Origin of the sequence: Hymenobacter convexus (genome assembly GCF_030580955.1) — a bacterium.
Taxonomy (GTDB): domain Bacteria; phylum Bacteroidota; class Bacteroidia; order Cytophagales; family Hymenobacteraceae; genus Hymenobacter.
This window is the reverse complement of record NZ_JAUQON010000018.1, coordinates 1-54,304: the sequence shown is the minus strand read 5'-3', so window position 1 is coordinate 54,304 and position 54,304 is coordinate 1. Positions and strand designations below refer to the sequence as shown.

Below are 54,304 nucleotides of genomic sequence, written 5' to 3'. Positions count from 1 at the left end.
GCAGATTTATGGCTCCGTGGCCGACCCGTATGGCCAGCAGACCGTGCGTCTGGAGTCGCCGCTGAGCGGCTACGTCATCGGCCTGAACCACATGCCGGTGGTGAACCAGGGCGACGCGCTGCTGCACATTGCTGTGCCGGAGTAATTTTCGGCATGAACACAGGTTTTTCGATTTTAGCCGGCCGGGTGCGCCTGCGCCACCTGCGCCCCGCCGATTTGCCGGTTTTTGCTGCCTACCGCGCCGACCCATCGGTTTGCCGTTTCCAGGGGTTCGACCCATTTAGCGAGGCGCAGGCCATCGGTTTTATTGCCCGGCATACGGCGGCCGACATCCCAGCCGCACCCGGCGAGTGGGTCCAAATTGCCATTGCCCGGAGTGCCAACGATGAGTTACTGGGCGACTGCGCCCTGCACCTGCTGGCCCACGAGCCGCGAATTGCCGAAATCGGCATCACGCTGGCGCCCCAGCAGCAGGGGAGGGGCTATGCAAGTGAAGCGCTGCGCGGGTTGCTGCGGTTTTGCTTCGAGGAGCTGGGCTTGCACCGGGTGGTGGCGCTGGTCGACCCACGCAATGCGCCGTCGGTGGCGCTCATGGAACGGGTGGGGATGCGCCGGGAAGGCCATTTTCGGCAAAATGGCTGGTACAAGGGCGAGTGGTGCGACGAGTACCAGTACGCTTTGCTGGCCGCCGACTGGGCTGCTGCGGGCTAACCTGCGCCGGGCCCTTACTTTTGTTCTTTCCTCATCTGTGCTTTTCAATGAAAAACCCCATTCAATTAACCATTAACGTTGTTTTGGCCCTGCTGGTGGCCGGCTTGTACTTCCTGCATTTCAACCAAAAGCCGGTGGCCCCCGCCATTGCCACTGATAAATCCACCGCCGTTGTGGCCTCGCCCGAGCTGACCACGACCGACAGCCTGACGAAAGCCGCCCTGGCTGAAGCCAACGCCCCCGCACCCGAAACCACGCTGGCTACGGCGCCGGCCGCCGCTACCAGCAACGCCGACAAAATCGTGTACGTGGAGTCGGGCAAGATGCTGGACGGCTATCAGGGCATGAAAGACGCCCGCAAAGCCTTCGAAGCCAAAGCCCGCAACTGGGAAGGCCAGAACCAGAAGCTGATTGCCAACTTCCGCACCGCCGTGGAAAACTACCAGAAGCAGGCTCAAGGCATGACTGCCGAGCAACGTGCCGCCACCGAGCAGAAGCTCCAGGCCCAGCAGCAGGAGTCGGGCCAAGCCCAGCAGCGCATCCAGGCCCAGGCCCAGGAAGAAGAAGCCAAGCTGACCCAAACCGTGCTCGAAAGCGTGAACAAGAAAGTGGAAGCCTACGGCAAAGCCCACGGCTACAAGCTGATTCTGATTGCCGCCCCCAGCGGCACTATCGCCTACGGCCAGAAAGACCTCGACATCACCGCCCCGGTGCTGGCCTACCTGAACGCGGAATACCGCCGGAAGTAGGCGGCTGCATTCGCGCAGTTAGCTGCCTGCTAGAACGTCATGCTGAGCGCAGTCGAAGCATCTCTACCGCGAGAGTAACTATTTACTTGCCCGGTAGAGATGCTTTGGCTGCGCTCAGCATGACGTTCTTTTTTGCGGCAATTTTTTGAAACCCCAAGCAACCCCAACGCCCGAAATTCGCTCTCCAATAAAATTGGACTGGCGGCCGTTAGGCCGCCAACCGGGCCCGCCGCCGCTGGCTTTTCTCTCCTTTCCTTCTGCATGAAGAACCTTTTCCGCATGGCCGCGCTGAGCAGCGCGGCGCTGCTGGGGGCCGCTACCACGGCCCACGCGCAGCAAAACAACCGCTTCACCATCAGTGGCTACGTGCGCGACGGCGCCACCGGCGAGAGCCTGCCGGGCGTGGCCGTGGTGCACCCGGCCAGCGGCCAGGGCACCACCACCAATACCTTCGGCTTCTATTCTCTTACCCTGGCCGCCTCGTCCGACTCGGTGCGGCTGCTGGTATCGGCGCTGGGCTACGAGCGGCTGGGGCTGGCCGAGCGGGCCGGCCGCAGCTTCACCCACGATTTCCGGCTGAAGCCGTCGTCGGCCGAGCTGGCGGGCGTGGAAGTGGTGGGCAGCAAGGAAGAGAAAATTGCCGAAAGCACGCGCATGGGCACCATCAACATCCCGGTGAACCAGATAAAGCTGCTGCCCGCGCTGTTTGGCGAAACCGACGTGCTGAAGGTGCTGCAACTGCTGCCCGGCGTGCAGGCCGGCGGCGAGGGCAGCAGTGGCCTCTACGTGCGCGGCGGCTCGCCCGACCAGAACCTGATGCTCCTCGACGGCACGCCCATTTACAACGCCTCGCACTTGTTCGGCTTCTTTTCGGTGTTCAACGCCGACGCCATCAAAAACGTGGAGCTGATAAAGGGCGGCTTTCCGGCGCGCTACGGCGGGCGGCTGTCGTCGGTGGTCGACATCACGATGAAGGAGGGCAACATGCAGAAGCTGCACGGCGAAGGCGCCATCGGGCTCATTGCCTCGCGCTTCACGCTGGAAGGGCCCATTAAGAAAGACACGGCCTCATTTATTTTCTCGGCCCGCCGCACCTACATCGACATCCTGGCCCGGCCGTTTATCATGGCGCAGGCCGATGGGCTGGTGGCCGGCTATTACTTCTACGACCTCAACGGCAAGCTGAACTGGAAGCTGGGCGCCCGCGACCGCCTCTACCTGAGCGCCTACCTGGGCTACGACGAGTTTTACGCCAACGACGAGGAAAAGCGCGACAACGGCGACACCTACAAGCAGAAAAGCGCCCTGGGCTGGGGCAACCGCATTGCCGCCCTGCGCTGGAACCACGTGGTGAACGACCGGCTGTTCATGAACACCCACCTCACCTTCACGCGCTATCAGTTCGACGTGGGCTCGACGCAGGAAAACCATTACCAAAGTAACGGCCAAACCCGGGACGAAAAGTATAGCCTGAGCTACCTGTCAAACATTCAGGACGTGAGCGTGAAGTCGGATTTCGACTTCGTGCCCAACCCCAACCATTATATCCGTTTCGGCGGGCAGCTTATCCGGCACCAGTTCCGGCCCGGCGCCCTGCAAAGCGAGGGCAACGCCGACCCCACCCAGAACCAGGCCACCGGCCGCCGCATCGGCGCCAACGAGGCCAGCCTCTACGCCGAAGACGACGTGAAGCTGAACGACCGCCTGAAGGTGAACGTGGGCCTGCGCCTAAACTCCTTTTTAGTAGAGAAAAAGCTGTATCCCAGCCTGGAGCCTCGCCTGGCCGCCCGCTACCTTCTCACCGAAGACTGGGCCCTGAAAGCCGCCTACGCCCGCACCACGCAGTACGTGCACCTGCTCACCAACAGCGGCATAGGCCTGCCCACCGACCTGTGGGTGCCCGCCACGGCCAAAACCCTGCCCCAGAAGGCGCAGCAGTTCAGCGTGGGCGCGGCGCGCAATGTGCGCTTCAAAGGCGAGGATTTCGAGCTGAGCTTCGAGACCTACTACAAGCCGATGCAGAACCTGATTGAGTTTCGGGAAGGGGCTGATTTTATCGGGACCACCGACGACAACTACGAAACCAAAATTACCAGTGGGCAGGGCTGGGCGTATGGCGGCGAGGTGTTTCTGCAGAAGAAAAGCGGCAAAACCACCGGCTGGATTGGCTACACCCTGGCCTGGAGCAACCGCAGGTTTCCGGAGCTGAACCAGGGCCTGACTTACCCTTATAAGTACGACCGGCGGCACGATTTCAAGTTGGTGGTCATCCACGAATTCAGCCCCACGCTCACGCTCTCGGGCACGTTCGTATACGGCACCGGCAACGCCGTGACGCTCTCGCAGGGCCGTTACCAGCTGGGGCCCTACGAGCGGTTTGAGGACTACGGCACCCGCAACAGCTACCGCATGGCCGCCTACCACCGCCTCGACCTCGACCTGAGTCACACCAAGAAAAAGCGCTGGGGCGAGGTGGTGAACAGCTTCAGCGTGTACAACGCCTACAACCGCCACAACCCTTATTTCATCTACCTGGGCCGGGCCCAAGGCAGCGAAAAGCTGAGCTACCGGCAAGTGTCGCTGTTTCCCATCTTGCCGTCGTTCAGCAAGACGTTCCGGTTTTAGTCTGTGATATGAAAGAGGCCGGTCATGCTGAGCGCAGTCGAAGCATCTCTGCCGCAATAGTAAATGATACGCTTCCGCAGTAGAGATGCTTCGACTGCGCTCAGCATGACCGGCCCGATAAGACCCAACTACGAAATGAAGAACCTCATCCTTCCCGCCCTGCTCCTCGCCACGGCCGGCCTCGCCGGCTGCGAAACCGCTGTGGACCTGCCCGAGCCGCCGCACACGCCCCGCGTGGCCCTCACCTACACCCTCACACCCGGGCCGCCGGATTCGTCATTTGCCGAGCTGTATGGCGGGCGGCAGCTGTACATCAGCAACAGCCAGCGCGTGTTCGACACCAGCCAGCTGGGTGGCCGCGCCGATGCCACCGTGGAACTGCGCAACGCGGCCGGTGCCGTGGTGGAGCGCTACCGGCCCATCCTCACCGGCGGCAACCCGCAGTATGGCTACTACGGCCAGCCTGGCTACTACCGGCCGGTGCTGGGCTTCCGGCCGCAGGTGGGCCAGGCCTACACGCTTCGCGCCACCCTGCCGGGCTTCGAAACGGCCGAAAGTACCCTCACGCTGCCCGCGCCGGCCGTCATCGAAAGCGCCACCTATGTACCCCGGTCCGTGGCCAACGCCAACTACGGCCAGTCCACGGGCCGTTTGAGCGTGGTGCTGCGCGACGACCCCGCCACGGCCAACTATTACCTGGCCTTCGCCCGCCTGCTCGACCGGCAGGGCAACCCCGGCAACTGGAGCCCGGTCGATGTGGACTACGATAGCCAAAGCAACACCGCCGGCAGCATCGGGCAGTTCCAGCTGTCCAGCCCGCGCCAGCAATACAGCCTTTATCCCTTCGCCGACACCGACGCCAACGGCCAGCGCATTGCCCTCAATGCCGACGTGCGCTACTACAGCAGCTGCTACCCGTCCGGCCCAAACTGCCCGCAGCCGGGCTATATGGAAGTGTACGTGAGCAGCATCACCAAAGAAGCTTACGACTTCTACCTCTCGCGCCGCCGCTACTACGACAGCGACGGCAACCCCTTCGCCGAGCCCGCGCCGCTGGCCTCCAACGTGCGCAGCGGCTACGGTATTTTCGGGGGCGCCACCGATGTCACCTACCGCATCCAGCTGCCTTAACTGAACCATTAAACCTGGTGCCGGCGTTTTCGTCTAACGCTTGTAAATTGTCTTCCATCATTCATTCACTAGCGCGCCTCGGCGCAATGTATTATGCGGACCAAATCATTGTTTCTTGCTTTCGGCCTGTGCCTGTTGCTGCTCGGCAGCCACGCGGCCAGCGCCCAGGTTCGGGTTAATGTGGGCATCGGCTACCCGCCGCCCGTTTACTACGGCCCCCGCTACTACCCGCCCCGCCCGCCCGTGGTGTACGCCGTGCCGCCGCCCCCCGTGTACTACGCCCCCGCGCCCGTTTACTATGCGCCGCGCCCGGTGTACTACGCCCCCCGGCCGTATGGCTACCGGGGCCGCGGCTTTGGTGGTCATGGCCGCCGCTGGTAAGCTTTGCTGAAAATAAGAAAAAGCCCCGCTGCCCTGGTAGCGGGGCTTTTTTGTGCAGGTAGCCCACTATGACGGGGCACAGCGGTGAAGGGAGAAATGTAGCATTGGCCGGCAATTATGCTTAATCTTACGACGCCAACCACCTGATTCATTTTGTGATGAAATCCGCTATTCTTGCCCTGAGCGCCGCCCTGCTGGTGGCCGGCTGCAACCAAAACCCGCCCGCTACTTCCACGCCTAGCAACACCGCCGACACCGCCCCCGCTACTCCCATTGCGGTCGACTCGGCCAACGCGGCCACCAGTACGGCGCCCGATGCCGCGGCTACGGCCGCCGCACCCACCGCCGCGCCCGCGCTCAAGGCCGCCGAAACCATGAAAGTGGCCTTCCGCTTCAAGCCCACCGACAACCCCGACAACCCCAAGCACCCGCGCATACTGGCCCGTCTGCTGGTGCAGGGCAGCCAGCCGCTCGACATCGACCTGGGCAAATTTCCCAATCAGCCGGATATGGTGACCGGCGACAAAGCCAAGGCCGCCAACTTCCCCGACGGCATGCTGATGGGCTTCCGCAGCTACGATGCCGCCTCCGGCATCAGCCAGGACCTGGCCGTGCTGCACCCCGACGCCCGCCACCTGCGCGTGGTGCAGCGCCGCGTAGACGAAACCAATCCCGAAGCCGCCAAATTCGAAACCTCGCGCGAAATCCCACTGCCCGCCAACACCATGGTGGTGGCCGCGCCCGCGAAAAAGTAGGGCAAAATGCGTAGGTTAGGGCATGGAAAACTCTTCACTCCTCGGCCCCATGAAGGGCGCCACGCGCCGCGAAGTCGGCGGCGTGCAGGTTGACGTCGTGCCCACGGGCAATGCCCGCGTCAAGCGCATCGTGTACCCCGTCGGTTTTCGCTGGTCGAAAAACCTGAAGGACATCGTGGGCACGCCCTTGTGCACGCACGCGCACGTGGGTTTTCTGGCCAGCGGCCGCTTCAACATCCAGTACGCCGACGGGACCGTGGAGGAGTTTGTGGCCCCGCAGGCGGTGGCCATCGCGCCGGGCCACGACGGCTGGGTGGTGGGCAACGAGCCCGCCATTCTCATCGAATTCGACTTCGAAGGCGAAACCGTGGAGCGCCTAGGCCTGCCCAGCCGGCACTAGCCCTGCCCACACTCCGCTGTTGTGTGCCCCGGCGTTTTGGGCGCCGGGGCACGCGGCTCAGGCCCGCTCGTAGGTGAGCACCAGCACGCCCGTGCTGGTAGTGTGCGACGATACCAGCTTGAAATCGGACCCGATTTCGGTGGTGAACAGGCGCTGGCCGCCGCCCAGCACCAGTGGAAAAACCATGAGACGATAAGTGTCAATCAGGCCGTGCTGGCGCAGGTATTCCACCAACTGGCCGCTGCCGAAGATGAGCAGGTTGTGGCCGGGCTCCTGCTTGAGGCGCGCCACGGTGGCGGCCACGTCGCCCTGCATGATTTCGGCGTTCCATCCGGCCGTTTGGAGCGTGCGCGAGGCCACGTATTTGGGCAGCCGGTTCATGATGTCGGCGCCGGGCGCGTCGGGCATGTTGGGCCACACGCCGGCGAAGGCCTCGTACGTCACGCGCCCCAGCAGCAGGGCATCGGCCGAAGCCATCAATTCGCCCTGAAACTCGCCCAACTCTTCGTTGAAGTAGGGCGCGGTCCAGGCCGGGTTTTCCATCACGCCATCGAGGGTGAGGTATTCGGCAGCAATTACTTTGCTCATAATGAATATAAAGGTGATTAACCGCAGGTAGGATTGTCGAAGCTGAGCACCCACTCAGTCCCAAACCGGTCGATGAGCGTGCCGAACTTACCGCCCCAGAACATGATTTCCAGCGGGTCCATGACGGTGCCACCCTCGCCCAGCTTGGCAAAAAGGGTGTCGATTTCCTCGTCGCTGCTGCAGGTCAGGAGCATGGCGATGTTGTTGCCGGGCGCAAACGGGCGACGGGTGTCCAGCGCGTCGCAGGCCATGAGCACCAGCGGGCCGGCGGTCAGGGTGCCGTGCATAATCAGGTCCTGAACTTCGGTGGGCATTTGCGCGGCCATGGCCGTGTCGCCGACGCGCATCAGGTTGAGCTCGCCACCCAGGCAACTCTGATAGAAAGAGAGGGCTTCGCGGCATTTGCCGCCGGGAAATGCGATGTGAGGACTGAGGAGAGCCATGAGGTTGGGGGGATGGGTTAGAAGATTATCGAATGAATGAGAAAGAAAAAGAACGGTCATGCTGAGCGCAGCCGAAGCATCTCTACCGCTTCGTTCTGACGTGGCGCCTCACACCCGACCTCTCTCCCGAAGGAGAGGGAAGCCAGCCGAAGCGGTAGAGATGCTTCGGCTGCGCTCAGCATGACGGGCTAATTCAGCATGAATTCCAATTACAGCGTGGCCGCGGCCGGAGTCGCAAAAGCAGCGTCCGTGTCGTCGGCGCTGGCCGTTTGGGCGCGGCTGGCGAGGTAGCGCTTCCACAGAAAGTAAATGCCGAAGAGCACGGCCGTCATCACCAGCGCCGGCAGCGTGCCCACGGCGCCCAGGCCGGCGAATGCCACCGAAGCCGCCGCGCCAATAAAGTCGATGGCAAAGCCCGCAAATGCCCATTCCTTGAGCGTCCGGTACTTGTTTTGAAGCAGGGCCAGCGCGCCCAGAATTTTGGCCGCGCCCGTGATGTCCATGATGTAGACCGGGAAGCCGAGCGCCTTCATCGCGGCCACGCCGTTTTGCTCGTGGAGCAGGCCGGCCACGCCGTCGGCCAGCATCATGAGGCAGAATAGGATGGTGAGCGTCCAATAGAGGCGGGCGGTGGTGCGTGGTTTCATGGCGTTGGTTGGGTTTGAGGAGGTGAGAAAATGTTGGAAAGTAGGGACGTCATGTCGAGCGCAGCCGAGACATCTCGCGTGCCACCACTAATTACTTACAGCACGCGAAATGCTTCGCTGCGCGCTGCATGACCGTTCAGAAGGTGGTCCGATTGCTAAAAATTTGATTGCCTAACTGGTTTAGCAAAGGTATTAGCAAAAACTAGGTGGGCAAGGGGGCAGTTGCGCCCAACTAGGGGGCTGAATGCGCCATCGTTCTGCCTACATTTGGCGCTATGAAGCACGTATCTATTCTGGTGCCGGCCGGCGACGCGGTGGTGGGCAGCATCGAGGGGCCGCACAAGGTGCTGAGCCAGGTGAATGACCTCATGGCGAGCCATGGCCAGCCGCCGGCCTTCCACATTGAACTGGTAGGCCTCACCCGGCACAAAACCTTCAACGGCGGGCTGTTCACGCTGCACGCCCACCGCACCATCGATGCCGATTTCCGGACCGACCTCATTATCATTCCCGCTCCGCACGGCGACCTCGCCGAAGCCGTGGCCCTCAACCAAGCCTTTCTGCCCTGGATAGTGCGGCAGCACCAGGCCGGTGCCGAAGTGGCCAGCTTGTGCCTCGGGGCGTTCATTCTGGCCGCCACGGGGCTGATGGATGGGAAAAAGTGCGCCACACACTGGCTGGGCGCCCAGCCCTTCGCGGCCATGTACCCGGCCGTGCACCTCGTGCCCGAGCAAATGATTACCGACGAGCAGGGCCTCTACAGCAGCGGCGGGGCCTATTCCTACCTCAACTTGGTGCTCTACCTCATCGAGAAGCACGTGAGCCGCGAGGTGGCCGTGTGCTGCGCCAAGGTATTTCAAATTGACATAGGGCGCCACAGCCAGTCGCCCTTCGTCATTTTTCAGGGCCAGAAAGCGCACGACGACGCACCTATCAAAAAAGCCCAGAACTTCATCGAGCAGCACGTTTCGGGCAAGCTGTCCATCGAGGAGCTGGCCTCGCTGAGCTGCCTGAGCCGGCGCAACTTCGAGCGCCGCTTCAAGAAAGCCACCGGCAACACGGTGGCCGAATACGTGCAGCGCGTGAAGATTGAAGCCGCCAAAAACAGCCTCGAATCGTCGCAGGACAATGTGAGCGAGGTGATGTACTCGGTGGGTTACTCCGATACCAAGGCCTTCCGCACGCTGTTCAAGCGCATCACGGGCGTGTCGCCGCTGGCCTACCGCGACAAGTACAGCCGCAAAGCGCCCGCGCTGGCGGCTTAGGCGCCGGCCAATGCGTGCAAAGGCCGCGGCCCCTGAAGGCGTGGTGCAGGGCGGGCTGCATCACGTCGTCAGGGGCCGCGGCCTCTCGGCACCGGGCCTCGTCGCGGGCACCGGTGCGCGGGGTGGGGGCTAGCGGGTGGCCGAGGCCACGATGGCTGGGGCGTCGGCAGTGGTCAGCTCGCGCACCGAAATAGTGGTTTCGGCCTTGTCCTGCACGGCCACGTTGTAGCGGTACTGCTCGCGGCCCACGCGCAGCAGCACGGCGTATTGGCCGGCGGGCATGCCCTTGAAGTTCAGTTGGCTGCCGTAGGAGGCGCGGCGGTTCACTTCGTTCACCAGGCAATCGTTGTGGGCCAGCGACACCACTTGCAGCTGCATGCGCTGCTGAGCGGGGTTTTCAACGGTCAGCCACAGGCCCTGGGCATTGGCTTGTTTAGCTTTCACGGAGGGGGCATCCTGGGCCAGTGCCGAGCCGGCGCAGCCCAGCACGGCCAGGCCGCCGAGCAACAAAGCGCGCAGATAGGGGGCCGAAGCCGCAACGCGGGAGGTGGTGGTGCCCGTCAGTTGCTGGGCAGTGCGGAGGTTGAGGGAGGTTTTCATGGTACTTACAGAAAAAAGGTGAGGGTGAAAATTTTGCAGAAAAAAGGTGAGGTTTTGCAGAAAAAAGGCGGGGTAGGGAGCAGGAGAAGCGGTGTGGCTTATAGTACTGGGCGACGAACAGTACAAATGTATGGTAGGTACTTTGTAAAACAAGGTACTGTTTCAATTAGGGTTCTCTTCTCATGATTATGAATCCCTTATTGGTTGATTATCAGCGAGAAATTTTTTATAAAAAATTTCAAATAATTCGCTTGGTTCTGATTTGGGTGGTCAGGCGGTGGCGTTTGGGCTGGCGGGGCAGGTAGTGCAGAACGCGGGTAGCGGGAGCGAGGGCAGTGAAATGCGGGAGCTGGCAGAAAGATGCGCCTGCTAGGCGGTGGGTTGCCTGGGAGCTTTCGAATGTGGATACCGCCGCTGAAAGGGAACGTTACAGGCGGAAAAAACTTTTTTTATCTGGGTGCTTCCCCGCGTTGCAACAGGCTTTTCTGAGGCAGCTGGCTGGGATTGCCAGCGTATTGGCAACGAGCTGTACGGTGTCCGGCGTTTCGGGTGCGCCTGGTGCAATTGTTGGGCACAGTCAGCAGTCAGGCCCGCCTAAGCCCATGACTGCTACCCAGCTTCTTTCCTGATTGCCCTAAATCATAATTCCCCCCACGCGCGGCTATGCATGGCCTGCCTGCAGCCCAATGCTTCTTTTAAAGGCCGCGCCGGCGTTTTAGCAGTGCTGGCGCTGGTAGTGCATCTGGAGCACCGCGTCGAGCTTTTCGGGCGTCAGGGGCTTGTTGATGCGGCCGGCGGCGGGCAGTTGGTCGAGGTGGGTGAGGTCGCGTGCATCCATGGAGGTGGTGAGCACCACCACGGTGGTGGCGTGCCGCTGGGCCGGGGGCAGCAGCTGGAAAGCGTGCAAAAACTCGATGCCGTTCATGATGGGCATCTGAATATCGAGCAAAATGAGCGCGGGATAGCTGGGCTGCGGGCCGCTGCTGGCGCGGTGCAGCTCAGCGAGGGCTTCCTGGCCGTTGGCGGCCACCAGAATGTGCTCGGCCGTATCAAGGCGCTTGAGCAGGCGCTCGTTGAGGAAATTGCTGGTCGGGTCATCGTCCACCAGCAGCACGCTGCTAAGTTTGGGCATAGCCCGTCCCTACGCGAAAGCCGATGGTCGGGTTTTGGCCAATTCGGGCAGCAGCACCCGGAAGGTGCTGCCCGCATCGGGCTGGCTGTCGACTTCAATGGTGCCGCCGGCATTTTCCACCATGCGCTTCACCATGTAGAGGCCCACGCCGGTACCCTCGACGTGGGTGTGCAGGCGCCGAAACATCACAAAGAGCTTGGCTTGCTGAGCGTCGCTGAGGCCCAGGCCGTTGTCCTGCACTTCGAGCCGCATCTGGCCTGGGGGGCAGGTGGCGCGCAGCAGCACGCGTAGGGGCCGGGCGGGCGAGTGGTACTTGATGGCGTTGCTGAGTAGGTTGTAGACGATGCTGCGCAGGTTTTTAGGCGAAAAGCGCACCGTGGGGCAGTCCGCCACGTCGATGACGAGCTGGCCGTGGGTGGCGGCCAGGGCGGGGGCTAGGTCGAGGCGCACGGCTTCGACCAGGGCGGCCAGGTCCACGGTTTCGGCTGGCTCGGCGTGGGCCTGCTGCAGCTTGCTGACGTCGGTGAGGTGCACGAGGGTGCGCTGAAAGCGGTCGACCGAGCCGCGCATGAGGCCCAGCAAGTGGGTCACGTCGGCATCCTGGCGCACGGGCTCGGGCAGCTGCTCATCCAGGGCCAGCAACAGGCCTTCGATGTTGGCAATGGGCGCCTTGAGGTCGTGCGAGGCGGTGTAAACGAAGGTGTCCAGGTCGACGTTGGTGTGGCTCAGGCGGTCGTTGGTGTCGCGCAGCTCCTCGTTGGCAACCAGCATTTCTTCGTTGATGGCGGCCAACTCCTCATTCAGTTCCTGCACCCGCTCGCGGGCCCGGGTCTGGTCGGTAATGTCGGTGACGAGGGAATAGAAGCCGCGCACCTCGCCGTCCTGCACGTCGGGGATGTAATCGGTGTGGATGTGCCGCACGAAGCCTTCACGGTAGGGCATGCGCGTTTCAAACGACAGCCGCTCGCCGGCCAGAGCCCGGGCAATGTAGCCCTGCACGTTGGCGTAGGCCGCTTTGCCCAACACCTCGCGCGCGGGCTGGCCCAGCAGCCCGGAGGGGTCCTGGTTGAACCAGTTGCGGTAGGCGTGGTTGAGAAACTGGTAGCGCTGCTCGCGGTCGAGGTACGAAATGAGCACGGGCAGGGCGTCGGTGAGCAGGCGCAGGCGCTGGGCGGCGGCATCGGCGGCCTGGCCGGCGCGCACCTGCTGCGTCACTTCAAAGGCAAAGGCCAGCACGCCGTCAATCTGCCCGTGCTCGTCGTAGCGGGCCTGCTGAATGTAGTTGAAATACCGGTCTTCCAGCTGGCCGTCGCCGGGGCGGGCAATGGGAATGAGGAGGTCGGGCTCTTCGTGGGTGATGCCCGTTTCGAATACCCGGCGAAAGGTGCGGTACACCGCGTGGTTGGCTATTTCGGGCAAAGCCTCGGCAATGGGACGCCCCAGCAGCGCCCGGCCCGGAAACAGCGCCTGGTAATCGGGGTTCACCAGCTCGTACACCAGTTCCGGGCCGCTGAGGACGCAAATGGCGGCGGGCGCTTCCATAAACAGGCGCTCCAGGCGGGCGCGTTGGCGCTCGGCTTCGGCGTAGGCGGCCTGGGCTTCGCGGGTGCGGGCGGCCACGCGGCTTTCCAGTTCTTTGTTGAGGTCGGAGAGGGTTTGCTGCGATTCGGCCAGCGCCGTGTTGCTGGCCAGAAACTCGTCGTTGCTGGCCCGCAGCTCCTCGTTGATGGCCGCCAATTCCTCGTTCAGCTCCTGCACCCGCCGCCGGGCCAGCACCTGCTCGGTCACGTCCACGGCGATGTCGATAACGCCCAATACAGCGCCGTCGGCATCGGTCAGGGGTTTGTACACGAAGTTGAAATAGCTTTTTTCCAGCCGGTCGCCTTTCAGTAGGTCGGCCGCCACTTCGGTGCCCACAAAGGGCTGCCGGGTGCGGGCCACCTGCTGCATCAGTTCGGTGAAGCCCTGGCCACGCAGTTCCGGCACGCCTTCGAGCAAGGGCCGGCCCACCACCTGGGCCGGCACATGGCCCCACATCTGGCACAGTAAGTCGTTGGCCACCACCACCCGGCAATCATCGCCCTGAAACACCCCAATGGCCACCGGCGACTGCGTGAGCACGGCTTGCAGCATGTTGCGTTCGCGCTCTGCCTCGGCGCGGGCTTTGAGTTCGCGGGCCTGGCTGGCGCGCAGGGCCTGCTCAATGGCCGTGCGGGGCTGGTCATTGGTGTCGCTGAACGTTACCACCAGCACGTCGCCCTGGCGCCGGGCCACCAGCAGGTAGTAGCCGTCAAGGCCATCGAACTGGTAGTTATTTTCGCGGCGCTCCACTTGGTCCGAAAAAAACGCATCGCGGTAGAAGGCAAACACGCCCGCCGCCTCAGCCGTGGGGTACAGCGTCCTGAACGACTCGGCGGGGCGTTCCGGCAGTTGCAACATCTGCTGCGCGGCGGGGTTGAGATACACCACGCGCAAGTCGACGACGGTGCTGCCGGCGGCATCGTACACGGGGCGCATCAGCATGATGCCGTTCAGCGAAATATCGAATAACACGCGCAGCAGGTCTTCCGAAGCGGGCAGGTCAGGCGGCGGCACGGGCGGTTGGAAATCGGACATAATTAAGGTAAATAAGGCCTTCTGAGCCGCAATTGTTCACGAGCTTGCCGTTCGAGTGGGCGCATCAGCCGACGTACGCCGCTGCGCCGGGCAGGTGGCGAAGCCCCGCCGGGTCAGTGCCGCTCCACAAAAATGAGGCGGTTGCTGAACGGGTCCGTCACGGTCATTTCCAGCGCCGTAGGGTCGTAGAAAGGCGTTTCGAGGCCCGGCCGGTTGTACTTGTATTCCTGGGCCAGTAGCTGCTGGTGGTAGGGCACCAGGTGCACGAAGTCGTCGATGAAGACCCGGCCGCCCGGCGAGCCGTCGCCGTGGTGCTCCGAAAGGTGCAGCGTCACGTCGCCGCGCGTCACCTGCAAGTACGCCGGGCTGCCCTCCGGCCGGTGTTCCCAATCAATGCGAAAGCCCAGCCACTGGACGTAAAATTCCAGGGCTTTGTCGTAGTCGAAAATGCGGAGGATGGGTTTAACGGTTGCCATTGGCATGAGGAAAAATTGGTGCTGGCAAATGTAGGCAAACAGGGCGGGGGCGAACTATGCCAGCAAACAACTACCCCTTTGGCCGGCCGTGCAACCCCGCGGCCGGCCCACCGGTCAGGCCTTTCGATTGGGCACCCGCCCCGCTTGTTTCACCTCTATCCCAACGGCCTATTATGCGTCTTCACTACCTTTTTTCTGTTGGTTTGCTGGCGGGCGTGGGCCTGGCCGGCTGCACGACCAAAACCGACGTCGAGCCGGAAGTGCCCTGCGGCACCTACGCCACCGTGCGCCTTTGCCACGGCATGACCACCATGTGCCTCACCGAGCACACCACCCTGGAACTGGCCGACGGCACCCGCCTGCGCCCCAGCGGCCCCGCCTGGGAGGCCTACCTGCCGCACCAGGCCGATGGGCAGACGCTCAGCATCGGCTACACGCCGGGCCCGGCCCTGCCCGCCGGCGATGTGGGCAATCTGGAGGCCAAACTCACCTGCCTGGAAGAAGTGATGCGCTGCGGCACCCCGGCCCCCGGCGGCAACTAGCGCCCGCGCCCAGCGCGGTTCCCGTTTGCAAAAGCCTCGTCAGTAGCCGACGGGGCTTTTTGCTGCGCGCCCGCGCCGCCGCAACCCGCTGCCGGGTAGCGCAGTATGCTTCAGTTCACGCTTTAAAGCCTTCCACACCATGTCCAACGCCCCGCAATCCAAACCCACCGACATTTATGCCTCCTTTAAAGAAGACGTCAACATGACGGCCGCCGAGCTCACCAAGTGGCTCAAAACCGACGAGTCCAAGTCAGTGGGCCAGGACAGCGGCGACGGCCAGAGCATCGGCCACCATTCCGGCGAGCGCATTGTTGAGATTCTAGGCAAGAAAAAAGCCGACCTCACGCCCGCCGACGAAGCCCACATGCACAAGGTGCATAGCTACGTGGCCCGGCACTCGGCCCAAGGCCCGCACCACCAAAAGGACGTGGAAACCTCGCCCTGGCGCTATTCGCTGATGAACTGGGGCCACGACCCGCTGAAAAAATAGCCATTTACGCGGCCCCCCGGCCCGTTTTGTTCATCGATGTCAGGACTTGGTAGGGAAAACGCCCGTGCCAGCCGATGCTCTCGGCCGTTTCGACGGTGAAATGCGGGGAAGTTGGCTAGGCCACCGGGCTACGGCACAGGGCTTGCAAAAGGGTAGACAAGCGCTTGATAACGAAATCAGCCGCGAGTTCATCCTCAACCAATCTTTGCCATGAAAACCTCCCTTTTTTCGTTTGTCGCCGCCCTGGGCCTGTTTGCTGCCACTGCTTCTTCGGCCGCTACCGCCGCTTATCCTCCCCTCAAAGACCGCCGCGAAATAGCTCGCATTGAACGCGAACGGGCCATTGAACGGGCCCGCATTGAAGCCGCCCAACGGGAGCGCCAACGCCTCGCCGCCGAGCGCGCCCGCCTCGAAGCCCAGCGCCGCGCCGAGCAGCAGCGTGCCGCCGAACGCGCCCGCTGGGAAGCCCAGCACCGCTACGATGGCCACGGCTACCGTTAAAGCCCGCTGATGAGATACAAAAAAGCCTCGCCGGAATACGGCGAGGCTTTTTTGTTGATGAAAAACAGAACGTCATGCTGAGCGAAGTCGAAGCATCTCTACCGCGCAACTTATTCAATTGAAAGGGCTTACTATAGCGGTAGAGATGCTTCGGCTACGCTCAGCATGACGGCCGATTGAACCACTGCACGCGCTTTAATCCGGTTTCAGCGGGGTCACGGCCGGGCCGGCTTGGGCGGCGGCCGTGATAGGGGCGCCGTTGAGGGTCACGTTTTCGAATTTGATATCCGAGTACTTGTTGGGGAAAGCGGCCTGGTCGGCGCTGGCGTCCACGTTCTTGAAGGTGATGTTCGAGACCTTGTCGGTGGGGTTGCCGTTGAGCACGGCAAACTGCTTGCATTTCACCTTCACATTGGAAATACTGATGTTGCGGATGGTGCCGAAGGGCTTTTCGGTGCTGCCGGCCATGTTGAAAAACTGCGTCCAGGGCGAGAGCGTGACGATGGTGCCGCAGCGGCCGGTGATGCCGTCAACGGTGATGTTTTCGTAGACCTGGTAGGTATCGGGGCGCATTTTGAAGAGCAGCACGGGCCGCTCGTTGTCCATACGGCAGTTGCGCATGGTGATGCGGTTGGCGTGGATGCACTCGCTGCCGCACGTCAGGGCTGCGTGCACTTCGCCGAAAGTGCAGTTTTCGACCAGCACGTCTTCGATGGGACCGTTTTCGGGCAGCTTTTGGGCCGTGGGGCCCTTGCCGCCTTTGATGGCAATGCCGTCGTCGTTGACGGAGATGTAGCAGTTGCGGACGGTGACTTTCCGGCACACGTCGATGTCGATGGCGTCGGTGCTAGGCGCCTTCACCGGCCGGAAGGGTGAGCGGATGTCGCAGCCGTCGATGACGACATTGTTGGACTGGTAGAGGTGGGTGGTCCAGAAGCCCGCGTTGTGCAGCTTCACGTTTTTGATGGTCACGTTATCCGAGCCCCAGATGAAAACCAGGCGGGGCCGGTGCACCTCGAGGTTGGTGGCCGACTTGCCAATCTTCGACATCGAGTCGCGGTAAAACCAGAACCGCTTCCAGAACTTCAGCCCGTTGCCATCAATGGTGCCGGGCCCGTTGATGGTGAAGCCGTTCACCTGTTTGGCATTCACCAGCGCGGCGTAATAATCGAGCTTCTGTCCCTCCATTCGCGATGGAATGAGCGGGTAATCGGCAATGTTGTCCGAGCCCTTGAGCTTGGCGCCGGCCTGTAGGCGCAGATGGGTGCCCGGCTTAAAAAATAGCGCCCCGCTCAGGAAGACCCCTTTCGGCACAACGATGGTGCCCCCGCCGGCGGCGCTGGCTTTGTCGATGACTTTCTGAATGGCCAGCGTGTTCAGCTTGGTGCTGTCGGGGCTGGCGCCGTATTGGGTGATGACGTATTCTTTGGGCGCGGCGGGCGTTTTCGGTGGGGCGGGCGCGCGGAGCGAAAGGGCCGCCAGGCCAGCAGCCAGCGGCGCGAGAAGGAATTTCATGGGGCGGGAAAAATGATGGATAGCGCAAAGAAGCGTATCCCCGCCAGCCGCACTGTTCTGTAGTTACCTGATGCTGCCGTTTATCCGCTTGCTTCTCGAAGCCTCCGCTTCTAAAAAGACGGTCATGCTGAGCGCAGCCGAAGCATCTCTACTGCGCAAGTAATTCAATTCATGCAATGAAGCGGTAGAGATGCTTCGACTGCGCTCAGCATGACGTTCTGTTTTTACTTGATATGGTTATCGCCGCGCAGCCACCCTAGGCCTTCGTGCCGCACTCGGCGCAGAACTTTTGCTCGGGTTTCAGCTTTGCGCCGCAGCCGGTGCAGTGGCGCTCCTGGGGCTGGGCGGCGGGGTTGGGGGTGCCGCAGCTGGGACAGAACTTCTGGCCGGCGGCCAGTTTGGCCTGGCAGTTTGGGCACTGCAGCAGGGCGTCGCGGTTCAGGAAATCGAGGTTTTGGGTGTAGTCCTGGGCGCGGGTTTTGGTGCGAATTTGCTCCTGGGCGGCTTGGGCCTGGTGGGCGCGGAGTTCCTCCTGCTCGTCGGGGGCGCAGTCTTCGCAGAGGCCGGCGCTGTGGTTCCAGCAGGCATCGGGGCACACCCAGTGGCCGCAGCGGGTGCATTGCTTGAACTGCTGCTTGCCCTCGGCCACGGCGGTTTGCAGGGCTTTGTCGTGGGCCGTGCCGCCCACGGCCCGCTGAATCTCATAGGCCGCACTTTGCACCCCGCCCAGCCCGCCAAACAGGCTGCCGGCCGCATTGAGCAGGCTCCCGGCAATGCCGAGGGCGTTGGGCTGAAAGCGCGACAGGTAGCCGTTGCGGCACTTGTCGCAGTGAAACTTAAACTGGAAGCCCTTGTCGGTGGAAAGGTCGTCGTAGTTGGCAACAAACTGAATCAAGTCGCTCATGGCAGGCCGGGGAAAGGTGGTGGCGTAAATGTAGGGCCACGGTCGAAATCAGGGCCTTGGGGCCATCGCCGATGAGCAGCCGGCGGCAGGCGGTGCAACGTTGCCTGGCGGCCGAAGTCTATCCGGAGCCCGGGTGCAGCAGGAGTGCTACCTGGGTTCGTCGCCATTTTTTCTTCAGCATATGATTCGCTTTTTCCTGTTTTGCCTGGCGCTGTTTGTCGCCGGGCCTGCGGCTGCTATCCGGCCCGTGGCTAAGTGGTGGGCCAAGCCCGATACCCTGGGCCTCAAGTACCAGCAATTGGAGATAACCACGGCCGACCATGTGAAACTGGTGGCCTGGCTCATTGAGCCGGCCGCCAAGGCTCCCGACCAACATACCACGATGGTAGTAGCCGGCGGCGACGCCTACAACATGTCCAGCAATATCTACACGGCGTGGGCGCTGGCCGACGCCGGCTACCGTTCGCTCCTCTTCGATTACCGCGGGTTCGGCCACAGCCAGGCTTTTGCCATCGACCCGCAGCGGCTGTACTACGAAGAATTTGCAGTCGACCTGCGCGCTGCCTTGGACGAGGCGCGGCGCCTCGAACCCCACAACCGGGTGGGCATCCTGGGCTTGTCGATGGGGGCTATTGTGGGCTCCGAAGTAGCGGCCCGCGCCAAACCCGACTTTTTCATTTCCGAAGGCTATGCCGGCGACCTGCCCGGCATCGTGGCTTATCAAAAAGCCGCCAACAACAAAACCCTGACGCTGCCCGCTGAAGCGGCAGCCTACCCGCGCGTAGCCGCCCGCGTGGGCTGTCCGTGGCTGCTCATTGCGGGCACCCAAGACAAAAATACGCCCCTGGCCGACTCGGCCGCCGTGGTTCGGGCAGCCCGCCGTCGGCAGCGTCGCCAGCTGCTGGCCGTCGACTGCGGACACCTGGGCGCGCAGGATAAACTAACCGAAAAGTTCTTCGCCGAAGGGTACGTGCGGGCCATCAGCCGGTTCCTGGCCGGCGGCCAGGCCTAGCTGCCCCGCAAAACAGCTACTTCAGCCGCTCCAGTAGCCAGGTGCCCAGCGGCGGGCCGTCGGGCGCGGTGCCGGTGGCGGGCGGCAGCAGGAGCGGGGCTACCACGCCGGCCGGCAGCGTGGGCTGGTCGGGGGCGGTGAAGGTGGGGCCGCTGTCGGTGCCGGCGTCGTAGGCGCGGGCGGGCACGCGGCGCTGGGCCACCCACTGGCCGGTGGCGGCGTCGAGCAGGTTCTCGTCTTCGAGGGCCACAAACCAGTCGGGGCTGGGCGCAATCATCGTGACCAGGCTCAGGCGCGGGTGGGCGGCGTCGAGCCGAATGGTGTCGGCCACGGAGCCCGGCGAATTGAAATAGGACGCCTCCAGCATTCGAAAAGCCATGCCGCTGCGTTGCAGAGCAGCTATTTCGGCGCGCAGGGCGGTGTTGTTGCCCCGCTCGGCCATGTCCTTGATTCCGAGGCTGGCCGCCTGGCCGGGCCGAAACAACAGCCCCTCCGCCGCGTGCGACGCCCCGATGACGTTCGAGAAGTGCGCGCCGGCCGGGAAGTTGGCGTGCGTGCTAGCACTCCAGGTCGCCTCGAAGGTTACGCGGTAGAGAGCCGGGCCGGCGGCCGGTGTGGGTAGTATTTCGCCAGTCTTAGCGGACTTGGAGCAGGCCGCCAGCCCAACCACAAACAACAGCAAAAGAAGGTGGCGCGAACGAGGCATGGCACAAAGGGAAATAATGGGACCCAGGTATTTATCGGGCCAGACGCGGAGCAGCTACGGTCCTTACGGCCCCAACGGTTTTTTATTGCAAGGCGGCCGCGCACGCTTGCAGTGTCTGGAGCGGCTCCAGGCCGTGGACACTCAGATGCTGCGTTTCAACAAGAAGCTGGCCCGCCAGCGCGCCAGCACCGTGAACAGCAGCACCTGGCCCGCAACACCAGCCTCATCAAGAAAATCCGGGTGCAGCTGCGCCCCTACCAAAGCTCGCCCACCAAGCACGCGGTGTGGCTGCGTTTCCGGGGCTACACCAAGCTCATCGTCCTCAGTGGGGGCGGCGTCCCCGCAGCACCGCCGGCCGCCTAAGCCGCGGCAGAGACTCAACGCCCCGCCAGTGGCTGGCGGGGATTTTTTGGTGGGGTGATTGAATGAAGAAAAAACCGTTGTCCTAAGCGTTTTTACAAGTGGGCTGGCGGTAGCTTTCCTGCATGAAATGCTACACATGCATGGAGAAATTGGGGTTACTTCTCCTTACAAGCTCGTTTGCCCTCCACGCTAGTGCCCAAACGTACCGGCTGCGGTCATTGGAAGGCGTTGCTGTTTCGGTACGGGTAAAAAGTGAGCCGATTAATTATGACAAGCAGCGCGGCCGCTGCTATCTGTGGGTCGTGGCAGGCACGGATACGGTGTTCGTATACGACGCGTGGGCACCCGGTACGGTAAAGGTGCTAAATCAACAGTTTCTGCAGTTCGATTACCCCGTGCGGGGCGGGACTAACGTGGGATTGGGCAGCACGCTCGTATTGTGCGTGGCCAAAGGAAAATTGTGTCAGGCCCTCAAATTACCTACCTATCATCAGACGGACTTGTATAATCCGGACTACCACAAGTTGTACCAAGTGCGGCTGCGCCTAGTGGGAACTACGCCGCTGGCGTACCAGTGTTACCTCACCACGCACGACGAAATTCGCTCCGAACGCGAACCTGCGACCAACCGCAATTCTACCACGCAGGCGGTTCTAAAATTTGATGCCCAACGCCACCTGTTTTACAATGGGCTCAAACGTCCACCTTCCCCCTTTGCCATCATTGACTACAGAACGGAGCGAGTCATCAAGCGGAAGGTCACGGAACCGTTGCCGGTGATTGAGTGGAACAACTCGTTACAATACTTTATTGGAGGCGAGTGGTACGAAGCTGCCAGAACCAATAATTAATCGAAGCCGCGGCTGTGGTTTCTGCAGAATGAGGTGCCTAAACCCTCTATCTATTCCTGAATAATGCACCACCAAAAAAAAGCCTCGCCAGCCACTGGCGAGGCTTTTTGCTGCTCAAGCGGCGGCGGGCTACTCCTTCACCAAGCGTTTCGCTACTGGACCAGCTCTGCCGACTCGTGCACGCGCACGCCGCCATCGTCCTCGGCGGCACGCAGCATGGCGGCGGCCACCGTGGCACCCGTCACGGGGCGGTATTTCAGCAGGGGGCCGCGCATCAGCGGTTGCAGCACCTTCAATACCACGGCGGCAATTTGTTCGCCCAGGCGGGGCTGGGCCCGCTCGCCCAGCAGCAGCGAGGGCCGGAAAATATGAATGGCCCGAAAGGGCGTCTGGCGCACGGCGGCTTCCATTTCGCCCTTCACCCGGCTGTAGTAAATACGGCTTTCCGCATGGGCCCCCATGCTGGATACCACCATGAACTGCGCCGCAAAATTGCCGGCCGTCAGGGCCGCCAGCTTCACCACATACAGAAAATCAACCTGATAAAACGCTTCCTTCAAGCCCGCTTGCTTCATCGTGGTGCCCAGGCAGCAATACACGTCGTCGGCAATGAGCTTGAAGCGCACGTCCTCCAGCTTGTCCAGCTCCGTGGTCACCTGCACCAGCTTGGGATGAATAATAGGAACCGCTTTCCGCCCCACAACAATCACTTTGGCGTACCGCTCCGACGACAGCAGCAGCGGCAGCAACTGAGAACCAATCAGGCCCGTGGCCCCGGCGAGTAAAGCGGTTTTTTGCATAGCAAGGAAAGAAGATGGTCGAACCCGTCTGTCATTGCGAGTGGAGCGCAGCGCAACGCGGCAATCCGTCCTCTGAATGCGACCAGCCCTGAGATGTGATAAAGCCTTACAAAAAGCTCGCTCAACTTTACGCCAGAAAAAGTGTCTGGTTAATCAGAAAGCGTCGCGCATCGAGAGGACGGATTGCTGCGTTGCGCTGCGCTCCACTGGCAATGACAGACCGGGCCAGTTATTTCAGCACCGTTGCCTCCGGCTCCAGCAGCACCAGTCCTTGCCGGAAAAGTGCCCCCAGCGCCTTCTTAAATACCTTTTTGCTCATGCCCACGCGGCGATACACGTCCTCGGCCAGGCTTTTGTCGCCCAGCGGCAGGCGCCCGCCCGGCGCGGCCTGAATGGCCTTGAGCAGTGCATCGGTGGCCGATTCCACTTCGCCGTAGCCCTCCTTTTGCAGGCGCACGTCGAGCTTGCCGTCGGCCCGCACCTGGCGCAGGAAGCCGGGCAACTGCTCGCCCAGCCGCAGGGGCCGAAATACTTCGTTGTGAAACAGCAGCCCCTGGTGCGTCCCGTTCACGATGACGGGGTAGCCCAGCTCGGTTTCGTCAGCCACCAGCAGGCGCACCTCGTCGCCGGGCTCGCCGGGGAAGGGCGTGTTTTGCAGGAACTGCTTCCACTTGGTGGAGGCCACAAGGCGGTCGCTTTCCTCGTCGAGGTACACGTACACGAACACCCGCTCGCCCACGCGCAGGTCGCGCCGCTGGTTGCGGTAGGGCAGGAGCAGGTCCTTCTCCAAGCCCCAATCCAGAAAGGCGCCGGCCGGGCCGTGGTCCTTGACGGTGAGGGCGGCAAAGCTGTCGACGAGCGCCAAGGGGCGCAGGTTGGTGGCAATGAGGCGGTCCTCCGAGTCACGGTACACGAACACGCGCACCACGTCGCCCACGCGGGTGCCGGCCTCCACGTACTTTTCGGGCAGCAGCAGGTCGCCGTCGTCGGAGGTGAGGTAGAGGCCGATGCTGGTTTCGCGGGCTACTTCGAGGTCGTTGTAATCGCCGAGGAGGAGGCTGGCCATCTGAGAGGTGTTTAATTTGGGTAAGCTGCAAAGGTCGGTTCATGGGGCGGCTGCCACAAGAAACCGCCGCAGCTTTGTGCCACTCCCCCTGATTACGGCCGGTGATGAATGAAAATGAAAGGGTGCCCATCGAAACCCTAAGCTGGGAGCAGTTGCAGCAGTACGTGTACGAAGTAGATGGCTCGTGGCGCGATACCTACGTGCTGAACGCCACTTGGGCAGACTGGCAAACCTGGGCTGGTTTCGTCAATGCGAATTGCCGCGCAAAAGAATTAGCATTTACCGACGGCGATACCGTCCGGCTCGACCGCATTGACTTTGCCGCCATGGAACACCTATGGGATAGCCACGGCCAGGCCAACGGGCTCTGGGCAAGCTTCTTGGTTGGTGAAATATCCATCAGGTGCCATTTCTTCCGCGATGATGAGGTGGAAAATGACTTCGACCCGCGAAAAATCACCTCACCCGCGGTCCATCTGCAGCTGATGGATTACCTGACGAAGCTCTCCCAGGCCCTGGGGAAGGAAGTGGTGCTGACGTGGGAAAATGACACACCGGCCGCCTGTTCTCCGCGTTGGGGAGGAGTATGGCAGCCGCTGCTTGCCGTCAGCGGCGAACAGATACAGGTTCATCCCTATTGGCGTAAAAACACTTCCTATTGAGGTAACGGAAGCGCTTCCGCCGCCCGGCGCAGTTGCAAGCCCCTGTCCACGGCCACGGCCAGCAGCGCGCCGGCTACCGGCCCCACCACATACACCCACCAATCCGTCCAGTTGCCGCTGAGTAGCGCCGGGGCCAGCGAGCGGGCCGGGTTCATGCTCGCGCCCGTGAGCGGCCCGGCCACCAGCGCCTCCAGCGCCACCGTGGCGCTGATGGCCAGCCCCGCCAGCATGCCCACCTCCTTCGAGCCCGACGTGACCCGGAAAATCACCAGCATGAGCCAGAACGTGAGAAACACCTCGATGCCCAGCGCCTGCCCGGCGCCGTGGGCCGGCAGCGTGGCCCCCAGGTCGGAGCCCGGCCCGGCAATCAGCTTCACCAAAAAGCTACCCAAGGCCGCGCCCACCAGCTGCGCCCCCGCGTAGGGCAGCACCCGCCGCCCCGGGAAGCGGCCCATGGCCCAGAAGGCCACCGTCACGGCCGGGTTCACGTGGGCGCCGCTGGTTTCGCCCAGGCTCTGGATGATGATGAACACCACCAGTCCAAAAGCCGCCGCCACCCCGCCGTGCCCCAGCGCGTGCGTCTGGGCATCCACCACGGCCGCGCCGGTTCCGAATAGCAATAGAATGGCCGTGCCCAGCATTTCGGCCAGCAGGCAGGTGCGCAGCGTTGGTTGCATCAGGCTTCGATGGTATCGGTGGTGCCCACGGCGGCGCTCCGGCGTTCCAGCAGCAGGGTGTCGCGCCACTGCCCGTGCAGCTGGCCGATGCGCTCGCGCCGCCCCACCTGCCGGAAGCCCGCGGCTGCGTGCAGGCGCAGGCTGGCCGCGTTTTCGGGGAAGATGCCGGCCTGCAAGGTCCAAAGGCCGCTTTGTTCCGACGATGCCACCAGCGCCTGCAACAGGGCCCGGCCCACGCCCTGCCCCCGGGCGGCAGCGGCTATGTAGATGCTTACTTCGGCCACGCCCGCATATACGCAGCGCCCCGAAACCGGCGAAAGCGCTACCCAGCCCAGCACCGTGCCGGCTTCGGCGGTGGCCACGAGGCGGCAGGTGGCCAGGTGGCCGGCATCCCAGGCCTCCCAGGTAGGGGCCTCGGTGGCGAAAGTGGCGTGGCCGGTGGCCAGGCCCTCGGTATAGATGGCGCGCACAGCCGGCCAATGGTCGGCCGTGAGGGGGAGAATGGGCATCGAAGCAGACCTAAAATTCGCGGCCCACAAAATCCTGCGCGTAGGCCTTCACCTGGTCGCGCACACGCCGAAACTGAGCCATTACCTCCTCCTCGCTGCCCGTGGCCTTAGCCGGGTCGGGGAAGTTGTGGTGCAGCTTTTTGGCGGTGGAGGGGAACACCGGGCACACTTCGTTGGCGTGGTCGCATACCGTCACGACGTAATCAAAAGGCACGTCGGCGTATTCGTCCACGTGGTTGCTGGTGTGGCCGGCGATGTCCACGCCGTCCTCGGCCATTACGCGCACGGCGCGCGGGTTGAGGCCGTGCACCTCGACGCCCGCGCTGTACACCGCCGCCCGCCCGCCCAGGGCCTCGGCCAGGTAGCCGTGCAGCAGCTGGCTGCGGCAGGAGTTGCCGGTGCACAGCACCAGAATGTTTTTTGGCTTATTCATGCAGAGCAACTAGAAAAGAGATGCGAGCTGATATGAGCTCTATGGTCTTGCTGCCTACTTTTTTCAAAGAAAAACAGGATGGTAAGGACCGGTTCTCCCCAGGTTCTCCGCAAAGTAAAGGAGTGGCCGTTGAAATACCCGCCCGATGCTCCGTAGCGGTTTATTGCTATTTACTCGCTCCTTCGTAGTTGTTTGCTGCAAAGTCGGCATTGAATCGGCAGCGCAACTTGATTCTGATAAATCTTGAAATAGTTAAACTTAATGAATTAAAATAATATCCTGGCGAACATTTATAAAATGATAAATGCGTTTACATTTGTAATGTTAATAAGTGCTCTGAAAGCAGTTAAAATCCATTTTTTAATAAGATAGAGCGATGTCAATCCATTAATTAATGTTTTGTTGTTAGAGTCTTGAAAAGTTTTTTTCTGTTGAAAAGACAATTTTTATAAAAACATCTTGTATCTTTATTTCGTTAAAAGTTAGAAGGCACTTAGCTGAGTCAATCCTATATCGCTCACCTTAACTCATCAATCTGTGACCCATTCTTTACGCTTTTTTTCGTTCGTGGGCATGCTGGGCCTGTTGGCCACCGGCCATAGCCAGGCGCAGTCGGGGCCGTATGCTTCCACCCAGGCGCGGCACACGGCCGTGCTGAATGCGCCGGCCACCGCCACTGTGCCCCCCATGGTGCCAGCGGCGCCCTCCATCAACCCCGATTCGGTGTTCATCAACCCCGAAGTGCGGCCCCAGTTTGTGGGTGGCGACAAGGCCTTTACGGCCTATCTCGCCAAATCCATCCGCTACCCGCAGCAGGCGCTGATGCGCCACGTTTCGGGCCGGGTGTTCGTCAACTTCATCCTCGATGCCAAGGGCAAAGTGGTTGATGCCCACGTCATCAGTGGCCCCGGCAGCGGCCTCAACGACGAAGCCCTGCGCCTCGTGTGGATGATGCCGCCCTGGGAGCCCGCCCGCTCGAACGGCCAGCCCGTGCGCGTGGCCTGCACGGTACCTATCTCCTTCACCGCCGACCGCTAAACCAACTCGCCAGCAACGGCCACCCCGCTTTTTCCGGCCAGCTAGCTTTGGCGAAACTGGCTGCTTTATGCTGCTATTGGAGTGCGAATTCCAGCTATTCGGTTTTAACTTATTTTATCTAGTGTGTTGCTATTAAGTGCTTTATTTTAAGTGAATGAAAAGCCCCGCCTCAGTTAGAGGCGGGGCTTTTTGCTTTGATGGAATTAAGAGTCAGGAGTTGAAGGCGTCTGTCATCCTGAGCGCAGCGAAGGACCTTAGCACGTGAGAACAAATCGTTTGAACGTGATAAGGTCCTTCGCTGCGCTCAGGATGACGGAACCGTACCAATTCTTAACCCCTAACCTCTAACTCTGCCCTACTGATACGGCGCGGTGCCGGGCGAGCCCAGCCCAAAATCCGTGAACGTTACCGTTTCGCGGGTCGACTCAAACATGCGGATGCCGTTGGGCGCGGTGAGGCCGCGCGGGTAGTAGCCGATGAGCAGCTGGAAGGTGCGCAGGGCCGTGAATTCGTTGCGGAAGCGCAAGCCCAAGCCAAAGCCCGTGTAGGGCGCGCCCCCAAACGGGGAACCACCGCCGGGCCGGTCGCTCACCCAGGCGGCGTCGGCAAAGGCCACGCCGGCCAGCCGGAAGCCCAGCAGCGAGAGCGGCGTGAATAAGGTGGTTTCGTAGTTCACCACGAAGCGGCTAGTGGCCAGCACCGGCGAGGCCGGCGAGAAGCCGCGCAGGCCCCGGTCGTTGGTGATGCCTTGGAGCAGGTCGCCGGGGCGCCGGTCGATGCCGATGGTGCCCTTGCTGCTAAGGAAATGCCGGTACTGCCAGTTGCCGAGGTGATAGAGCTTGGTGAAGGACGTGAATTCGGTGCTTAGCACGCCCTGTTCCCAGTTGCGAGACTGGTCCATGCGCTGAAAAATGCCCAGGTCCACGGCCCCGTAGAGGTAGCCGCTGCGGGTATTGAAGCCTGCCGCGGCCACCCGCGCCGCCAGGTAGCGGCGGGGCACCACGCGGTTCACGTCGTAGCCGGCGGTGAGGCTGAGCAGGGTGCCCGCCGGCACGTCCTCGGTGCGGCCAAAGCCGAACAGGTACCGGTCCTTATAGTAGCGGCGCACGGAGTAGCCCACGGTGCCTAGCATCAGGGTGCCGTTGTGGTAGTCGGGCGGCTCGATGCCGGTATCGGGGGCGGGCTGGGGCACGGCGCTGAACTGGGTGCGCAGCAGGCGGGCCGCGATAATCACCCGGCCGGGGTTTTCGTAGCCCAGGTCGTAGGAGCGCAGGCGCAGGGAGCGGCCCACCCAGGCATCCTGCACCAGCGAGCGCAGCGGGTAGTAGATGTAGGGCTCGCCGGGCGGCGGGGTGCGCAGGGCCACGTTCTGGGAGTAGCTGTCGAAGCTGATGGCTCCGGCGTAGCGGGCGCTGGGCGAATAGAAATCGCGCTTGAGCGTGACGCCGCCCGCGCGGTAGTTGTACTCGTTGCGGTAGCGGGCCTGGCCGTACACGAAATTGCGAAACGGAGCCGTGTAGCTGCCTTGGTAGGACCATTGCTGCGGATTTTCGCCGTTTTCGGTGCTCAGGCCGCGGCCGTAGCGGTAGGAGTTTTCGAGCTGGTGGCCTAGGCCCAGGAAGTTGTCGTCGCCGAGGGTAATGAGGCCGGCCGTGGCCGAACCCAGCTCGTAGCCAGCCGTGATACTGAACACGTCGGTGGTGAGGACCGTGATGTCGACGCTGTCGCGGGTGCTGCTGGCCTCGTTCACCAGCACGCGGGCATCGAGGATTTCGGGCGTTTGGCGCAGCAGGCGCTCCGATTCGGCCAGGGCCTGGGGTTCCAGGGGCTGGCCCGGCCGGAACAGCAGCACCTGCCGCACCCGCGAGCGGGCCGTTTTGAGGTGCAGCATGTTGCCCGATTTCTCCCAGAAGGAGCGCGGAATCCGCGTCGAATCGGACAGGCTGTAGCCGAAGGCGTCGAGCGTGCGGATGTTCACCTGGCGCACAATCTTGAAGTTGTGCTGGTCGAACTGCCGGTTGAGCAACACGGCGTCGAGGCCGGCCTGCTCTTCCTGGCGCTGGGTGAAGTTGAGCAGGCCGGAGAGGGCCTTGCCGACGATGGTTTTGCGGCGCGAGTAGGCCTTGAGGCGGTTGAGGATGCGTTCCTCGTCGAAGCGCCGGCGCAGGGAGTCGGCGCGGTGGGGCAAGATTTCGTCGGCCGCCTTCAGCGAGTCGGGCGGAATGGCCGAGCGGGGGTCAAACGTCTGCGCCGCTACCGGCCGGGCCCCGAAACCCAGCAGCATAAACACCAACAGAAACCAACCTCGAAAGCTCATAATGGGGCGCAACGCTGCAAAGTACGAAAAGGAGCCGGGGCGGGGTGCGCCCGTTGCACGCAGGGCTGGGTCGTCGTTTCGTGCTATTGCGCCACGGGCATCGCCTAACCAAAACTTCGCTGGTGCGCAGCAACTTCGGTTTTACTAAAAACCGGGTGCAAAACAAAACAGGTATTTTCTCGAAAAAAGAAACTATTCCCAAAAAAATTAGCTTAAATGCTTGTGCCATTATGGCCGCTGTATATTACTTTTAAGGCCGAAAGCCAGCCCTTCCTCATGAACGAGCGCATTCAAGAGAAACTAAGCATATTAGCTGATGCCGCGAAGTACGATGCTTCGTGCAGCAGCAGCGGTGCCAAGCGCAAAAATGAGAACAAAGGCCTCGGCAACGCCGAGGGCATGGGCATTTGCCACAGCTATACCGAGGACGGCCGTTGCGTGAGCCTGCTGAAAATTCTGCTCACCAACCACTGCATTTTCGACTGCGCCTACTGCGTGTCGCGCCGCTCGAACGACGTGAAGCGCGCCGCCTTTACAGTGGACGAGGTAGTGGACCTCACCATCAACTTCTACCGCCGCAACTACATCGAAGGGCTGTTTCTGAGCTCCGGCATTTTCTCCAGCCCCGACTACACCATGGAGCGCCTCGTGCGCATCGTGAAAAAGCTGCGCACCGAGCACAAGTTCAACGGCTACATCCACGTCAAAACCATTCCCGGCGCTTCGGAAGAACTGATTGCCGAGGCTGGCCTGTATGCTGACCGCCTGAGCGTGAACATCGAGCTGCCCTCCGAACTGGCGTTGCAGAATCTGGCGCCGGAGAAAAACTACCAGGAAATCCTGACGCCGATGAGCCAGATTCGGGACGGCATCGCGCAGAATAAAGAGGAAAAGGCCCTGTTCAAGAAGGTGCCCAACTTCGCCACCGCCGGCCAGACCACGCAGCTCATTGTGGGCGCCAGCGCCGAGACGGATTTGCAAATTATCAAGCTCACCGACTCCCTCTACCAGGGCTACGGCCTGAAGCGCGTGTACTACTCCGGCTACATTCCCGTGACCGACGACGCCCGCCTGCCGCAGGTGACGCAGCCGCCCGTCATCCGGGAGCACCGCCTGTACCAGACCGACTGGTTGATGCGCTTCTACGGCTTCCAGGCCGACGAAATCCTCGACCCCGCCCACCCGCACCTCGACCTCGAAATCGACCCCAAGCTGGCCTGGGCCCTGCGCAACCGCCACGTTTTCCCGGTGGATGTGAACACGGCCGAGTTCGAGATGATACTGCGCATTCCGGGGGTGGGCGCGCGCTCGGCCAAGCGCATCGTGGCCGCCCGCCGCTTCGCCAAGCTGAATATGGAGACGCTGCGCCAGCTCGGCGTGGTGCTTAAGCGGGCCAAATACTTCCTCACCTGCCAGGGCGAGCACCAGCCCCTCATCGGCGAGCTGACCGAGCAGCAGGTGCGCCGCCAGATTCTGTTCGGTGCCGGCTCGGTGCGCTCGGCCCTTATCACCCAACAACTTGATTTATTCGCCCAGGCTTCTTAACGGCTATGAATTACGACGCTCTTTTTTCCAACGGCCAACCTTCGCTGTCGAAAAGCAGCCTGGGCGGTTTCCAAAACGACATCTTTTTTTCTGTCATGAAAGTCATTCACCGCCAAGCCCAGCCCGCGCCCGTCGCGCCGTCCTCCGACAAAGTAGCCCGCGTCTCCTGCGTCTGTCGCATCAGCGAGCTGATGCCGCTGGTGCGCCAGCTGCACGAGGACGCCCGTGCCCGCTACCAGGCCCAATTGAGCGAACAGCGCCAGCAGGCGGCGTAGGGACTGTAGCGTGGACTCTGCGAGTCCGCGCTTTCATTCGTTCGTCTGCGCTTGTTAAGCGCGGACTCGCAGCGTCCACGCTACAATGCCTTTAAAGCCCATCCGTCGCTCCACCACCGCCCTGGCGCCCGCCGCGCCGCGCCGGGCCGGCGCGCCCCTGCTCACGGCTGCCCCGCGCGACTATACCTACGACGGCACGTTTGAGGGGCTGCTCACGGTGCTGTTCACGGTGTATGACTGGCGGGCGGCGCCCAACAGCATTCAGCCCGAGGCCACGGCCCAGGTGGGTTTGTTTGCCCAGCCGGCCCACCGCGAAACCGACGAGGCGCAGGCCGCCCGCGTGTGGGAAGGCCTGCTAAAAACCATGGACCAGGAGGCCCGCACGCGCCTCTACCACGTGTTTTTGAGCGAGGACGCCGACCGGGAAATGCTGATTTTCCGGTACGTGGACTTGGCCCTGCGCGCCGCCCAGGACATTGCCGAAAACTACGCCAACGCCGACGTGCGCCGCGTGCAGCGCCTGGCCCAGATGATGTTCCGCGAGAAGCACCGCATGGAGGCCTTCGTGCGCTTCGAGAAAACCCAGGACGAGCTGTTTCACGCCACCATCGAGCCGGATATGGACGTGCTGCCGCTCATCGCCGCGCACTTTACCAAGCGCTACGCAGACCAGCGCTGGCTGATATATGACCGCCGCCGCCACTACGGCCTTTACTACGACCTGACGCGCACCGACATCGTGCAGTTTGAAAACCCCACGGGCCGCAAATCCACCGATATTTCGGCCACGGTGCTTGATGAGCGGGAACCGCTGTTCAAGCACCTCTGGCGGGCTTATTTTGACCATGTGAATATTCCGGAGCGCAAAAACCTGAAGCTGCACCGCCGCCACATGCCCCTGCGCTACTGGAAATACCTGAGCGAAAAGCAGCCCCGCGAACAGCGTTTCGAGCCCATCCAGAACAAGCAGGCCATTGCGGGCAAGGAAGTATCGGCGGGCCAGAAGCAGCTGCCGGCGCCGGAGTAAGTGTTTGTAGTACAGGGTTTAGCTTGTGCTTGGCGGCTGGGATGGCGCTGGCAGTTCGCAAAGCCGGGCATGGGCTACCCGGCGCGCCGGCCTAACTTGCGGGCCAATTTGAGTTTTAGCCATGAGTTCGACATTGGTTTTTGGGGCCTCCGGGCAGTTGGGGCAGTGCTTGGCGCACGTAGCGCAGGAGCGGAACGTGGGTGGCCTGGCGTTTCTGCCCGAAGCTCAGGCAAATATCCTGGACGTGCCCGGCCTCACGGCTTTATTTGAGCACCACCGTCCGGCGTACGTCATCAATTGCGCCGCCTACACGGCCGTCGACAAGGCCGAAGATGAGCTGGAACTGGCCCGCCGCATCAATCGCGACGGCGTGGAAAACCTGGCCCGCCTCTGCGGCGAACATGGCAGCACGCTCATCCAGATTTCGACCGATTTTGTGTTTGCCGGCACCGGCAACCAGCCCCTGACTGAAACCGACGAAACCGCGCCCATCAGCTCCTACGGCCTCACCAAGCTGGAGGGCGAGCAGGTGATTGCGCCGCTCACGGACCGGTATTTCACGCTGCGTACCAGCTGGCTGTATTCCGAATTCGCCGGCAACTTCGTGAAAACCATGCAGAAGCTGGGCCGTGAGCGCGACGAGTTGCGCGTCATCTGGGACCAGGTGGGCACGCCCACCTACGCCATCGATTTGGCCGGGGTAATTCTGACCATTATTGAAAACGGGAGCACGGCCTACGGGCTTTACCACTACAGCAACGAGGGCCTGACGTCGTGGTACGACTTCGCCACGGCCATCTTCGAGCTGAGCGGAATTTCGGTGAGAACCACGCCCATCCGCACCAGCGAATACCCCACCAAAGCCACCCGCCCGTCGTTTTCGGTGATGGACAAAACGAAAATCAAAGCCGCGCTGGGCGTGGCCATCCCGCACTGGCGCGCCAGCCTGAAAGTCTGCGTAGAACGGTTGGCGGCTATGCCGTAGCAGAGCAGAAACCTTCCGATTGCAAACGAAAAGGCCCCGTGCTGTGGTAACGCGGGGCTTTTTTGTTGCAGCTGTGGCGACTATTGCCGCACCAATTTCAGCTGCGCGTGCTGGGTGCCTTGGCTCAGGCGCAGCACGTACACGCCGATGGCCAGCGGGCCCAGTTCGGCCAACGGCAGGTCGGTGGTGCCAGCGGCCAGGTCGAGGGTGCGCGTGAGGAGCAGGCGGCCCGTGGCGTCGTGCAGCACCACCGTGGCGGGGCCGGCCGTGGCCGTGCGCAGGATGAGCGTGGTGCCGGCTGCGCCGAAGGGCTGGGGCCAGGCCTCGGCCGCAAAAGCCAGCGGCGCGGCCACGCGCACCTGGCGCACGGCGCGGCCACGCGCACCTGGCGCACGGGCGAGTAGCTGACCGTGCCATCAACATCTACCTGGCGCAGGCGGTAATACACCGGGTCGGCTGCGTAGCGGGCAATGGCTTTATCGACCAGTTGATACTGCTGCGGCTGCGTGCTGGTGCCGTGTCCGGCCACGGTGCCAATGCGGCGGAAGGCGTGGCCATCGGCGCTGGCTTCGACCTCGAAATGGTCGTTGTTTTTTTCCGAGGCGGTGGCCCATTGCAGCAGCGCGTCGTCGCCCTGCGGCTCGGCTGTGAAGCGGGTGAGCTCAACGGGCAGCGGGGCGTTGATGTTGCTGAGGGTGAGGGCGCCGAACTGCGTGACGTCGGCGGCGAAGCTGCGGCTGGCGGCGCTGGCGGGTACGCCCTCCCGCGCCCAGGGCCCGGCCGCCGATGCCGCACGCCAAAGCTGAGCGTTGGTGCCCAGAGCAAAGCCATTATCGTCATCGGCCAGCCAGCTGAAGGTCACGTTTACGGCGGTGCCGGTGACGGGCTGGGTGCCGGTGGCGGCCACGGTCCAGACCCGGTCGATGCCTTTGTTGGTGCCCGCCAGGTTCTGGCCGTAGCTCAGGCCGGCGGTTTGCAGGCCGGCGGTGCGCGTCACGGTCACGGTGCCCAGGCTCAGGCCGTTGGGGTTGAGGGTGGCGCTGTTGGGGAAGGCCACGGCGGCGGTGCCGCTCACGGCGTTGCGCACGGCGCGCAGGTTGCCCTGCACGTACTGGCCCGAAGCTTCGCCGCTGAGCGTAGCGCCGTCGGGCAGGGTGATGGTGGCGGTGGGGGCCGTGCGCACCAGCCCGCTTTGCAGCTGCAGAGCCGTGCCAATGGTGAGGTCGGTGGGCAGGTTGAGGGTGCGCTGGCCGGTGGCGCCGGTGTTGTTCAGCACCAGCGTGGCCACGGTGGCCGTGGCGTCGGTGCCGGCCACTTCCAGCCGCGACTCCGGGGCCGTGGTGCCAATGCCCACATTCACGGCGTAGCTGTCGGTGCCGCCCAGCACCAGCGCGTTGCTGACGCTCACCGCGGCGCGGTTGCCCAGGGCGGTGGTGTTGGTGAGGTCGCCGGACGTGGGGCCGGCGCTAAAACCCACGGCGGTGTTCAGGGAGCCGGTGGTGGTGGAGGCCCCGCTGCTCGTCCCGACGAAGGTGTTGCCCCGGCTTGTGGTCATGCGCAGGCCGCTGCTGTAGCCCAGGGCCACGTTGCTCGTGCCCGTGGTGTTGCTGTAGCCGGCCTCGTAGCCCACCAGCACGTTGGCGTTGCCGCTGGTGTTGGCCACGCCGCTGTTGTAGCCGCCGAAATAGTTCTGGATGCCGGAGGTGGTGGCGGCCCCGCTGCCGTAACCCAAAAACACGTTCCGGCCGTTGTTTTGGCCCAGGTTGAGGCCGCCGTCGGCGCGCACGCCCAGGCCCACGCTGCTGCCCACGTTGGCGCCGTCGCCCACCAGGGCGTGGCTGCCCAGGTCCAGGTCTTGGGTGGCGGTGTGGTTGCCCAGGTTGTCGAGGTTGATGAAGTTGCTGGCGTCGAGCACCGGCGCCGGCGGGTTGCTGAAAGTGAAGCGCACGTAGCCGTTGCCGGTTTGGTAGCCCTGGGTGTGCACCACGGCGCTGGTGCCCGCCCCGGCATACGAGGAGCCGCCCCCGCCGCCGGTGCCCAAAAAGGTGCTAATGCCGCCCCCGTAGTAGCCGCCGCCCCCGCCGCCGCTGTAGGTGCCAGAGGCGCCCAGGCCCAGGCTGGCCCCCGAGCCGCCGCTGCTTTGGCTGCCGCCGGTGCCGCCGACGGTGAACGTCGAACCGCCGCCGTCGCACGCCACCAGCCCGCCGCCGCAGCCACCGCTGTAGCTGGAGCCCCCGCCCCCGCCACCGGCCACCAGCACGCGGTCGGCCAGGCCGGTGCCGCCCACGCGCACATCGGTGGCCCCGCCGCCCCCACTGGCGAGCCCCGACGAGCCCCCGCCGTTGTAGCCCCCGGCGGCGTTGGAGGCGCTGCTGGCCGCGCCCGCGCCGCCGATGTAAAACGTGAGCACCTGGCCCGGCGTCACGGCCAGCGTGGCCTGCACCCGGCCGCCGCGCCCGCCCGCGCCGCCGCCGCTGGCCCCGGCCATGTCCAGGGTCAGGCCCGTGACGCCGGCCGGCACGGTGTACGTTTGCGGGCCGCCGGTGTAGGCCAGCGTGGTGGGCACAAATTCGGGCACGAAGCCCTGCCAGCGCGTGCCAGTCCACACGTTGAGCTGGTTGGTGGTGATGTTGAAAACGGAGAGGCCCGCGGCCGGGCTGGCGATGGCGTCGCGCTGGGCCGTGGTCAGGCGCGGGGGCAGCAGGCCCTTGTCGGTGCTGTTCACCTCCAGCGCCGCCGAGGCGTGGGGCGTGCCGGCCGTGCCAATGCGCACGCCGCCCGTTTGGGCCCAGGAGGAGAACGGCAGGGCCAGCAGAACGGCCGCCAGCAGTGGGAAGCGCTTTTTCATAAGGGCAATGCAATGCGCCGCGGGAGGTGTCCTCGCGGTGCTGGCAAAATTCCCGGCTGCGGCCACGCCGCGCAATTACATCTTGATGGGGGGCACGGCTACCAGCGCCGCCCGCGGGCCAGCAATTCGCCCTTGGAATTGATGTGCAGCTTGGCGTAGATGTTCTTGATGTGCCCGCGCACCGTGTCGAGCCCAATGCCCAGGCGGGCGGCGATGAGCTTGTAGCTCAGTCCTTCCTCGATGGCCTGCACCACCTGCTGCTCGCGCGGCGTGAGGGGCTGCTCGGGCGCGGCGGCCGGCTGGAAGAACTTCACCACCTGCCGGGCCACCGCCGGGCTCATGCTGCTGCCGCCCTCGGCCACCGAAACCAACCCGGCCTTGAGGTCGGCCAGCGGCGTGTTTTTCAGAAAATAGCCCACCGCGCCCGCGCATAGGCCCTGAAATATCCACTCCGGGTTGCCGGGCGGGGTGGTGAGCAGCACCACGTCGGTGCCCGGCAGCTGCGCCCGGATAAGCCCCACGCCCTCGATGCCGGACTTGCCGGGCAGGCCAATATCAGACAGCACCAGCCGGGGCGGGGCCGCCAGTGTGTGAACTTGCTCTAGAAATTCTTCCACCGAGCCAACTGCCAGCACGCAGTCGAATTCGGCTTGGGCGCAGAGGTAGGTGTGCAGGGCCTGGCGCACGGCCGGCACGTCTTCAATAATGGCAAGCGAAATGGGCATGGCGCAAAAGTACCGGCCGGCAGAAAGCGCCGCTATTACATCTTGATGGGGGAGGATGGCGAGGATAGAGGAGGCCAGACCGTCATGTCGAGCGCAGCCGAGACATCTCGCGTGCCACCACTAACCTCATTAAAAGGAATACTTCGGCACGCGAGATGTCTCGGCTGCGCTCGACATGACGGTCTCCAACCTGCTGCCGCGCTACTCACCCCACCGGCACCTGCACCAGCACGCCGAAACCCGGCTGGCCCGGCACCGTGCCGAAACCCGTGCGGCAGGTGCCGCCCACGGCTTCGGCGCGGGCCTGCATGTTGCGCAGGCCGTGGCCAGAGGCGCGGGCGTGGCCGTTGGGCGTGGCCGTTGGGCGCGGGTGGCGGGCCGTCGTCGGCGATGGCCAGGGTGAGGGCGTGGCGGTCGGTGCGCAGCGTCACCTGCAAGTGGGTGGCTTGCGGGGCGTGCTTGCGGCTGTTGGCCAGCGCTTCTTTGAAAATGAGGTAGGGCGCGCGGCGCGTTTCCACGGGCAGGACCAGGGCTTCGCTGGCCGCGTCGGCGTCGAAGGTGATGGTGGTTTCGCTGAATTGCAGCGCCTCGTAGGCGTGGTCGCGCAGGCGGTCGAGCAGGCGGCCCCCGGCGTCGTTGCGGGCGTCGTAGCTCCACACCACGTCCTGCAGCTGGGAGGCGGCCAGGCGACTGGTGGCGGCCACTTCGCGCAGCTGGGCCTGCTGCTGGGCGGGGGCGTGCACGCCGGCTTCGAGCAAATCGGTTTGCATGGAAATCTGGGTGAGCAGGGCGCCCACTTCATCGTGCAAATCGGCCGAGAGGCGGGTGCGCAGGGCCAATTCGCGGCGCAGCTGGCGGCGGCGGTATTCCTGCAACGCCACCCCGCCCATGCCCAGCATCAGCACCGCCGCCAGCCCGACCCCCAGCAGTTGGCGCTGGCGGCGCAGGTCGGCCACCTGCTGGCGCTGGGTGAGTTCGCGCACCTGGGCTTCGGCGCGGTCGGTTTCGTAGCGGGCGCGCTGCTCCTCGGTCACGCGGGCGTCGGAGAGGGTGCGCAGGGAGTCGCGCAGGTGCTGGGCGCGGCTCTGCCAGGCGTAGGCGGCGGCGAAGTCGCGGCGGTGGACGGCCACGCGGCGCAGCACTTCCAGTGCCTCCACTTGCTCGGTGGCATAAACGTGCGGGGGCGGCAGCGCCAGCACCTGCCGGGCGTAGGTTTCGGCCTGCGCCCACTGGCCCTGGCGCACGTAAAAGCCGGCCAGGCTTTTCAGGGCCACGCCGACGAGGGCCGGGGAGCCGCTGTGCTGCTGCATGGCCAGTACGCGGCGGTAGTAGCGCTGGGCCGAATCGGGCAGGTTGAGGTGTTCGTAGGCCTTGGCCAGCGCATTCCAGGTGAGGGGCACCAGGCCGGAAAGGTGCATCTGCTGCTCCATGTGCAGGGCCAGCCGCAGGCAGGGCAGCGCGGCGCGGGAGCTGTCGCGCCCTATCATGATAACGCCCAGGTTGAGCCACGACGTGGCCAGGGCTACGGTGTCGTGCAGGGCCGTTTCCAGGGCCTTGCCGCGCCGGGTGTAGGTGGCGGCTTCGGCCCAGCGCTTCTGCTTGTGGTATACCAGCGCCAGGTTGCCCAGCGCGGCGGCCTCCGAGCCCTGGTTGCCGCTGCGGTGGTGCAGGCGCACGGCCCGGTACAGGTTCACGGCCGCCGAGTCGAGCTGGTTTTGACGCGCATATAATATGCCGCGCGAGTTCAGAATTTCGGCCTGCAGGTCGGCGTCGTTGCCGGCCAGCGCGGCGGCTTCGCGGTAGAGGCCGAAGGCGCGGGCCGGCTGGTTGAGGTCGCCATACGCCATGCCCAGGTGGTAGCGGTGGTTGGCCTGAATAGCGGCGGGGGCTGATTTCAGGAGCGGCCCGGCCTGTAGCAGCAGCTGTAGCGCGCGAGGCGGGTCGCCGGCTTCGCGGTAGTAGTTGCCACGCAGGTCGAGGGCCCAGCCGGCCAACACGGGCTGGCGCGCCTGCCGGGCCTCGCGCTCGGCTGCTTCAGAATACAGCACCAACCCGGCCGAATCAAACGGCTCCCAGTAGGCGTCGGCGATGCGCAGCAGCACGGCGGCCCGCGCCTGGCCGGGGGCCGCTGCGCGCAGGGCGGGGCGGAGGCTGTCGGGGGCGGGCGGCAGCGTAGGAGTGGACTGAGCCATTGCTAAGCCAGCCAGGTGAAGCAGGCCCCCGATGAGCCAATAGAGCCGGTTGGGAACTACGTGGAGAGTCATGGGCCGGAAAAAGAAGGGCGTAAGTTATCGCCTTTCATCAGCCGCAAACAACCGTTTGGCTGGTGCCCGCTCCGGCAACTTTAGCCGCGCCCGTAGAACCGGCTCACCAGGAAAGCGGCGCCCGCCAGGCCGGCGCCCAACAGGCACACGCCGGGCCAGCCGCCGTGCGTCCAGGCCAAGCCGCCGAGCACGGAACCCAGCGAGCCACCGGTGAAGTAGCCCGTCATATACACGGTGTTGAGGCGGCTGCGGGCCTCGGGCACCAGCGAGAAAATGAGCGACTGGTTGGAAATGTGCGCCGACTGCACGCCCACGTCGAGGACAATCACGCCCAGCACTAGGCCAGCCACGTAAATCCCGCCGAAGCCCAGCACCGCATACGCCCCCAGCGCCAGCAAAATGCCCAGCCCAATGGTGTAGTCGGGTCCTTTCGTGTCGGCGGTTTTGCCGGCCAGCGGCGCGGCCAGGGCGCCCACGGCCCCAATCAGCCCAAAAAAACCAGCCACGTCGGAGCCGTAGTGGAAGCGTGGCCCTTCGAGGTAAAACGCCAGCGTGGTCCAGAACACGCTGAAGGCGGCAAAGAGGAAGGCGCCCACCAGCGCCGCCCGGCGCAGCGCCGGCTGCTCGCGAATGAGCGTGCCCAGCGACTTCATCAGCGACGCGTACGTGCCGGTGAAGGTGGGCCGGTCGGTGGGCAGCTGCCAGGCCAGCAGCGCCACCAGCGCCACCATCAGCCCGGCCCCGATTTCGAACATGGCCCGCCAACCCAGGTGCAAACCCACGTAGCCGCTGACGGTGCGCGAAAGCAGAATGCCGATGAGCAGGCCGCTCATCACGCGGCCCACCACGCGGCCGCGCTCGGCCTCGGCCGCCAAGTGCGCCGCCATGGGCACCAGCAGCTGCGGCACCGCCGACAAAATGCCGATGAGCACGCTGGCCGCCGCCAGCAGCCCAAACGTGGGTGCCCAGGCCGCCAGCGCCATGGCCCCGGCCGCGCCCAGCAGCATGAGCAGCATCAGGCGTTTGCGCTCCAGCATATCGCCCAGCGGCACCACGAAGAGCATACCCAGCGTGTAGCCCACTTGCGTGGCCGTGGCGGCCAGGCTGGCCCCGCTGTCCGTTTTATGAAAGGTGCGCCCGATGGACGCCAGCAGCGGTTGGTTGTAGTAAATATTGGCCACCACCAGCCCGCAGGTGAGGGCCATGAGCCAGACCAGCGCATTGCTCAGGGCCGGGGCCGGGGGGTGGGGCGAAATACCAGAAGGCGAGGAAATAGAAGAATGGGAATCGGACACGAAACGCTGTTGAGGTAAACCACACGAAGCCGCGGCCACTCAGGCCGCAGTCGGGTTTAACCGCGAAACGGCCCGAACAGTTATGCCCGGCCTAGTGCTGGCCCAGCACGGTGCCCACTACATCGGCCTGCCGCACCCAGCCAATATAGCGCGAGTCGCGGGCGTTTTGGCGGTTGTCGCCCAGCACAAAATAGGCACCGGCCGGCACCACCACGGGCCCGAAATTGTCTTCGTTGCGGCCGGCCGGAAATACGTTGAGAATGGCGGGGTTGCGGTAGCCGGCCGGCTGCACTTTGCGCACGGCGCGCAGCGCCGGCCGGGCGGCGTCGGCATCGGCCAGCCCCACTTGGTAGAGGCTGTCGCCGATGGGGATGATACCGGTGGTGTCTTTGAACAGCGGGCGGGGCAGGCGGGCATAGTCGGCCCGGGCCAGGGCGTAGTGGTGCACCAGCTGCAGGCCAAGGTCCAGGTCTTGGCCATTCACGAACAGCCGGCTGCGGCGCAGCTCCACGGTGTCGCCGGGCAGGCCGCAGAGGCGGTGGCTGAAAACGGTCGGGCCATCTTCCGGCAGCGAGGAGCGGTAGGCGATGAAGTCGAGCCGCTCGGGCTTGACCCAGCGGGAGATAAAGAACTGGTCGCCGATTATAAATGTGGGTGCATTAGCGTTTGAAGGCGTTTGGTAAAAGTCGAAGGCGTGCGTCAGTCGCCCCGCCACCCACAGCACCAGGGCCAACGCGCCCAGCGCCAGCACACTGCCCACCGAGATGGCGAGCCATTTGAACACGTTGCCCATTGAAACACGATTGAAAATGAGCGGTAAACATACGGACCCCGGCCGGCTCGCCCAACCATCGGCCACTGGCCGCGTTCAACCCCGCATGAGCCGTGGATTTACCAAGGAAGACGACGCCCAAACGCCGCCCATCATCCCGCCCCGCGCGGCCCTGCCGCCGGGCACGCCCAACTACGTCACGCCCCGCGGCCTGGAGCTGCTGCGCGCCGAACTGGCCACCCTCGAAGCCGAGCGCGCCCAGGCCGAAGCCGACCACAGCAACGATACCGACCGGACTCACCGCCTCTCGCTCTACAACGGCCGCTTGGCGCTGCTATTGGAGCGCCTCGGCAGCGCCAAAGTGGTGGAGCCCGCCGGGCAACCCGCCCGGGAAGTGCGCTTCGGCGCCACCGTCACGCTGCGCACCGTGCGCGGCGGTAAAGTAGGTTTCGAACGCAGATTCACCATTGTAGGCGCCGATGAGGCCGATGTGGCACTGGGCAAAGTGGCGTTTGTGGCGCCCATTGCGCGGGCCGTGCAGGGCGCGAAACTCAAGCAGCAGGTGCCGCTGAAGCTGGGCCCGCAGGAGGAAGTGGTGGAAGTGGCGGCCATTGCCTATGGTTAAAACGGTGGGGCAATGGGACGATTAAGGCCCGGCCCCAAGCCCAGCGGCCCTAACTTGCGCCGGGGCACTGCAGCCCCGCCTCATCCGCATGATTGTCTATAAATCCTCCGACTGGTGGGAGGCCCTGCGCCACCTGCGCGCCTCCGGCATCATCCGCCTGCTGCTGAAACGGGTGCTGTGGGTGGGGCTCTACGCCACCGTCGTCACCGCTTTGGTGGTGAAGTTCGACCGGTTCAATCTGGCCGTCGACAAGGAGTTTTTCTCGTTTCTGGGCATCCTGCTCAGCTTGCTGCTGGCCTTCCGGACCAACACGGCCTACGACCGTTTTTACGAAGGCCGCCGCCTCTGGGGCCAGCTCGTGAACAACTGCCGCAACCTGGCCGGCCTGCTCCACGCCCGCCTGCCGGCCGACGATTACGCCACCCGCACCTACCTCGCCCGGTTGCTTTCCAACTTCCCCATCGCCCTCGATGGCCACCTGCGCCAGGGCGTCCGGTTTGAAAAGCTGGAGGCTGCCGCGCCCGGCTTCATCGAACACCTGCAAACCGTGCGGCACGTGCCCTCACGCCTGGCGGCCATGCTCCAGGAATTCTACGAAGACCTGCTGCGCGAGGAAATCATTCTGCCCACGCACCTCATCACTATCCAGCGCCACCACGAGGCGCTGCTCGACGTGGCCGGCGCCTGCGAGCGCATCAAAAGCACACCCATCCCGTTCTCCTACAGCTACTTCATCAAGGGTTTTATCTCGGTGTTCATCCTCACCATGCCCTTCAACCTGCTCGATACCTACGAGTGGCTCACGGTGCCCATCACCATGTTTGGGGCCTACGCGCTGCTGGGCGTGGAAATGATTGGCGACGAAATTGAAGACCCCTTCGGCAAAGACAGCAACGACCTGCCCCTCACCCAAATGTCCAATCGCATTCGGGCCAACGTGCACGAAATTCTGGGCGTGGAGCTGCACGAAGATGTGCGCGGCCTGGCCGATGCGCCGTACAGCGTGGTGTTCTAAAAGTAGCGCGGACTTTGTAGTCCGCGAGTGTTCAGTTTTGGTTTACTCGCGGACTACAAAGTCCGCGCTACATCTCGTTTATACGCCCCCGGCGTCACGCCCTCGTATTTCTTGAACAGCGCCTGGAAGTACGACAGGTTGTTGAACCCCGCCCGCAAACACACCTCCGCCACGCTGGCCAGCGGGTGGCGCAGCAGCCGCTTGGCCTCGCCCAGCCGCTCCCGAATGATATACTCGACTGGCGTAATGCCGAACTCGCGCTTGAAGACGCGGAAGAACGTGGCCTTGCTCATGCAGGCCAGGGCGCTGAGCTTGTCGATAGTGAGGTTCTCGGAAAGGTGGTCCTTGATGTAGCCCACCACGGCGGCGAAGCGGTGCGTGGTGAGGTGCCGGGCGTAGTCGTGGAAAATGAGCTGGCGGGCCTGCGTCTGCATCAGGCGCACCAGTAGTTCCTGCAGGGTGAAGCCGGCCAGCACGTCCTTGTTAATATCCGAAGTGCGCGACACGGCCACCAAGCGGCCCAGCGTGTCGGTCAGCTCGGGCGTGTTGGTGAGGTGGGCGTACTCGGGGCCTTCAATTGCCCAGGGTTGGTGCGCTTCAGCTTTGGGGTAACGCTCGTTCAGCAAATCCACGGTGTGGCGAATGGTATCGGGCGCGATGGCCACGGCCAGGCACTGCGTGGGCTGGCAGAGGCAGGCGTCGGGGAAGTCGATTTCCATCAGCTCGTCCTTGTCCACCACCACGCTTTCACCGGGCAGGTAGTCGAAGGCTTCGCGGCCGGGCAGATGCATCACTTTCTTGCCGCGCAGCATGGTGGTCAGGGCCAGGCCTTCGAGGCGCAGGGGTACGCGGTGGGCGGCGCGGTGCGTTTCGAATACGTTCAGCTCAAAGCCTTCCAGGTTGTACACCGTCCGGTTTTCGACCAGCGAGTGCAGACGTTCGAGGGCGAGCGGGGCAACGGCGGCGGGCAGGTGGACGCGGGTGGACATGGGAAAACGCAGTTGGTGAGGGAGTACACACTCCCAACACGGAGTTGGTATGGCAAGTTGCGACAATTTTAGCACTCTTTGCGATAATACCACAACCCGGCGGCCAAGGAATCGGGGACCTTTACATCCTCTCTCGTTCACCTAATTCCCATTCTCACAAAGCCATGGCTGAAACCTTAGAAGAAACCACCACCGTGGTGGCCCGCCCCCAGTTCAAGAACCACTACGACAACTTCATCGGCGGCAAGTGGGTGGCGCCCGTGAAGGGGCAATACTTTGAAAACCCGTCGCCCATCGACGGCAAGGTTTTCACCAAAGTGGCCCGTAGCACCAAGGAAGACATCGACTTAGCCCTCGATGCCGCCCACGAAGCTTTCAAAACCTGGGGCAAAACCTCGGCTACCGAGCGCAGCAACATCCTCAATAAAATTGCCAACCGCATCGAGGAAAACCTGGCCCACCTCGCCGCCGTCGAATGCGTGGAGAACGGCAAGGCCATCCGCGAAACGACCTACGCCGACCTGCCGCTGGTCATCGACCATTTCCGCTACTTCGCCAGCGTAATTCGGGCCGAGGAAGGCAACGTGACGGAGCTGAATTCGACCACGGTTTCGATGAACATTCAGGAGCCCCTGGGCGTCATCGGCCAGATTATTCCCTGGAACTTCCCGCTCCTGATGGCCACTTGGAAGCTGGCGCCCGCCATCGCCGCCGGCTGCACCGTGGTGATGAAACCCGCCGAGCAAACCCCCGCCAGCATCATGATTCTCATGGAGTTGATTCAGGACCTGGTGCCCCCGGGCGTTATCAACGTGGTGAACGGCTTCGGGCTGGAAGCCGGCAAGCCGCTGGCCTCGTCGCCGCGCATCCAGAAGGCCAGCTTCACGGGCGAGACGACCACCGGCCGCCTCATCATGCAGTACGCCGCCGAAAACCTCATTCCCGTGACAATGGAGCTGGGCGGCAAGTCGCCAAACATCTTCTTCAAGAGCGTGATGGATGCCGACGACGACTTCCTCGACAAAGCCATCGAAGGCGCCGTGATGTTTGCCCTGAACCAGGGCGAAATCTGCACCTGCCCTTCGCGGATGCTCATTCACGAAGATATTTACGACGACTTCATTGCCCGCGTCATCGAGCGGGTGAAGGCCATCAAGCTGGGCAACCCGCTCGATATGAATACGATGATGGGCGCGCAGGCCTCGAACGACCAGTTTGAGAAAATCCTGAGCTACCTCGAAATCGGTAAGGCCGAAGGGGCCGAAGTGCTGGTGGGCGGCGACGCCTACAGCCAGGCCGACGGCGCGCTGGCCGAGGGCTATTACATCCAGCCCACTATGTTCCGGGGCCACAACAAGATGCGCATTTTCCAGGAGGAAATTTTCGGCCCGGTGGTGTCCGTCACCACCTTCAAAACCGTGGAGGAAGCCATCGAAATTGCCAATGACACGCTCTACGGCCTCGGCGCCGGCGTGTGGACGCGCGACGCCCACGAACTGTACCAGGTGCCCCGCGCCATCGAGGCCGGCCGCGTGTGGGTGAACTGCTACCACGACTACCCGGCCGGCGCGCCTTTCGGCGGCTACAAAGCCTCCGGTTTCGGCCGCGAAAACCACAAGATGATGCTGAGCCACTACCGCCAGAACAAGAACATGCTCATCAGCTACAGCCAGCAGAAGCTGGGCTTCTTCTAAGCCGCTGAGTAGCTCAGGTAGAAACAGTAGCACGTCATGCTGAGCGTAGTCGAAGCATCTCGCGTGTGGTAGTAATTCAATCGTTGAAACGATCTTGATTACTGTTGCAGGCGAGATGCTTCGACTGCGCTCAGCATGCCGTGCTACATATTCTGGTTTAAATCGTTGAACAGCAAGCATCCTTTTCTTTTGTCGCGCGTCTTGCTTAAAACCCATTGCGCCAGCTCTATGAAAAGCTTGTTCACACTCCTCGCATTAGTTGGCGGCACCGCTGCCGCTCAGGCCCAGCTTCTGCCCATTCCCGGGGCCCGCAACCCCGATTGGACCCTGACCAAAACCAGTCCGCCGCACCCCTACGATTCATCCGACTCGCTGCGCTACAAGTCCGACCGCATGCCCAACAAAGCAGCCGACTTCCCCGCACCCGCCGACCACATGCCCAATGCAGCGCGCAAGAGCATCTCGGGCATCGGCAACCGCCGTTACTACTGGGACGCAGACCGCCGGCTGCGCTACGCATGGCAAGTCAAGCCGGGCAGCGAAGCTCCCGACAGCACCGTTACCGTGCACGACGACAACAGTGACATTGCCTACATTTTTCGCCGACGTAAGTCGTCAGCGCCCAAGCCAGGGATAAAATTCCTGCGTCCGGAACCCATCAAGTAACCCATCGCCCCCCATGCCCACGCCCCGCGTCCTCGTCACCACCGCCGCCGAAGCCACCATCGACTTGCTCCGCGACGAGCACGGCCCGCTCATGTTCCACCAGAGCGGCGGGTGCTGCGACGGCTCCTCGCCCATGTGCTTCGCCAAGGGTGAGTTCCGCGTGGGCAGCAACGACGTGTGGCTGGGCCGCATTCACGGCTGCGACTTCTTTATGAGTGCCAGCCAGTTTGCCTATTGGAAACACACCCAACTCACGGTGGATGTGGTGAAAGGCCGCGGCGCTAGCTTTTCGCTGGAAATCCCGCTGGGCGTACGGTTTCTCATCCGCTCAAGGTTGTTTACTGAAGAAGAGGAAAAGGACATGGAGCCGGTATATGCAGGGGATGAGGTGCCGGAAGCGGCCGTGTAAAATCGCCTGTCATGCTGAACGCAGTGAAGCACCTTATTACGTTGGAACGACCTGTTCTAACGTAATAAGGTGCTTCACTGCGTTCAGCATGACAGACAGTAGCTACTTCACATTCGTCTTCGTCACCAGCTGCACGGTTTTGGGGTCCACGGTGATTTCCTGCAGGCGCTTGGCCACGGCGGGGCTCATGCTTTCCTGGTAGCGGCCGTGGAGCTGGCTGGCCAGGAATTTCTCCGAAGCCGCAAACATGGCCATGTTGTTCACGGGGCGGGCGAAGCCGTGGCCTTCGTCGGGAGCCAGCAGGTACTGCACGGGGTAGTTGCGGTCGCGCAGGGCCACCACAATCTGGTCGGCCTCGGCCTTGTTCACGCGCGGGTCGTTGGCGCCCTGCACCACCATGAGCGGGGTTTTGATTTTATCGGCCGAGCCCAGCGGCGACATGCGGTCGAGGGCCGCGCGGCCTTCCGGCGTGCCGGGGTCGGCCATGCGGGCGTACATCTGCTTGCGGCCGGCTTCCCAGTAGGGCGGAATGGCGTTGAGCAAGGTCGTCAGGTTGGAAGGGGCCACGATGGCCACGGCGGCGTTGTATACATCGGGCGTAAAGGCTACGCCGGCCAGCGTGGCGTAGCCGCCATACGAGCCACCCATGATGCCCACCCGCTTGGGGTCGGCAATGCCCTGGGCCACGAGGTATTTCACGCCCCAGGTCAGGTCGTCCTGCATTTTGCGGCCCCATTCGCCGTTGCCGGCGTTCAGGAACTGTTTGCCGTAGCCGGTGCTGGCCCGGAAGTTGGGCGAGAGCACGGCGTAGCCACGGTTGGCCAGAAACTGGTGCATGGCGTTGAAGCCGTAGCTGTCGCGCGCCCAGGGCCCGCCGTGGGGCAAGATGATGACCGGAATATTCTTGGCCACCACGCCCTTCGGCAAGGTCAGGTAAGCCGGAATCTCCAAGCCGTCCGACGACTTGTAGCGCACCACGCGCATGTCCGAGAGCATGGCCGCCGACAGCTTGGGCCGCGTTTCGTACTGCTTGGTGAGCTGTTTGGTCTGGCGGTCGAAGAGGTAGGCCACGGGCGGCTGGGTGGCCGAGGTGGCCGTGAGCAGCCACAGCCGCTCGTCGGTGGTGTGCGAACCGGGGTATATATCGAGGCCCGGCAGCTTTTTGCTCACCGTGGCAAAATCCTGCTCAAAGGCCTTGTCTTTCCACACGCGGCGCATCCGGTCGTCTTCGAAGCTCACGAATACCGGCTCGTGGGTTTTCTCCGATACTTCCAGGCCGCCCACGTCCACACGCTTCAATGGGTCGGCCTGATAAGGCTCCTCCTTCCCAGTGGCGGGGTTCATGAGCACGATTTCGGCCAGGTTGCGGCCGGCGCCCATGTTCGTCATCATGTACACGTGCTGGTTGTCTTTGGCAAAGGCAACTACGCCGCTCTGCTCATCGATGCTCGTTTTGTAGAAGGGCACCATCCGGTCGCCCTCCACGCGCAGCCACTCGTTGCTGCCGTCGGGGTTCGAGCGCGAGGCCAGGCGCAGTTGGTCGTTCCAATCGAATTCCCAGGCCCCGATGCGGTCGTTGTTCTGGCGAACCAGGGTTTTCTCGCCGGTGGTCAGGTTCAGCTTGTAGAGGTCGTGCCAGGCTTTGTCGCGGTCATTCAGGCCAATGTAGAGCGCGTTGGGGTCGGTGAGCGGGGCGTTAATAATCTGCACGCGCACGCCTTTCAGGCCCGTGAGGTCGCGGGCGGCGGGCACGGGCTGGCCGGTCGCCGGGGCCTCGGCCGGGTTCACGGCGTAGATGTTGAAGTTCTCGTCGCCGCCCTTGTCCTGGCTGTAGAGCAGGTACTTGCCGTCGCGGCTCCAGAAGTAGCTGCGTACCGGGCGGGCCTGGTCGTTGGTCATGGGCCGGGCCTTATCGAAGGGTTCGTTCAGGCCCTTCACCCAGATATTGCGGGTGCCGTTGAAGGGCCGGATGAAGGACAGGAACCGGCCGTCGGGCGAGAGTTGGGCCCCCGAAATCTCGGGGTCGCCAAACAGCAGCTCGCGGTCGATGATGGGCGGCTGCGTGCTTGATTTAACGGCCTGCGCCGTGCTCGCATGCGGGGTGGCCAGGGTCAGCAGCAGGCCCAGGCCAAGAAGTAGTTGTCTCATTAACAAGCAGAAAAAAAGGTGAATAGATGCCCCAATGTATACAAAAATGACCGGGCCGCAAATGCAGTCCGGTCATTAATTGATATTCTGCTGAATTTAGATACTGTTACGATTCCTGGAAATGATACAGGAACGTGACCACGCCCGTGTAGGCCGGTTTTTTCTGGCCTTCAATCTCCAGCGTCACGCCCACGCGGGCCTTGGCAATGCCGCGCAGGTTGGCCACCGACAGCAGCGCGGCGCGCAGCCGCACTTGGCTGTTCACCGTCACGGCTTGGTTGAAGCGGAGGCTTTCGATTTCGTAGTTCACCTGCATTTTCAGGTTCTCAATGGCCACAATCTGCTGCCACAAGTAGGGCAGCAGCGAAACCGTGAGGTAGCCGTGCGCAATGGTGGCCTTGAACGGCGACTCGGCCTCGGCCCGCGCCGCATCGGTATGAATCCACTGAAAGTCCAGCGTGGCGGCGGCAAACTGGTTTATCTGCTCCTGCGTGATGGTGTGCAGCTCGGACACGCCCAGCTCCTGGCCGGCATGGGCTTCGAGTTCGGCAAGGCTGCGAATGGTAAGAGTCGGCATAAAAAAGCGGCGTACGGTTGCGGATAAAGGGCCGCAAACATACGCCACTATTTGGGTCAGCGCGGCTGGAAATAGGAACGGTCACACCTACTGCCTAGCTGCGGCTGCCAAACACGCGGCGCAGCAATTCAGTGGTGCGGGCCACGGGGTTTTCGCGGATGTTGGCTTCTTCCTGGGCGATGAGCGTGAAGAGGCCATCCACGGCCTTGCCGGTGGCGTATTGGTTGAGGTCGGGCTGCACTTTTTGCACCAGGGGCAGCTGGTTGTAGGTGGTGGCCAGCTGGGTGTAGTAACGGGTGGCGCCCACTTGGTCGAGGCTCTTCTGCATGATGGGCGAGAAGGCCGAGACAAGCTGTGTAGAGGTGGTACGCTTCAGAAACTGCGTGGCGGCGTCTTTTTGTCCGGTCAGGATGTTCCACACGTCGCTGAACGTGAGGCTTTTGATGGCTGAGATGAATATGGGCTTGGCGCTGCGGGCCGCGTCTTCGGCGCCGCGGTTCAAACTCAACTCGAACTTATCGACTTGGCTGCCCAGGCCGATGCTGCGTAGCGTGGTGGCCACGCGCTGGGCATCGGGCGGGAAAGGGATACGAATGAGGCGGTTGAGGTAGAAGCCGTCGGTTTGGGAAGCCTGGTCGGCGCCCTTGCCAATGCCTTGCAGTAACGCTTCCTTGAGGCCGCTGGCGGCTTCGGTGCTGCTCAGGCCGCCAATGCTAGCGCCGCTGCTGGAAGTGCGGGTGCCGGCCTGCTTGGTGAGAATTTCTTTCAGGTCGGACAGGCGGAACTGGGCCGAGGCGCGGAAGGAAAGCAGCGACAAAAGCAGCAGGGCGGCGAGGGAGCAGGTTTTCATAGCACAGGAAAGACAGGTGTCGAAGCCCGTATTACAAGCGCCGTGCCGATTTCTGTAGCGCGGACGCTGCGAGTCCGCGCCTGATTGAACGTGCGCCCCGGCGCGGACTCGCAGCGTCCACGCTACAACCTATCGAGCCGGCCGCCGTCTACGCGCACTTCGGCGCCCTGCACGAAGGCAGCGTCATCCGAAGCCAGGTAAGCAATGGTGGCGGCCACGTCCTCGGCCTTCCCCACATCGGCTTTGTCGATGATTTCGACGCCGGATTTTACGTTCGGGTTTTCCCAGAGCATGGGCGTGTCGATGGCGCCCGGCAGGATGACGTTGGTGCGGATGCCCTTGGGCTTGCCTTCGAGCGAAGAGGAACGGGTGAGCGAGAGCATGGCGGCCTTTGCCGCCGCGTAGGGCGCCACCAACGGGCTGGTTTCGATGGCGTGAATGCTGGCAATGTTCACAATGCTGCCACCGGGCTTCATGTGCAAAAAAGCCTGCTTGGTGAAGTAGAAGGCGCCCAGCAAATCCACGTTCAGGATGCGCAGCCAGTCGTCGCCGGTGAGTTCTTCGAGGGGCTTGAACTGCATGAGGCCGGCGTTGTTCACCACCACGTCGAGGCGGCCAAACCGGCCCAGTGTGGCGGCCACGGTGGCGGCTACCTGGGCTTCGACGGCCACGTTGCAGAGGCTGGCCAATACGTCGGGGGCGCCGGCGGCTTTCACTTCGGGCACGGCCGCATCGAGGTTGGCTTGGTTGTAATCGGCCAGCACCACGCGGGCGCCTTCGGAAGCGAAACGTTTGGCGGCGGCCAGGCCAATGCCGCTGGCGCCGCCGGTGATGAGAACGACTTTATCGGTGAAACGAGCTTGCATGGGAAAGTATTGATTGGGTTTAAAACGATTGGAAAAGCCCGTCATGCTGAGCGCAGTCGAAGCATCTTTACCGCGCAACTAATCTATTTACTGCTGCGGTAGAGATGCTTCGACTACGCTCAGCATGACGGTTTTGAAAGTGATGAGCTTACACGCCTCTACGACTCCGGCGTGGTGTTCGCGGCCGTGGTTGACTGGTCGGCGGTGGCTTCTTTCACGTCCTGTTTTTGCTCGCGGGCCCAGGCTTCGTTGCTTTCCTTGGGCATCACGATGGGTACTTGCAGGCACACACTTTGGGCGGGCAGCACTTGGCTCCAGTCGGCGATGAGCTGCTTGTAGGCCGTGCCCACGGGCCGGATATTGCGGTCGAGGTCGTAGAGGCCCACGGGGTTCATGCGGTTGTTGTCTTCGCGCAGGGCCGTGTCCCAATCCACCTGGTCGGTGAGGGAGTACCAGGTGAAGCCCACCATGGGCACGCCGTCGTTGCGCACGCGCAGCACGTTGGCCCACTCTTTCCAGAGCCAGTTCACGGCTTCGTCGCCGTGCGGGCCCTGCCAGATGTTGGTTTCGGTGTGCATCACGGGCAGGCGGTACCGGTCGTGGTACTGCGAGGTGATGACGTGGTAGCCGAAAATCTCGCCCGAGGCGCGGGTGCTGCCGTCGGCCGACACGCGGTGCTCGTTGGTGTAGTAGTAGTCGTTGCCCATGATGCAGTGCCGCTTCATCTTGTTGTCCAGGAAGAAGTGGTACTCGTCGCGGGTCATGCCGTTGTCCATCAGGAATTCGTACATGCTGCTGTTCACGCGCTTGCCGTAGTTGAGGTCGAGGGACAGGAACCGCTCGGCGTTCATGGTTTCGGCAGGCTTGATGGCGGCCGGGTTTTCGGCGTGGAAATACTCCGACGACTCGCTCTGGATGAAAATGGCATCGGGCCGCACCTCCAGAATGCCCTGCATGGCCAGCACGTTGGCTTTCACGATGTATTTGAGAGCCGTCACGAAGGGCTGGTCGCCGCTCAGCTGCTCGTTCCACCAGCCGTAACGGGCCGAAAACTGCGCGCAGATGTACATCTCGTTCACCGGCGTGTAGAGCTGCACCCACGGAAACCGCTGCGCAAACGCCTTGGCGTACTGCCCGAACAGCGCCGGAAAATCCGGGTTCTGGAAGTTGCCAATCCAGTCGGGCACCCCAAAGTGGCACAGGTCCACGATGGGCGCGATGTTGCGCCGCAGCAAATCCTGAAAGGTCATGTCGGCAAAGCTCCAGTCGTACTTGCCCGGTCCCAGAAACGTTTTGTGAATGGGCGGCCCGTAGCGCAAAAAGCAAATGCCCAACTCCTCGACCAAGTCGAAATCCTTCTGCCAGTGCTTGTAATGGCCACATTTTTCAAGCTCATCCACGCGCACCTTGCCGTTCTGGATGGTGGGGTTGCTGTTTTCGATGCCGGTGGCGAAGAGGAATTGGGGACCCATAATTGTAAGGTGTGAGGGTAGGAGGGGGTGGGCAGGAGTTGGAATGGCGGCCCGCTGGTTGGTGGGCTTACTCCAATCCGTCCTTACGTGTTGTGCCGACAGCAGGCTGCCGGGCGCTTGCGGGCGGCGGCCCAATACTCGGGCCGGCAAATGAACTTAACCTGAATTCGTGCTTCTACGTTGGCAGAGGACCGTTGCGCTTTTTGCCTTTCCCACCGCTATGACTCCCCTGGCTCACATTCTCGAACACAAAGTCGTTGCCATCGTGCGCGGCGCCAACCCCGCCGACCTGCTCAAAATAGCCCGGGCCGTAGAAGCCGGCGGCGTCCGGATGATGGAAGTCACCCTGAATTCGCCCGGCGCGCTGGCGTCCATCGAAGAAGTTTCGCGCGCCATGGAGGGCAGGCTGCTGGTGGGTGCCGGCACCGTGCTCGACCCCGAATCGGCCCGCGCCGCCCTGCTGGCCGGGGCCAAGTACATCATTTCGCCCACCCTCAACAAGAAAACCATTCGGATGACCAAGCGCTACGGCGCCGTCAGCATTCCCGGCGCCTACACCGCCACCGAGATTCTGAAGGCCTACGAATACGGCGGCGACATCATCAAGGTGTTTCCGGCCGGGGCCAGTGGCGCCGGCTATTTCAAGGACATTGCCGGTCCGCTGCCGCACATTCCGCTCATGCCCACCGGCGGCGTTTCGCTCGATAACATCAAGGGTTTCGCGGAGGCCGGGGCGAAGGCTTTTGGCCTGGGCAGCTCATTGGTCGATACCAAGCAAGCCGTGACAGACGAGTACCTGGCCCAGCTCACGGAGAAGGCGCGGGCCTTTGTGGCGGCCGTGGCGAAAGGGTAGTTTCTCAGATGAAGAGATGGAAGAACGGTCATGCTGAGCGCAGCCGAAGCATCTCTACCGCAGTAGTAATCTAATCGAGACAACGAAGCGGTAGAGATGCTTCGGCTGCGCTCAGCATGACCGTTATCGATATTTCATTCCCATCCCTTCGCCCACCCCATGAAAATCATCCGCTTCGAACTCTTCCAAGTGCCGCCGCGCTGGCTGTTTCTCAAAATTGAAACCGACACCGGCTTCATCGGCTGGGGCGAGCCGGTGATTGAGGGCAAGGCCGCCACCGTGGCCGCCGCCGTGACCGAGCTGATGGAAAATCTCATCGGCAAAGACCCCCTCAACATCGAAGACCATTGGCAGGTGATGTACCGCGGCGGCTTCTACCGCGGTGGCCCCATCCTCATGTCGGCTATTGCCGGCATCGACCAGGCCCTGTGGGACATCAAGGGCAAGTACCACAACGCCCCCATTCACCAGCTGCTGGGCGGCCGGGCGCGCGACACCATGCGCGTGTACTCCTGGATTGGCGGCGACCGGCCGCACGACGTTGGCGCGGCCGCGGCTGATATGGTGGCCAAGGGCTTCACGGCCGTGAAAATGAACGGCACCGACGAGATGGGCTACGTCGATTCCTACGTGAAGATTGATGCCGTGCTGGCCCGCGTGGCCGCCGTGCGCGAAGCCGGCGGGCCGGGCCTGGGCATTGGCATCGATTTCCACGGCCGCGTGCACAAGCCTATGGCCAAGGTGCTGGCCAAAGAGCTCGAAGCCTACCGCCCCATGTTCATCGAGGAGCCCGTGCTGCCCCAAAACAACGAGGCCCTGCGCGACATCGCCAACCACTGCTCCATCCCCATCGCCACCGGCGAGCGCATGTTCTCGCGCTGGGATTTCAAGCAGCTGCTCATTGACGGCTACGTCGACATCATTCAGCCCGACCTCTCGCACGCTGGCGGCATCACCGAGTGCAAGAAAATCATCAGCATGGCCGAGGCTTTCGATGTGGCTGCCGCGCCGCACTGCCCGCTGGGTCCCATCGCGCTGGCCGCCTGCCTGCAGGTGGACGCTACCTGCCACAACGCCTTCATTCAGGAGCAGAGCCTGGGCATTCACTACAACAAGGAGAATGACCTGCTCGACTACCTGGCCGACAAGTCGGTTTTCTTCTACGAAAACGGCTACTGCAAAATCCCGGAAGGGCCGGGGTTGGGCATCGAAATCAACGAAGAATATGTGCGGCAGCGGGCAGCCATCGGCCACAACTGGCACAATCCCGTGTGGCGCAATACCGACGGCAGCGTGGCGGAGTGGTAACGGGGCGCCTCACGGAATCCCTCTGGGGCCGGCTCCCTCTCCACAGGGGGAGGGGGAGCCAAACGTCATTTCTCTGAATATCTTTTTAACGAATGCCCACCCCCCCCCGGGGCCCCCCCCCCCGGGGGGGGGGGGGGGGGGGGGGGGGGGGGGGGGGGGGGGGGTGGGGGTTTTTTTCTCGTTTCCCGTGG

55 protein-coding genes and 1 pseudogene (1 of these 56 cut by a window edge) are annotated in these 54,304 nt (G+C 63.1%); 28 read left to right on the top strand and 28 right to left on the bottom strand.

The annotated features are described in order from the left end of the window. The 8 genes from Q4S41_RS24505 to Q4S41_RS24470 all read left to right on the top strand — a co-directional run. Positions 1–145: the end of a succinylglutamate desuccinylase/aspartoacylase family protein gene (locus Q4S41_RS24505; RefSeq protein WP_305033760.1), read on the top strand. Its footprint begins 818 nt before the window's first position; the window shows 145 of its 963 coding nt (coding positions 819–963); its start codon lies beyond the left edge, outside the window; its stop codon occupies positions 143–145. An 8-nt stretch (positions 146–153) separates the two neighbouring features. Beyond that, complete coding sequence (locus Q4S41_RS24500) at positions 154–711, top strand: GNAT family N-acetyltransferase (protein WP_305033759.1); 558 nt, start codon at positions 154–156, stop codon at positions 709–711. A gap of 47 nt (positions 712–758) precedes the next feature. Continuing rightward, positions 759–1,460: an OmpH family outer membrane protein gene (locus tag Q4S41_RS24495; protein WP_305033758.1), complete on the top strand. Its 702-nt coding sequence runs from the start codon at positions 759–761 to the stop codon at positions 1,458–1,460. Between the two features lie 261 nt (positions 1,461–1,721). Further along, on the top strand, positions 1,722–4,085 hold the full coding sequence (locus Q4S41_RS24490; RefSeq protein WP_305033757.1) for a TonB-dependent receptor: 2,364 nt from the start codon (positions 1,722–1,724) through the stop codon (positions 4,083–4,085). Positions 4,086–4,220: 135 nt separating this feature from the next. Continuing rightward, positions 4,221–5,216: a DUF4249 domain-containing protein gene (locus tag Q4S41_RS24485; protein ID WP_305033756.1), complete on the top strand. Its 996-nt coding sequence runs from the start codon at positions 4,221–4,223 to the stop codon at positions 5,214–5,216. Between the two features lie 93 nt (positions 5,217–5,309). Continuing rightward, positions 5,310–5,597: a hypothetical protein gene (locus Q4S41_RS24480; RefSeq protein WP_305033755.1), complete on the top strand. Its 288-nt coding sequence runs from the start codon at positions 5,310–5,312 to the stop codon at positions 5,595–5,597. 158 nt (positions 5,598–5,755) lie between these two features. Next, positions 5,756–6,352 carry a hypothetical protein gene (locus Q4S41_RS24475; protein WP_305033754.1) on the top strand — a complete coding sequence of 199 codons (597 nt, stop codon included), beginning with the start codon at positions 5,756–5,758 and terminating at the stop codon, positions 6,350–6,352. A 22-nt stretch (positions 6,353–6,374) separates the two neighbouring features. Continuing rightward, entirely contained in the window at positions 6,375–6,752 is a 378-nt protein-coding gene (locus tag Q4S41_RS24470) for a hypothetical protein (protein WP_305033753.1), read from the top strand. A 57-nt stretch (positions 6,753–6,809) separates the two neighbouring features. Here Q4S41_RS24470 and Q4S41_RS24465 read toward each other — a convergent pair whose 3' ends face one another. The 3 genes from Q4S41_RS24465 to Q4S41_RS24455 form a co-directional block, all read right to left on the bottom strand. Beyond that, positions 6,810–7,340, bottom strand: coding sequence for a dihydrofolate reductase family protein (locus tag Q4S41_RS24465; RefSeq protein WP_305033752.1), 531 nt, complete (start codon positions 7,338–7,340; stop codon positions 6,810–6,812). Positions 7,341–7,357: 17 nt separating this feature from the next. Continuing rightward, positions 7,358–7,783, bottom strand: a complete 426-nt coding sequence (locus Q4S41_RS24460) for a VOC family protein (RefSeq protein ID WP_305033751.1) — start codon at positions 7,781–7,783, stop codon at positions 7,358–7,360. 209 nt (positions 7,784–7,992) lie between these two features. Then, on the bottom strand, positions 7,993–8,430 hold the full coding sequence (locus tag Q4S41_RS24455) for a DoxX family protein (protein WP_305033750.1): 438 nt from the start codon (positions 8,428–8,430) through the stop codon (positions 7,993–7,995). Between the two features lie 275 nt (positions 8,431–8,705). Between Q4S41_RS24455 and Q4S41_RS24450 the strand changes: the two genes are divergently transcribed. Then, positions 8,706–9,695 carry a GlxA family transcriptional regulator gene (locus Q4S41_RS24450; protein ID WP_305033749.1) on the top strand — a complete coding sequence of 330 codons (990 nt, stop codon included), beginning with the start codon at positions 8,706–8,708 and terminating at the stop codon, positions 9,693–9,695. A 129-nt stretch (positions 9,696–9,824) separates the two neighbouring features. On the opposite strand, the gene Q4S41_RS24445 is transcribed toward Q4S41_RS24450, so the two are convergent. The 4 genes from Q4S41_RS24445 to Q4S41_RS24430 form a co-directional block, all read right to left on the bottom strand. Beyond that, a complete protein-coding gene (locus Q4S41_RS24445; RefSeq protein ID WP_305033748.1) occupies positions 9,825–10,295 on the bottom strand; it encodes a hypothetical protein in 471 nt (156 codons plus the stop codon). 715 nt (positions 10,296–11,010) lie between these two features. Next, positions 11,011–11,427 (bottom strand): response regulator, encoded by a 417-nt coding sequence (locus Q4S41_RS24440; protein ID WP_305033747.1) that lies wholly within the window; start codon positions 11,425–11,427, stop codon positions 11,011–11,013. Positions 11,428–11,436: 9 nt separating this feature from the next. Continuing rightward, complete coding sequence (locus Q4S41_RS24435) at positions 11,437–14,043, bottom strand: PAS domain-containing sensor histidine kinase (protein WP_305033746.1); 2,607 nt, start codon at positions 14,041–14,043, stop codon at positions 11,437–11,439. 113 nt (positions 14,044–14,156) lie between these two features. After that, entirely contained in the window at positions 14,157–14,519 is a 363-nt protein-coding gene (locus Q4S41_RS24430) for a glyoxalase superfamily protein (protein ID WP_305033745.1), read from the bottom strand. 173 nt (positions 14,520–14,692) lie between these two features. Here Q4S41_RS24430 and Q4S41_RS24425 point away from each other — a divergent pair, with 173 nt between their 5' ends. From Q4S41_RS24425 to Q4S41_RS24415, 3 genes are all read left to right on the top strand, one after another. Beyond that, positions 14,693–15,061, top strand: a complete 369-nt coding sequence (locus Q4S41_RS24425) for a hypothetical protein (protein ID WP_305033744.1) — start codon at positions 14,693–14,695, stop codon at positions 15,059–15,061. A 139-nt stretch (positions 15,062–15,200) separates the two neighbouring features. Then, positions 15,201–15,551 (top strand): DUF3140 domain-containing protein, encoded by a 351-nt coding sequence (locus Q4S41_RS24420; RefSeq protein ID WP_305033743.1) that lies wholly within the window; start codon positions 15,201–15,203, stop codon positions 15,549–15,551. A gap of 210 nt (positions 15,552–15,761) precedes the next feature. Continuing rightward, complete coding sequence (locus tag Q4S41_RS24415) at positions 15,762–16,052, top strand: hypothetical protein (RefSeq protein ID WP_305033742.1); 291 nt, start codon at positions 15,762–15,764, stop codon at positions 16,050–16,052. Between the two features lie 195 nt (positions 16,053–16,247). On the opposite strand, the gene Q4S41_RS24410 is transcribed toward Q4S41_RS24415, so the two are convergent. Then, a complete protein-coding gene (locus Q4S41_RS24410) occupies positions 16,248–17,567 on the bottom strand; it encodes a glycoside hydrolase family 28 protein (RefSeq protein ID WP_305033741.1) in 1,320 nt (439 codons plus the stop codon). A gap of 256 nt (positions 17,568–17,823) precedes the next feature. Continuing rightward, on the bottom strand, positions 17,824–18,471 hold the full coding sequence (locus Q4S41_RS24405; protein ID WP_305033740.1) for a zinc ribbon domain-containing protein: 648 nt from the start codon (positions 18,469–18,471) through the stop codon (positions 17,824–17,826). Positions 18,472–18,652: 181 nt separating this feature from the next. Here Q4S41_RS24405 and Q4S41_RS24400 point away from each other — a divergent pair, with 181 nt between their 5' ends. After that, positions 18,653–19,483, top strand: a complete 831-nt coding sequence (locus Q4S41_RS24400) for an alpha/beta hydrolase (RefSeq protein WP_305033739.1) — start codon at positions 18,653–18,655, stop codon at positions 19,481–19,483. 16 nt (positions 19,484–19,499) lie between these two features. On the opposite strand, the gene Q4S41_RS24395 is transcribed toward Q4S41_RS24400, so the two are convergent. After that, entirely contained in the window at positions 19,500–20,189 is a 690-nt protein-coding gene (locus Q4S41_RS24395) for a spondin domain-containing protein (RefSeq protein ID WP_305033738.1), read from the bottom strand. Between the two features lie 111 nt (positions 20,190–20,300). On the opposite strand from Q4S41_RS24395, the gene Q4S41_RS24390 reads away from it, so the two are divergent. After that, on the top strand, positions 20,301–20,552 hold the full coding sequence (locus Q4S41_RS24390; RefSeq protein WP_305033737.1) for a hypothetical protein: 252 nt from the start codon (positions 20,301–20,303) through the stop codon (positions 20,550–20,552). A 218-nt stretch (positions 20,553–20,770) separates the two neighbouring features. After that, positions 20,771–21,403, top strand: coding sequence for a hypothetical protein (locus Q4S41_RS24385; RefSeq protein WP_305033736.1), 633 nt, complete (start codon positions 20,771–20,773; stop codon positions 21,401–21,403). 152 nt (positions 21,404–21,555) lie between these two features. On the opposite strand, the gene Q4S41_RS24380 is transcribed toward Q4S41_RS24385, so the two are convergent. Together Q4S41_RS24380 and Q4S41_RS24375 are read right to left on the bottom strand one after the other, a co-directional pair. Beyond that, positions 21,556–22,203, bottom strand: coding sequence for an NAD-dependent epimerase/dehydratase family protein (locus Q4S41_RS24380; RefSeq protein ID WP_305033735.1), 648 nt, complete (start codon positions 22,201–22,203; stop codon positions 21,556–21,558). Between the two features lie 229 nt (positions 22,204–22,432). Next, entirely contained in the window at positions 22,433–23,269 is an 837-nt protein-coding gene (locus Q4S41_RS24375) for a CvfB family protein (protein WP_305033734.1), read from the bottom strand. 104 nt (positions 23,270–23,373) lie between these two features. Here Q4S41_RS24375 and Q4S41_RS24370 point away from each other — a divergent pair, with 104 nt between their 5' ends. Next, positions 23,374–23,931, top strand: coding sequence for a hypothetical protein (locus Q4S41_RS24370; protein WP_305033733.1), 558 nt, complete (start codon positions 23,374–23,376; stop codon positions 23,929–23,931). Here Q4S41_RS24370 and Q4S41_RS24365 read toward each other — a convergent pair. The 3 genes from Q4S41_RS24365 to Q4S41_RS24355 are packed head-to-tail and all read right to left on the bottom strand — an operon-like array spanning position 23,925 to position 25,550. Next, positions 23,925–24,608, bottom strand: a complete 684-nt coding sequence (locus Q4S41_RS24365; protein ID WP_305033732.1) for an MIP/aquaporin family protein — start codon at positions 24,606–24,608, stop codon at positions 23,925–23,927. The two genes, Q4S41_RS24370 and Q4S41_RS24365, sit on opposite strands and share 7 nt — an antisense overlap. Beyond that, entirely contained in the window at positions 24,608–25,117 is a 510-nt protein-coding gene (locus Q4S41_RS24360; RefSeq protein WP_305033731.1) for a GNAT family N-acetyltransferase, read from the bottom strand. The genes Q4S41_RS24365 and Q4S41_RS24360 overlap by 1 nt, the downstream gene beginning before the upstream one ends. 10 nt (positions 25,118–25,127) lie before the next feature. Beyond that, entirely contained in the window at positions 25,128–25,550 is a 423-nt protein-coding gene (locus tag Q4S41_RS24355; protein WP_305033730.1) for an arsenate reductase ArsC, read from the bottom strand. 537 nt (positions 25,551–26,087) lie between these two features. Between Q4S41_RS24355 and Q4S41_RS24350 the strand changes: the two genes are divergently transcribed. Continuing rightward, complete coding sequence (locus tag Q4S41_RS24350; protein ID WP_305033729.1) at positions 26,088–26,588, top strand: energy transducer TonB; 501 nt, start codon at positions 26,088–26,090, stop codon at positions 26,586–26,588. A 355-nt stretch (positions 26,589–26,943) separates the two neighbouring features. On the opposite strand, the gene Q4S41_RS24345 is transcribed toward Q4S41_RS24350, so the two are convergent. Continuing rightward, the gene (locus Q4S41_RS24345; protein WP_305033728.1) at positions 26,944–28,905 is read right to left on the bottom strand and encodes a hypothetical protein; all 1,962 of its coding nucleotides are present in this window, start codon (positions 28,903–28,905) and stop codon (positions 26,944–26,946) included. Between the two features lie 276 nt (positions 28,906–29,181). On the opposite strand from Q4S41_RS24345, the gene Q4S41_RS24340 reads away from it, so the two are divergent. The 4 genes from Q4S41_RS24340 to rfbD all read left to right on the top strand — a co-directional run bounded on the left by Q4S41_RS24340 (position 29,182) and on the right by rfbD (position 32,737). Continuing rightward, a complete protein-coding gene (locus Q4S41_RS24340; protein ID WP_305033727.1) occupies positions 29,182–30,450 on the top strand; it encodes a putative DNA modification/repair radical SAM protein in 1,269 nt (422 codons plus the stop codon). A gap of 95 nt (positions 30,451–30,545) precedes the next feature. Further along, positions 30,546–30,725 carry a hypothetical protein gene (locus Q4S41_RS24335; RefSeq protein ID WP_305033726.1) on the top strand — a complete coding sequence of 60 codons (180 nt, stop codon included), beginning with the start codon at positions 30,546–30,548 and terminating at the stop codon, positions 30,723–30,725. A gap of 85 nt (positions 30,726–30,810) precedes the next feature. Next, entirely contained in the window at positions 30,811–31,752 is a 942-nt protein-coding gene (locus Q4S41_RS24330) for a TIGR03915 family putative DNA repair protein (RefSeq protein ID WP_305033725.1), read from the top strand. 121 nt (positions 31,753–31,873) lie between these two features. After that, a complete protein-coding gene (rfbD, locus tag Q4S41_RS24325) occupies positions 31,874–32,737 on the top strand; it encodes a dTDP-4-dehydrorhamnose reductase (protein ID WP_305033724.1) in 864 nt (287 codons plus the stop codon). An 80-nt stretch (positions 32,738–32,817) separates the two neighbouring features. Here the strand turns inward: rfbD and Q4S41_RS24630 are convergent, their stop codons facing one another. The 6 genes and pseudogenes from Q4S41_RS24630 to lepB form a co-directional block, all read right to left on the bottom strand. Further along, positions 32,818–33,090, bottom strand: coding sequence for a T9SS type A sorting domain-containing protein (locus tag Q4S41_RS24630; RefSeq protein WP_369811352.1), 273 nt, complete (start codon positions 33,088–33,090; stop codon positions 32,818–32,820). Between the two features lie 1,601 nt (positions 33,091–34,691). Beyond that, positions 34,692–35,225: pseudogene (locus Q4S41_RS24625) on the bottom strand (glycine-rich protein); the annotation flags it as partial. A gap of 458 nt (positions 35,226–35,683) precedes the next feature. Next, positions 35,684–36,310 carry a response regulator gene (locus Q4S41_RS24315; protein ID WP_305033722.1) on the bottom strand — a complete coding sequence of 209 codons (627 nt, stop codon included), beginning with the start codon at positions 36,308–36,310 and terminating at the stop codon, positions 35,684–35,686. A gap of 35 nt (positions 36,311–36,345) precedes the next feature. Continuing rightward, a complete protein-coding gene (locus Q4S41_RS24310; RefSeq protein WP_305033721.1) occupies positions 36,346–38,574 on the bottom strand; it encodes a tetratricopeptide repeat-containing sensor histidine kinase in 2,229 nt (742 codons plus the stop codon). Positions 38,575–38,654: 80 nt separating this feature from the next. Continuing rightward, a complete protein-coding gene (locus Q4S41_RS24305; RefSeq protein ID WP_305033720.1) occupies positions 38,655–39,869 on the bottom strand; it encodes an MFS transporter in 1,215 nt (404 codons plus the stop codon). Between the two features lie 91 nt (positions 39,870–39,960). Continuing rightward, positions 39,961–40,662, bottom strand: a complete 702-nt coding sequence (gene lepB, locus Q4S41_RS24300) for a signal peptidase I (RefSeq protein ID WP_305033719.1) — start codon at positions 40,660–40,662, stop codon at positions 39,961–39,963. An 85-nt stretch (positions 40,663–40,747) separates the two neighbouring features. On the opposite strand from lepB, the gene Q4S41_RS24295 reads away from it, so the two are divergent. Together Q4S41_RS24295 and Q4S41_RS24290 are read left to right on the top strand one after the other, a co-directional pair. Beyond that, on the top strand, positions 40,748–41,266 hold the full coding sequence (locus tag Q4S41_RS24295; RefSeq protein ID WP_305033718.1) for a GreA/GreB family elongation factor: 519 nt from the start codon (positions 40,748–40,750) through the stop codon (positions 41,264–41,266). An 88-nt stretch (positions 41,267–41,354) separates the two neighbouring features. Next, entirely contained in the window at positions 41,355–42,281 is a 927-nt protein-coding gene (locus Q4S41_RS24290) for a bestrophin family protein (RefSeq protein WP_305033717.1), read from the top strand. A gap of 53 nt (positions 42,282–42,334) precedes the next feature. Here the strand turns inward: Q4S41_RS24290 and Q4S41_RS24285 are convergent, their stop codons facing one another. Further along, positions 42,335–43,270 carry a helix-turn-helix transcriptional regulator gene (locus Q4S41_RS24285; protein WP_305033716.1) on the bottom strand — a complete coding sequence of 312 codons (936 nt, stop codon included), beginning with the start codon at positions 43,268–43,270 and terminating at the stop codon, positions 42,335–42,337. Between the two features lie 164 nt (positions 43,271–43,434). On the opposite strand from Q4S41_RS24285, the gene Q4S41_RS24280 reads away from it, so the two are divergent. The 3 genes from Q4S41_RS24280 (at position 43,435) to Q4S41_RS24270 (ending at position 46,039) form a co-directional block, all read left to right on the top strand. Then, entirely contained in the window at positions 43,435–44,964 is a 1,530-nt protein-coding gene (locus tag Q4S41_RS24280; RefSeq protein ID WP_305033715.1) for an aldehyde dehydrogenase family protein, read from the top strand. A gap of 228 nt (positions 44,965–45,192) precedes the next feature. Next, positions 45,193–45,630 (top strand): hypothetical protein, encoded by a 438-nt coding sequence (locus Q4S41_RS24275; RefSeq protein ID WP_305033714.1) that lies wholly within the window; start codon positions 45,193–45,195, stop codon positions 45,628–45,630. Positions 45,631–45,643: 13 nt separating this feature from the next. Beyond that, positions 45,644–46,039 carry a DUF779 domain-containing protein gene (locus tag Q4S41_RS24270; protein ID WP_305033713.1) on the top strand — a complete coding sequence of 132 codons (396 nt, stop codon included), beginning with the start codon at positions 45,644–45,646 and terminating at the stop codon, positions 46,037–46,039. 102 nt (positions 46,040–46,141) lie between these two features. Here the strand turns inward: Q4S41_RS24270 and Q4S41_RS24265 are convergent, their stop codons facing one another. From Q4S41_RS24265 to Q4S41_RS24245, 5 genes are all read right to left on the bottom strand, one after another. Next, positions 46,142–48,187 (bottom strand): S9 family peptidase, encoded by a 2,046-nt coding sequence (locus Q4S41_RS24265; RefSeq protein ID WP_305033712.1) that lies wholly within the window; start codon positions 48,185–48,187, stop codon positions 46,142–46,144. Positions 48,188–48,293: 106 nt separating this feature from the next. After that, on the bottom strand, positions 48,294–48,764 hold the full coding sequence (locus tag Q4S41_RS24260; protein WP_305033711.1) for a MaoC family dehydratase: 471 nt from the start codon (positions 48,762–48,764) through the stop codon (positions 48,294–48,296). Between the two features lie 94 nt (positions 48,765–48,858). Beyond that, positions 48,859–49,614, bottom strand: coding sequence for a DUF4197 domain-containing protein (locus tag Q4S41_RS24255; protein WP_305033710.1), 756 nt, complete (start codon positions 49,612–49,614; stop codon positions 48,859–48,861). A 122-nt stretch (positions 49,615–49,736) separates the two neighbouring features. Continuing rightward, entirely contained in the window at positions 49,737–50,480 is a 744-nt protein-coding gene (locus Q4S41_RS24250; RefSeq protein WP_305033709.1) for an SDR family NAD(P)-dependent oxidoreductase, read from the bottom strand. 158 nt (positions 50,481–50,638) lie between these two features. Then, positions 50,639–51,952: a family 1 glycosylhydrolase gene (locus tag Q4S41_RS24245; RefSeq protein WP_305033708.1), complete on the bottom strand. Its 1,314-nt coding sequence runs from the start codon at positions 51,950–51,952 to the stop codon at positions 50,639–50,641. Positions 51,953–52,172: 220 nt separating this feature from the next. Here Q4S41_RS24245 and Q4S41_RS24240 point away from each other — a divergent pair, with 220 nt between their 5' ends. Together Q4S41_RS24240 and dgoD are read left to right on the top strand one after the other, a co-directional pair. Beyond that, positions 52,173–52,805, top strand: a complete 633-nt coding sequence (locus Q4S41_RS24240) for a bifunctional 4-hydroxy-2-oxoglutarate aldolase/2-dehydro-3-deoxy-phosphogluconate aldolase (protein WP_305033707.1) — start codon at positions 52,173–52,175, stop codon at positions 52,803–52,805. Between the two features lie 159 nt (positions 52,806–52,964). Beyond that, positions 52,965–54,113, top strand: coding sequence for a galactonate dehydratase (gene dgoD / locus Q4S41_RS24235; protein ID WP_305033706.1), 1,149 nt, complete (start codon positions 52,965–52,967; stop codon positions 54,111–54,113). The last annotated feature ends 191 nt before the right edge of the window (positions 54,114–54,304 follow it).

Excerpts from the sequence above, each read along its gene's own strand:
- Q4S41_RS24500 (WP_305033759.1), top strand. The coding sequence starts at position 154 with ATGAACACAGGTTTTTCGATTTTAGCCGGCCGGGTGCGCCTGCGCCAC.
- Q4S41_RS24495 (WP_305033758.1), top strand. The coding sequence starts at position 759 with ATGAAAAACCCCATTCAATTAACCATTAACGTTGTTTTGGCCCTGCTG.
- Q4S41_RS24490 (WP_305033757.1), top strand. The coding sequence starts at position 1,722 with ATGAAGAACCTTTTCCGCATGGCCGCGCTGAGCAGCGCGGCGCTGCTG.
- Q4S41_RS24485 (WP_305033756.1), top strand. The coding sequence starts at position 4,221 with ATGAAGAACCTCATCCTTCCCGCCCTGCTCCTCGCCACGGCCGGCCTC.
- Q4S41_RS24480 (WP_305033755.1), top strand. The coding sequence starts at position 5,310 with ATGCGGACCAAATCATTGTTTCTTGCTTTCGGCCTGTGCCTGTTGCTG.
- Q4S41_RS24475 (WP_305033754.1), top strand. The coding sequence starts at position 5,756 with ATGAAATCCGCTATTCTTGCCCTGAGCGCCGCCCTGCTGGTGGCCGGC.
- Q4S41_RS24470 (WP_305033753.1), top strand. The coding sequence starts at position 6,375 with ATGGAAAACTCTTCACTCCTCGGCCCCATGAAGGGCGCCACGCGCCGC.
- Q4S41_RS24465 (WP_305033752.1), bottom strand. The coding sequence starts at position 7,340 with ATGAGCAAAGTAATTGCTGCCGAATACCTCACCCTCGATGGCGTGATG.
- Q4S41_RS24460 (WP_305033751.1), bottom strand. The coding sequence starts at position 7,783 with ATGGCTCTCCTCAGTCCTCACATCGCATTTCCCGGCGGCAAATGCCGC.
- Q4S41_RS24455 (WP_305033750.1), bottom strand. The coding sequence starts at position 8,430 with ATGAAACCACGCACCACCGCCCGCCTCTATTGGACGCTCACCATCCTA.
- Q4S41_RS24450 (WP_305033749.1), top strand. The coding sequence starts at position 8,706 with ATGAAGCACGTATCTATTCTGGTGCCGGCCGGCGACGCGGTGGTGGGC.
- Q4S41_RS24445 (WP_305033748.1), bottom strand. The coding sequence starts at position 10,295 with ATGAAAACCTCCCTCAACCTCCGCACTGCCCAGCAACTGACGGGCACC.
- Q4S41_RS24440 (WP_305033747.1), bottom strand. The coding sequence starts at position 11,427 with ATGCCCAAACTTAGCAGCGTGCTGCTGGTGGACGATGACCCGACCAGC.
- Q4S41_RS24435 (WP_305033746.1), bottom strand. The coding sequence starts at position 14,043 with ATGTCCGATTTCCAACCGCCCGTGCCGCCGCCTGACCTGCCCGCTTCG.
- Q4S41_RS24430 (WP_305033745.1), bottom strand. The coding sequence starts at position 14,519 with ATGGCAACCGTTAAACCCATCCTCCGCATTTTCGACTACGACAAAGCC.
- Q4S41_RS24425 (WP_305033744.1), top strand. The coding sequence starts at position 14,693 with ATGCGTCTTCACTACCTTTTTTCTGTTGGTTTGCTGGCGGGCGTGGGC.
- Q4S41_RS24420 (WP_305033743.1), top strand. The coding sequence starts at position 15,201 with ATGTCCAACGCCCCGCAATCCAAACCCACCGACATTTATGCCTCCTTT.
- Q4S41_RS24415 (WP_305033742.1), top strand. The coding sequence starts at position 15,762 with ATGAAAACCTCCCTTTTTTCGTTTGTCGCCGCCCTGGGCCTGTTTGCT.
- Q4S41_RS24410 (WP_305033741.1), bottom strand. The coding sequence starts at position 17,567 with ATGAAATTCCTTCTCGCGCCGCTGGCTGCTGGCCTGGCGGCCCTTTCG.
- Q4S41_RS24405 (WP_305033740.1), bottom strand. The coding sequence starts at position 18,471 with ATGAGCGACTTGATTCAGTTTGTTGCCAACTACGACGACCTTTCCACC.
- Q4S41_RS24400 (WP_305033739.1), top strand. The coding sequence starts at position 18,653 with ATGATTCGCTTTTTCCTGTTTTGCCTGGCGCTGTTTGTCGCCGGGCCT.
- Q4S41_RS24395 (WP_305033738.1), bottom strand. The coding sequence starts at position 20,189 with ATGCCTCGTTCGCGCCACCTTCTTTTGCTGTTGTTTGTGGTTGGGCTG.
- Q4S41_RS24380 (WP_305033735.1), bottom strand. The coding sequence starts at position 22,203 with ATGCAAAAAACCGCTTTACTCGCCGGGGCCACGGGCCTGATTGGTTCT.
- Q4S41_RS24375 (WP_305033734.1), bottom strand. The coding sequence starts at position 23,269 with ATGGCCAGCCTCCTCCTCGGCGATTACAACGACCTCGAAGTAGCCCGC.
- Q4S41_RS24370 (WP_305033733.1), top strand. The coding sequence starts at position 23,374 with ATGAATGAAAATGAAAGGGTGCCCATCGAAACCCTAAGCTGGGAGCAG.
- Q4S41_RS24365 (WP_305033732.1), bottom strand. The coding sequence starts at position 24,608 with ATGCAACCAACGCTGCGCACCTGCCTGCTGGCCGAAATGCTGGGCACG.
- Q4S41_RS24360 (WP_305033731.1), bottom strand. The coding sequence starts at position 25,117 with ATGCCCATTCTCCCCCTCACGGCCGACCATTGGCCGGCTGTGCGCGCC.
- Q4S41_RS24355 (WP_305033730.1), bottom strand. The coding sequence starts at position 25,550 with ATGAATAAGCCAAAAAACATTCTGGTGCTGTGCACCGGCAACTCCTGC.
- Q4S41_RS24345 (WP_305033728.1), bottom strand. The coding sequence starts at position 28,905 with ATGAGCTTTCGAGGTTGGTTTCTGTTGGTGTTTATGCTGCTGGGTTTC.
- Q4S41_RS24340 (WP_305033727.1), top strand. The coding sequence starts at position 29,182 with ATGAACGAGCGCATTCAAGAGAAACTAAGCATATTAGCTGATGCCGCG.
- Q4S41_RS24335 (WP_305033726.1), top strand. The coding sequence starts at position 30,546 with ATGAAAGTCATTCACCGCCAAGCCCAGCCCGCGCCCGTCGCGCCGTCC.
- Q4S41_RS24330 (WP_305033725.1), top strand. The coding sequence starts at position 30,811 with ATGCCTTTAAAGCCCATCCGTCGCTCCACCACCGCCCTGGCGCCCGCC.
- rfbD (WP_305033724.1), top strand. The coding sequence starts at position 31,874 with ATGAGTTCGACATTGGTTTTTGGGGCCTCCGGGCAGTTGGGGCAGTGC.
- Q4S41_RS24315 (WP_305033722.1), bottom strand. The coding sequence starts at position 36,310 with ATGCCCATTTCGCTTGCCATTATTGAAGACGTGCCGGCCGTGCGCCAG.
- Q4S41_RS24310 (WP_305033721.1), bottom strand. The coding sequence starts at position 38,574 with ATGACTCTCCACGTAGTTCCCAACCGGCTCTATTGGCTCATCGGGGGC.
- lepB (WP_305033719.1), bottom strand. The coding sequence starts at position 40,662 with ATGGGCAACGTGTTCAAATGGCTCGCCATCTCGGTGGGCAGTGTGCTG.
- Q4S41_RS24295 (WP_305033718.1), top strand. The coding sequence starts at position 40,748 with ATGAGCCGTGGATTTACCAAGGAAGACGACGCCCAAACGCCGCCCATC.
- Q4S41_RS24290 (WP_305033717.1), top strand. The coding sequence starts at position 41,355 with ATGATTGTCTATAAATCCTCCGACTGGTGGGAGGCCCTGCGCCACCTG.
- Q4S41_RS24285 (WP_305033716.1), bottom strand. The coding sequence starts at position 43,270 with ATGTCCACCCGCGTCCACCTGCCCGCCGCCGTTGCCCCGCTCGCCCTC.
- Q4S41_RS24280 (WP_305033715.1), top strand. The coding sequence starts at position 43,435 with ATGGCTGAAACCTTAGAAGAAACCACCACCGTGGTGGCCCGCCCCCAG.
- Q4S41_RS24275 (WP_305033714.1), top strand. The coding sequence starts at position 45,193 with ATGAAAAGCTTGTTCACACTCCTCGCATTAGTTGGCGGCACCGCTGCC.
- Q4S41_RS24270 (WP_305033713.1), top strand. The coding sequence starts at position 45,644 with ATGCCCACGCCCCGCGTCCTCGTCACCACCGCCGCCGAAGCCACCATC.
- Q4S41_RS24265 (WP_305033712.1), bottom strand. The coding sequence starts at position 48,187 with ATGAGACAACTACTTCTTGGCCTGGGCCTGCTGCTGACCCTGGCCACC.
- Q4S41_RS24260 (WP_305033711.1), bottom strand. The coding sequence starts at position 48,764 with ATGCCGACTCTTACCATTCGCAGCCTTGCCGAACTCGAAGCCCATGCC.
- Q4S41_RS24255 (WP_305033710.1), bottom strand. The coding sequence starts at position 49,614 with ATGAAAACCTGCTCCCTCGCCGCCCTGCTGCTTTTGTCGCTGCTTTCC.
- Q4S41_RS24250 (WP_305033709.1), bottom strand. The coding sequence starts at position 50,480 with ATGCAAGCTCGTTTCACCGATAAAGTCGTTCTCATCACCGGCGGCGCC.
- Q4S41_RS24245 (WP_305033708.1), bottom strand. The coding sequence starts at position 51,952 with ATGGGTCCCCAATTCCTCTTCGCCACCGGCATCGAAAACAGCAACCCC.
- Q4S41_RS24240 (WP_305033707.1), top strand. The coding sequence starts at position 52,173 with ATGACTCCCCTGGCTCACATTCTCGAACACAAAGTCGTTGCCATCGTG.
- dgoD (WP_305033706.1), top strand. The coding sequence starts at position 52,965 with ATGAAAATCATCCGCTTCGAACTCTTCCAAGTGCCGCCGCGCTGGCTG.